The 56,148-nt window shown below is 65.0% G+C and carries 51 protein-coding genes (1 of these 51 running past the window's edge); 29 read left to right on the top strand and 22 right to left on the bottom strand.

The features are described 5' to 3' along the window. From pqqC to pqqA, 3 genes are all read right to left on the bottom strand, one after another. Window positions 1–742, bottom strand: the 5' portion of a protein-coding gene (gene pqqC, locus ABIA45_RS18420; protein WP_404655697.1) for a pyrroloquinoline-quinone synthase PqqC. Its footprint begins 14 nt before the window's first position; the window shows 742 of its 756 coding nt (coding positions 1–742); the start codon lies at window positions 740–742; its stop codon lies off the left edge, out of view. Between the two features lie 20 nt (window positions 743–762). Further along, a complete protein-coding gene (gene pqqB, locus ABIA45_RS18415; protein WP_404653096.1) occupies window positions 763–1,692 on the bottom strand; it encodes a pyrroloquinoline quinone biosynthesis protein PqqB in 930 nt (309 codons plus the stop codon). Window positions 1,693–1,822: 130 nt separating this feature from the next. Further along, window positions 1,823–1,903, bottom strand: a complete 81-nt coding sequence (pqqA, locus tag ABIA45_RS18410; protein WP_007595659.1) for a pyrroloquinoline quinone precursor peptide PqqA — start codon at window positions 1,901–1,903, stop codon at window positions 1,823–1,825. Window positions 1,904–2,165: 262 nt separating this feature from the next. Between pqqA and ABIA45_RS18405 the strand changes: the two genes are divergently transcribed. The 5 genes from ABIA45_RS18405 (at window position 2,166) to tarD (ending at window position 6,142) form a co-directional block, all read left to right on the top strand. Continuing rightward, window positions 2,166–2,423 (top strand): DUF6894 family protein, encoded by a 258-nt coding sequence (locus ABIA45_RS18405; protein WP_036007354.1) that lies wholly within the window; start codon window positions 2,166–2,168, stop codon window positions 2,421–2,423. A gap of 239 nt (window positions 2,424–2,662) precedes the next feature. After that, on the top strand, window positions 2,663–4,063 hold the full coding sequence (locus ABIA45_RS18400) for an amidase family protein (protein ID WP_404653094.1): 1,401 nt from the start codon (window positions 2,663–2,665) through the stop codon (window positions 4,061–4,063). 2 nt (window positions 4,064–4,065) lie between these two features. Beyond that, a complete protein-coding gene (locus ABIA45_RS18395; protein ID WP_036007360.1) occupies window positions 4,066–4,542 on the top strand; it encodes a glutathione peroxidase in 477 nt (158 codons plus the stop codon). Between the two features lie 11 nt (window positions 4,543–4,553). Next, entirely contained in the window at window positions 4,554–4,796 is a 243-nt protein-coding gene (locus tag ABIA45_RS18390; protein WP_036007363.1) for a DUF3297 family protein, read from the top strand. 176 nt (window positions 4,797–4,972) lie between these two features. After that, complete coding sequence (gene tarD, locus ABIA45_RS18385) at window positions 4,973–6,142, top strand: D(-)-tartrate dehydratase (protein WP_404653093.1); 1,170 nt, start codon at window positions 4,973–4,975, stop codon at window positions 6,140–6,142. 228 nt (window positions 6,143–6,370) lie between these two features. On the opposite strand, the gene ABIA45_RS18380 is transcribed toward tarD, so the two are convergent. Then, window positions 6,371–7,723 carry a malonyl-CoA decarboxylase gene (locus ABIA45_RS18380; RefSeq protein ID WP_271541929.1) on the bottom strand — a complete coding sequence of 451 codons (1,353 nt, stop codon included), beginning with the start codon at window positions 7,721–7,723 and terminating at the stop codon, window positions 6,371–6,373. Between the two features lie 226 nt (window positions 7,724–7,949). Beyond that, complete coding sequence (locus ABIA45_RS18375; protein WP_404653092.1) at window positions 7,950–8,825, bottom strand: AraC family transcriptional regulator; 876 nt, start codon at window positions 8,823–8,825, stop codon at window positions 7,950–7,952. A 51-nt stretch (window positions 8,826–8,876) separates the two neighbouring features. Between ABIA45_RS18375 and ABIA45_RS18370 the strand changes: the two genes are divergently transcribed. Further along, window positions 8,877–10,049 (top strand): MFS transporter, encoded by a 1,173-nt coding sequence (locus tag ABIA45_RS18370; RefSeq protein ID WP_404653091.1) that lies wholly within the window; start codon window positions 8,877–8,879, stop codon window positions 10,047–10,049. Between the two features lie 275 nt (window positions 10,050–10,324). Here ABIA45_RS18370 and ABIA45_RS18365 read toward each other — a convergent pair whose 3' ends face one another. The 6 genes from ABIA45_RS18365 to ABIA45_RS18340 all read right to left on the bottom strand — a co-directional run bounded on the left by ABIA45_RS18365 (window position 10,325) and on the right by ABIA45_RS18340 (window position 19,093). Next, a complete protein-coding gene (locus ABIA45_RS18365) occupies window positions 10,325–13,477 on the bottom strand; it encodes an efflux RND transporter permease subunit (protein WP_404653090.1) in 3,153 nt (1,050 codons plus the stop codon). A gap of 12 nt (window positions 13,478–13,489) precedes the next feature. Continuing rightward, entirely contained in the window at window positions 13,490–14,686 is a 1,197-nt protein-coding gene (locus ABIA45_RS18360; RefSeq protein WP_271541921.1) for an efflux RND transporter periplasmic adaptor subunit, read from the bottom strand. 175 nt (window positions 14,687–14,861) lie between these two features. Next, on the bottom strand, window positions 14,862–15,842 hold the full coding sequence (locus tag ABIA45_RS18355) for an NAD-dependent epimerase/dehydratase family protein (RefSeq protein ID WP_404653087.1): 981 nt from the start codon (window positions 15,840–15,842) through the stop codon (window positions 14,862–14,864). Between the two features lie 67 nt (window positions 15,843–15,909). Continuing rightward, window positions 15,910–16,983: a hypothetical protein gene (locus tag ABIA45_RS18350; RefSeq protein ID WP_404653085.1), complete on the bottom strand. Its 1,074-nt coding sequence runs from the start codon at window positions 16,981–16,983 to the stop codon at window positions 15,910–15,912. Between the two features lie 70 nt (window positions 16,984–17,053). Further along, window positions 17,054–18,544 carry a flavin-containing monooxygenase gene (locus ABIA45_RS18345; protein ID WP_404653083.1) on the bottom strand — a complete coding sequence of 497 codons (1,491 nt, stop codon included), beginning with the start codon at window positions 18,542–18,544 and terminating at the stop codon, window positions 17,054–17,056. Between the two features lie 99 nt (window positions 18,545–18,643). Then, window positions 18,644–19,093: a cupin domain-containing protein gene (locus ABIA45_RS18340; protein ID WP_024339447.1), complete on the bottom strand. Its 450-nt coding sequence runs from the start codon at window positions 19,091–19,093 to the stop codon at window positions 18,644–18,646. A 187-nt stretch (window positions 19,094–19,280) separates the two neighbouring features. Here ABIA45_RS18340 and ABIA45_RS18335 point away from each other — a divergent pair, with 187 nt between their 5' ends. After that, window positions 19,281–20,306 carry an AraC family transcriptional regulator gene (locus ABIA45_RS18335; protein ID WP_404653081.1) on the top strand — a complete coding sequence of 342 codons (1,026 nt, stop codon included), beginning with the start codon at window positions 19,281–19,283 and terminating at the stop codon, window positions 20,304–20,306. Between the two features lie 30 nt (window positions 20,307–20,336). Here ABIA45_RS18335 and ABIA45_RS18330 read toward each other — a convergent pair whose 3' ends face one another. Continuing rightward, window positions 20,337–20,969 carry a cupin domain-containing protein gene (locus ABIA45_RS18330; RefSeq protein WP_271541914.1) on the bottom strand — a complete coding sequence of 211 codons (633 nt, stop codon included), beginning with the start codon at window positions 20,967–20,969 and terminating at the stop codon, window positions 20,337–20,339. 218 nt (window positions 20,970–21,187) lie between these two features. Between ABIA45_RS18330 and ABIA45_RS18325 the strand changes: the two genes are divergently transcribed. From ABIA45_RS18325 to ABIA45_RS18290, 8 genes are all read left to right on the top strand, one after another. Continuing rightward, entirely contained in the window at window positions 21,188–22,876 is a 1,689-nt protein-coding gene (locus ABIA45_RS18325) for a peptide ABC transporter substrate-binding protein (protein WP_271541912.1), read from the top strand. A gap of 27 nt (window positions 22,877–22,903) precedes the next feature. After that, window positions 22,904–23,854 carry an ABC transporter permease gene (locus ABIA45_RS18320; RefSeq protein WP_157281707.1) on the top strand — a complete coding sequence of 317 codons (951 nt, stop codon included), beginning with the start codon at window positions 22,904–22,906 and terminating at the stop codon, window positions 23,852–23,854. A gap of 4 nt (window positions 23,855–23,858) precedes the next feature. Beyond that, complete coding sequence (locus ABIA45_RS18315; RefSeq protein ID WP_404653078.1) at window positions 23,859–24,734, top strand: ABC transporter permease; 876 nt, start codon at window positions 23,859–23,861, stop codon at window positions 24,732–24,734. Window positions 24,735–24,786: 52 nt separating this feature from the next. Further along, window positions 24,787–26,115 carry an NAD(P)/FAD-dependent oxidoreductase gene (locus ABIA45_RS18310; protein ID WP_404653076.1) on the top strand — a complete coding sequence of 443 codons (1,329 nt, stop codon included), beginning with the start codon at window positions 24,787–24,789 and terminating at the stop codon, window positions 26,113–26,115. A 7-nt stretch (window positions 26,116–26,122) separates the two neighbouring features. Continuing rightward, window positions 26,123–27,049, top strand: coding sequence for a 2-hydroxyacid dehydrogenase (locus ABIA45_RS18305; protein WP_404543159.1), 927 nt, complete (start codon window positions 26,123–26,125; stop codon window positions 27,047–27,049). A 200-nt stretch (window positions 27,050–27,249) separates the two neighbouring features. Further along, window positions 27,250–29,118 (top strand): ABC transporter ATP-binding protein, encoded by a 1,869-nt coding sequence (locus tag ABIA45_RS18300; protein ID WP_271541903.1) that lies wholly within the window; start codon window positions 27,250–27,252, stop codon window positions 29,116–29,118. Window positions 29,119–29,561: 443 nt separating this feature from the next. Beyond that, window positions 29,562–30,080 (top strand): hypothetical protein, encoded by a 519-nt coding sequence (locus tag ABIA45_RS18295; RefSeq protein ID WP_271541901.1) that lies wholly within the window; start codon window positions 29,562–29,564, stop codon window positions 30,078–30,080. A 302-nt stretch (window positions 30,081–30,382) separates the two neighbouring features. Continuing rightward, window positions 30,383–33,757 carry an adenylate/guanylate cyclase domain-containing protein gene (locus ABIA45_RS18290; protein ID WP_404653073.1) on the top strand — a complete coding sequence of 1,125 codons (3,375 nt, stop codon included), beginning with the start codon at window positions 30,383–30,385 and terminating at the stop codon, window positions 33,755–33,757. A gap of 3 nt (window positions 33,758–33,760) precedes the next feature. Here ABIA45_RS18290 and ABIA45_RS18285 read toward each other — a convergent pair whose 3' ends face one another. Further along, the gene (locus tag ABIA45_RS18285; RefSeq protein ID WP_271541897.1) at window positions 33,761–34,984 is read right to left on the bottom strand and encodes a polyhydroxyalkanoate depolymerase; all 1,224 of its coding nucleotides are present in this window, start codon (window positions 34,982–34,984) and stop codon (window positions 33,761–33,763) included. 165 nt (window positions 34,985–35,149) lie between these two features. Here ABIA45_RS18285 and ABIA45_RS18280 point away from each other — a divergent pair, with 165 nt between their 5' ends. Beyond that, on the top strand, window positions 35,150–35,806 hold the full coding sequence (locus ABIA45_RS18280; RefSeq protein ID WP_157281691.1) for a glutathione S-transferase family protein: 657 nt from the start codon (window positions 35,150–35,152) through the stop codon (window positions 35,804–35,806). Between the two features lie 280 nt (window positions 35,807–36,086). Here the strand turns inward: ABIA45_RS18280 and ABIA45_RS18275 are convergent, their stop codons facing one another. Continuing rightward, window positions 36,087–36,311, bottom strand: coding sequence for a hypothetical protein (locus tag ABIA45_RS18275; protein ID WP_024339451.1), 225 nt, complete (start codon window positions 36,309–36,311; stop codon window positions 36,087–36,089). Between the two features lie 184 nt (window positions 36,312–36,495). Between ABIA45_RS18275 and ABIA45_RS18270 the strand changes: the two genes are divergently transcribed. After that, the gene (locus tag ABIA45_RS18270; protein ID WP_404653071.1) at window positions 36,496–36,852 is read left to right on the top strand and encodes a hypothetical protein; all 357 of its coding nucleotides are present in this window, start codon (window positions 36,496–36,498) and stop codon (window positions 36,850–36,852) included. 9 nt (window positions 36,853–36,861) lie between these two features. On the opposite strand, the gene ABIA45_RS18265 is transcribed toward ABIA45_RS18270, so the two are convergent. Continuing rightward, window positions 36,862–37,965, bottom strand: coding sequence for a mandelate racemase/muconate lactonizing enzyme family protein (locus tag ABIA45_RS18265; protein WP_404653069.1), 1,104 nt, complete (start codon window positions 37,963–37,965; stop codon window positions 36,862–36,864). A gap of 171 nt (window positions 37,966–38,136) precedes the next feature. Between ABIA45_RS18265 and ABIA45_RS18260 the strand changes: the two genes are divergently transcribed. The 5 genes from ABIA45_RS18260 to ABIA45_RS18240 all read left to right on the top strand — a co-directional run bounded on the left by ABIA45_RS18260 (window position 38,137) and on the right by ABIA45_RS18240 (window position 42,729). Then, the gene (locus ABIA45_RS18260) at window positions 38,137–38,970 is read left to right on the top strand and encodes a GyrI-like domain-containing protein (RefSeq protein ID WP_404653067.1); all 834 of its coding nucleotides are present in this window, start codon (window positions 38,137–38,139) and stop codon (window positions 38,968–38,970) included. 134 nt (window positions 38,971–39,104) lie between these two features. Further along, window positions 39,105–40,031: an SMP-30/gluconolactonase/LRE family protein gene (locus tag ABIA45_RS18255; protein WP_404653066.1), complete on the top strand. Its 927-nt coding sequence runs from the start codon at window positions 39,105–39,107 to the stop codon at window positions 40,029–40,031. Between the two features lie 158 nt (window positions 40,032–40,189). Continuing rightward, window positions 40,190–40,783 (top strand): GNAT family N-acetyltransferase, encoded by a 594-nt coding sequence (locus tag ABIA45_RS18250; protein ID WP_404653064.1) that lies wholly within the window; start codon window positions 40,190–40,192, stop codon window positions 40,781–40,783. A 16-nt stretch (window positions 40,784–40,799) separates the two neighbouring features. Then, window positions 40,800–42,446: a GMC family oxidoreductase gene (locus ABIA45_RS18245; RefSeq protein WP_275497024.1), complete on the top strand. Its 1,647-nt coding sequence runs from the start codon at window positions 40,800–40,802 to the stop codon at window positions 42,444–42,446. Between the two features lies 1 nt (window position 42,447). Next, window positions 42,448–42,729, top strand: a complete 282-nt coding sequence (locus tag ABIA45_RS18240; protein ID WP_404653061.1) for a hypothetical protein — start codon at window positions 42,448–42,450, stop codon at window positions 42,727–42,729. A 1,020-nt stretch (window positions 42,730–43,749) separates the two neighbouring features. Here ABIA45_RS18240 and ABIA45_RS18235 read toward each other — a convergent pair. Continuing rightward, a complete protein-coding gene (locus tag ABIA45_RS18235) occupies window positions 43,750–44,592 on the bottom strand; it encodes an AAA family ATPase (protein WP_404653060.1) in 843 nt (280 codons plus the stop codon). A 105-nt stretch (window positions 44,593–44,697) separates the two neighbouring features. Beyond that, entirely contained in the window at window positions 44,698–44,943 is a 246-nt protein-coding gene (locus ABIA45_RS18230; RefSeq protein ID WP_024339459.1) for a GlsB/YeaQ/YmgE family stress response membrane protein, read from the bottom strand. A gap of 159 nt (window positions 44,944–45,102) precedes the next feature. Between ABIA45_RS18230 and ABIA45_RS18225 the strand changes: the two genes are divergently transcribed. The 3 genes from ABIA45_RS18225 (at window position 45,103) to sseA (ending at window position 47,805) form a co-directional block, all read left to right on the top strand. Continuing rightward, entirely contained in the window at window positions 45,103–46,278 is a 1,176-nt protein-coding gene (locus ABIA45_RS18225) for a VWA domain-containing protein (protein WP_036013185.1), read from the top strand. A gap of 129 nt (window positions 46,279–46,407) precedes the next feature. Continuing rightward, window positions 46,408–46,821 carry a rhodanese-like domain-containing protein gene (locus ABIA45_RS18220; protein ID WP_271541882.1) on the top strand — a complete coding sequence of 138 codons (414 nt, stop codon included), beginning with the start codon at window positions 46,408–46,410 and terminating at the stop codon, window positions 46,819–46,821. A gap of 126 nt (window positions 46,822–46,947) precedes the next feature. Then, a complete protein-coding gene (gene sseA, locus ABIA45_RS18215; RefSeq protein WP_404653059.1) occupies window positions 46,948–47,805 on the top strand; it encodes a 3-mercaptopyruvate sulfurtransferase in 858 nt (285 codons plus the stop codon). Window positions 47,806–47,976: 171 nt separating this feature from the next. On the opposite strand, the gene ABIA45_RS18210 is transcribed toward sseA, so the two are convergent. Continuing rightward, a complete protein-coding gene (locus ABIA45_RS18210; RefSeq protein WP_404653057.1) occupies window positions 47,977–48,747 on the bottom strand; it encodes a hypothetical protein in 771 nt (256 codons plus the stop codon). Window positions 48,748–49,114: 367 nt separating this feature from the next. On the opposite strand from ABIA45_RS18210, the gene ABIA45_RS18205 reads away from it, so the two are divergent. Then, window positions 49,115–50,311: a L,D-transpeptidase gene (locus tag ABIA45_RS18205; RefSeq protein ID WP_271541877.1), complete on the top strand. Its 1,197-nt coding sequence runs from the start codon at window positions 49,115–49,117 to the stop codon at window positions 50,309–50,311. A 54-nt stretch (window positions 50,312–50,365) separates the two neighbouring features. Here the strand turns inward: ABIA45_RS18205 and ABIA45_RS18200 are convergent, their stop codons facing one another. Then, complete coding sequence (locus ABIA45_RS18200; protein WP_404653055.1) at window positions 50,366–51,328, bottom strand: D-2-hydroxyacid dehydrogenase family protein; 963 nt, start codon at window positions 51,326–51,328, stop codon at window positions 50,366–50,368. A 131-nt stretch (window positions 51,329–51,459) separates the two neighbouring features. Beyond that, complete coding sequence (locus ABIA45_RS18195; protein ID WP_128263772.1) at window positions 51,460–51,675, bottom strand: hypothetical protein; 216 nt, start codon at window positions 51,673–51,675, stop codon at window positions 51,460–51,462. Between the two features lie 235 nt (window positions 51,676–51,910). Between ABIA45_RS18195 and ettA the strand changes: the two genes are divergently transcribed. Continuing rightward, complete coding sequence (gene ettA / locus ABIA45_RS18190; RefSeq protein ID WP_404543150.1) at window positions 51,911–53,560, top strand: energy-dependent translational throttle protein EttA; 1,650 nt, start codon at window positions 51,911–51,913, stop codon at window positions 53,558–53,560. Window positions 53,561–53,567: 7 nt separating this feature from the next. After that, window positions 53,568–54,794, top strand: a complete 1,227-nt coding sequence (locus ABIA45_RS18185; protein WP_157281663.1) for a lytic murein transglycosylase — start codon at window positions 53,568–53,570, stop codon at window positions 54,792–54,794. 77 nt (window positions 54,795–54,871) lie between these two features. On the opposite strand, the gene ABIA45_RS18180 is transcribed toward ABIA45_RS18185, so the two are convergent. Together ABIA45_RS18180 and ABIA45_RS18175 are read right to left on the bottom strand one after the other, a co-directional pair. Further along, window positions 54,872–55,153, bottom strand: coding sequence for a hypothetical protein (locus ABIA45_RS18180; RefSeq protein ID WP_036013199.1), 282 nt, complete (start codon window positions 55,151–55,153; stop codon window positions 54,872–54,874). Between the two features lie 210 nt (window positions 55,154–55,363). Further along, window positions 55,364–55,684, bottom strand: a complete 321-nt coding sequence (locus tag ABIA45_RS18175) for a hypothetical protein (RefSeq protein ID WP_057026972.1) — start codon at window positions 55,682–55,684, stop codon at window positions 55,364–55,366. 125 nt (window positions 55,685–55,809) lie between these two features. Between ABIA45_RS18175 and ABIA45_RS18170 the strand changes: the two genes are divergently transcribed. Then, window positions 55,810–56,127 (top strand): hypothetical protein, encoded by a 318-nt coding sequence (locus tag ABIA45_RS18170; RefSeq protein WP_404653052.1) that lies wholly within the window; start codon window positions 55,810–55,812, stop codon window positions 56,125–56,127. Window positions 56,128–56,148: the final 21 nt, after the last annotated feature.

The following is a 56,148-nucleotide window of genomic DNA, read 5'->3' as shown; positions in this document are numbered from 1 at the left end:
GCACGAACGCGCCCGGCGGAATGTGGCCCTCGACATAGGCATGCTGGAGCGCGTCCAGCTGCACCCACAGCACGTTGGTCTTGAAGATCAGCGCGTTGCAGACCTGCGCGCGCTGCTCCGGCGTCGTGGCGTGCCTCTTGACATAATCGAGCGCGAAATTGGCGTCGCGCGGCGCCTGGGTCAGGCGGCGCTTGAAGTAGCTCATGATATCGGGGTTGACGAAGTCGTAGTGCTCCAGCATGCCCGAGATGCGTTCTTCATGCAGGTTCGGCGCGAACAGCTCGGTGAGCGAGGAGGCGATCGCCTCCAGCGGGCTTTTTTCGCGGCAGAAGTGCACATAGGCTTCCACCGCGAAGCGCGTCGCCGGCAAGATGCCTTCGGTGGATTCGACGTAAGCGGTGTCGAGCCCGAGCCCTTCGGTCAGCTTGATCCAGCGCTCGATGCCGCCCTCGCTGCCGACATCGCCGTCATGGTCCTCGATGCGATGGCGCCATTCCAGGCGGGTGGCGCGGTCGCGGAAGCGGGAGATCACCACCGCGTCCTTGATCGGAATCGTGCTCTGGTAATAGTAGCGGTTGAGCGCCCAGGCCTGCACCTGGCCCTTGTTCAGCTTGCCGCCATGCAGCAGCTTATGGAACGGATGCAGGCTGTGATAGCGCGTGGCGCCGATGTGGCGCAGCGCCGCCTCGAGCTGCTCAGCCGAGTTGAGCTTCAAGTCCTTGCCGATCGAGAGCGCGGTCATTCCAGTCAGTGATGCGGCGTTCACAGCACGATCTCCGTTCCGTCCGCGGGTATCTGCCAGCCCGCCTGCTCAGCGGCTTTGCGCTCGGGCGAGCCGGGGAGCAGCGCCGGATTCGAGTTATTGATATGCAGAAACAGCTTCCTGTCGATATTGAGGTCGGCCAGCCGCGCGATGGCGCCGTCCTCGCCGGACATGGCGACATGGCCCATGCTCTTGCCGGTCTTGTGGCCGAGGCCGGCCCTGATCATCTCGTCGTCGCGCCAGACCGTGCCGTCGAAGAACACCAGTGAAGCGCCGTCGATCTCGGCCTTGAGCGCGTCGGTCACTTCGGCGCAGGCCGCGATGAAGTAGAAGAACTTGCCGGTGGCCTTGTCGGTGATCTTCAGGCCCAGCGTGTCGCCGTCGCCGCTCTCGCCGCCCGGATGCGCTTTGCCTTCGAGATACCAGGCCGACTTCCCCGGCACGGCGAAGGGCAGCACCTCGAGCCCCGAGCGCGTGCCGTCGGGCAGCCGCGGCTCGAACGGCTCCCGGATCGCAATCGGCTGGCGCCGCACGTTCTTCTCGTTCAGCACGTTGAAGATGCTGTTGGAGCTGAGGATCGCCAGCACCTTCTCGTGCGCATAGACCGTGAAGGGCGAGCCCTCGCGCATCGATAAGAGGCCGGCTACGGCATCGACTTCGCTGTTGGTCAAGATCACGCCCGCAATCGGCGTGTGGCGCAGCGCGCCCGCCTTGGGGTGCAGCTGCGGCGTGGCATTCAATTGCTGGCGAAGATCGGGGGAGGCGTTGATCAGGAACCAGTGCTCGCCGTCGCCGCTGAAGGCCACAGAAGCCTGGGTTCGAAAGAGCTCATGTCCCTTCGCACGAGCCGCGCGGCAGCCTTCGCAGCCGCAATTCCACTGCGGAACTCCGCCGCCGGCCCCGGCGCCCAGGACGACGACGCGAAGCATGATCCGTCTCCTGGAGGCGAATTGGCGAGGTGGATCTCAGGCCGAGACAGTTTCGGACAAGGTTTCTGACTGTCGGAAACGTATCGTGACCGAAAGAACCACCTGCGCAGAACGCGTTTCCACCAGCCGCTTACTTGCGGGTGGCGCTCACATACATATTGATTTCCATGCCGCAGGGCACTTCGACGATCTTCGGGGCTTTCCAGGCCATTTGGCTCTCCATTTTCGCGAATTCGGACGTATCCGCCCATTGGACAAGTTAGTGCGGACGGCAAAGTTCGCCAGTGAAATTTTCCCGACCTAGGTAGTAGGCTGCGGGAATTGTTGCACTGCAAAGATGGCGTATTGCGGCCGCAAAGATGAGCGGATCAGATACGCAAAATTGCCGATAGGTCGTGATCCCTGTCGGGATAAACCAGTTGTGAGTATGGATCGGCTTCTCATCGGCGACAGACGACCCCATTGGATCAGGCATGCCCAGATATTTCTTCAACACCCGCATCGGCGACGAACTGATTGTGGATCCTGACGGCGAGGACCTGCGCAACCCCGATCGCGCCTGGGAGGTCGCGCGCCAGATGATCCTCGAGGTCGTGAAGTCGGAAGGAACCCAGCCGGCGCTGCTGGAGGCCGTCATCGAGGTCACCGACGCCGACGGCGAGATCGTGCTGGAGTTTCCCTTCACCGAGGCGCTGCTCGACATGCCGGACCAGTCCGCCACGAGGCATTAGCCGGACCAGTCCGCGAGGTGGCAAGAGAGGCCCACCACTCCCTCCACGTCATTGCGAGCGTAGCGAAGCAATCCAGAATCCCGCCCCGGAGGCAGCCTGGATTGCTTCGTCGCAAGGGCTCCTCGCAATGACGGAGAATGAGGCAGCACCCGGGCCAAACCCGCCCTCCACCCCCGCGAAATCCGCATGGCTTTGCCGCGTTCCCGGCGCTAAAAGACGCCGGTCATACGGAGCAAGCCATGCAAGATCTCTGGCGCCTGTCGGCCGCCGACCTCGCCGCCCTCGTCAGGTCTAAAAAAGTGTCCGCCAGGGAGGCCGCCAAGGCGGGTCTCGCGCGGCTCGATGCCGTCAATCCCCAGCTCAACGCGGTGATCGACCACCGGCCGGAGGACGTGCTCAAGCAGGCCGATGCCGTCGATGCCGCAATTGGGCGGGGCGAGGACCCCGGCGTCCTTGCCGGCGTGCCCGTCACCATCAAGGCCAATGTCGACCAGGAAGGCTTTGCCACCACCAACGGCCTCAAGCTGCAGCGCGACCTGATCGCGCGCGAGGACAATCCGGTGGTCGCCAATTTCCGGAAATCTGGCGCCATCCTGCTCGGCCGCACCAATTGCCCGGCCTTCTCCTATCGCTGGTTCACCACCAATCTCATCCACGGCGACACCAAGAACCCCCGGGATGCCTCGCTGACGCCCGGCGGCTCCTCCGGCGGCGCCGGCTCGGCGGTCGCGGCCGGCATCGGCCACATCGCGCACGGCACCGATATCGCCGGCTCGATCCGTTATCCCGCCTATGCCTGCGGCGTGCACGGTCTGCGCCCAACGCTTGGCCGCATTCCCGCCTTCAACCCGGCGCTGCCGGAGCGCCCGATCGGACCGCAGATCATGGCGGTGTCGGGCCCGCTGGCGCGCACGGTCAACGATTTGCGCATCTCGCTCGAAGCCATGTCGGCCCGCGACATCCGCGATCCCTGGTTCGTGCCGGTGCCGCGGCAGGGCCCGGCGCGGGACAAGCGCGCCGCGCTCTGCCTCAATCCGGGCGGCCTTGCCACCGCGCCGGAGGTGAAGGCCGCGGTGAGCGATGCCGGCAAGCGGTTGGAGCGCGCGGGCTGGACCGTCGATGTGATCGAGGACACGCCGCCGATGCGCGAGGCGGTCGAGTGGCAGATCAAGCTCTGGCTCGGCGACGGCTATGAGGCGCAGCTGGAGATGGCCGAGCGCGAGGGCGATCCCGGCGCACTGGCCTGCCTGCGCGGCAACCGCGCCAGGGTCACGCCGATGGATCAGGCCAATTACGCCAGGGCGCTGACCCGACGCGCCACGCTGACGCGCGACTGGATGCTGTTCTTCGAAAAATACGCCGTGCTGCTGACGCCGGTCTCCGGCGAATTGCCGTTCCCCGACCATCTCGACCGCAAGGACGAGGACTCCTTCAAGCGGGTCTGGGAAGCGCAGCTGCCGCAGATCGCGATTCCCTTCATGGGACTGCCGGGCCTCGTCGTCTCCACCGGTCTCGTCGGCAAGGCGCCGGTCGGCGTGCACATCGTCTCCGGCCGCTATCGCGAGGATCTGTGCCTGCTCGCGGGCGAGGCGATCGAGGCCGGCGGCGTGCCACCGTCGCCGATCGATCCCGTGGGCTAGCGATGACCGCCATCTACGACTTCAAGGCCAACTCGCTGGCCGGCGAGGAGGTCGCCCTGCGGCGTTTCGAGGGGCAGGTGCTGTTGATCGTCAACACAGCGAGCAAATGCGGCTTCACGCCGCAATATCGCGGCCTCGAGGATCTCCATCGCGACCTCTCGCCGCGCGGCTTCTCGGTGCTCGGCTTTCCCTGCAACCAGTTCGGCGCGCAGGAGCCGGGGCAGGCGAGCGAGATCCAGGAATTCTGCTCGACCCATTACGACGTCACCTTTCCCCTGTTCGAGAAGATCGACGTCAACGGGCCGAAGGCACATCCTCTGTACGAGTACCTGAAACGCCAGCAATCCGGGCTTCTCGGCGCCGCCATCAAATGGAATTTCACCAAATTCCTGGTGAACCGTGAGGGCCGCGTGGTCGCGCGCTATGCGCCGACCGCGCGGCCCGAAGGATTGCGCAATCAAATCGAAACACTGTTGTGAGCGAGACAATCATGAGCGACGAATTTCCGGACCGCCTGTCGGTCGACCCGAACAGCCCCTATTACAACGCGGAGATCCTGTCGCGCGACGTCGGCATCCGCTTCAAGGGCATCGAGAAGACCAATGTCGAGGAGTACTGCATCAGCGAAGGCTGGGTCCGCGTCACCGCAGGGAACGCCAAGGACCGCCACGGCAACCCGCTGACCATCAAGGTGCACGGTCCGGTGGAGCCGTATTTCCGGGATAAGAAGTGACGGCGAAGCCGTCATTCCGGGATAAGACATAGTCTCGTATTTCGCCCACACTCTGTCGTCATGCCCGGGCTTGACCCGGGCATCCACGTCTTCAGACTTGCTCCGTGGCAAAGACGTGGATGGCCGGGTCAAGCCCGGCCATGACGAGCGGAGAGATCCAGCCAGGAAAATCGCCCATGTCCGTCCGCATCGTCGACGTCCGCGAAATTACAAAACCGATCTCTTCGCCGATCCGCAACGCCTATATCGACTTCACGAAGATGACGACCAGCCTCGTCGCCGTCGTCACCGATGTGGTGCGTGACGGCAAGCGGGTCGTCGGCTACGGCTTCAACTCCAACGGCCGCTACGGGCAGGGCGGTCTGATCCGCGAGCGCTTTGCCGCGCGCATCACGGAAGCTGATCCGAAGTCGCTGCTCAACGCAGCCGGCGACAATCTCGACCCCGACAAGGTCTGGGCCGCGATGATGACCAACGAGAAGCCGGGCGGCCACGGCGAGCGCTCGGTCGCGGTCGGTACCATCGACATGGCGGTGTGGGACGCGGTGGCGAAGATCGCCGGCAAGCCGCTGTTCCGCTTGCTCGCCGAGCGTCACGGCGTCAAAGCCAATCCGCGCGTGTTCGTCTATGCCGCCGGCGGCTACTATTATCCCGGCAAGGATCTCTCGATGCTGCGGGCTGAGATGCGCGGCTATCTCGACCGCGGCTACAACGTCGTCAAGATGAAGATCGGCGGCGCTGATATCGACGAGGACCGCAGGCGCATCGAGGCGGTGCTGAAGGAGATCGGCAAGGACGCCCAGCTCGCCGTCGACGCCAACGGCCGCTTCAACCTGGAGACCGCCATCGCCTACGCCAAGATGCTGCGGGACTATCCGTTGTTCTGGTACGAGGAAGCCGGCGATCCGCTCGACTACGCGCTGCAGGCTGCGCTCGCGGAGTTCTATCCCGGCCCGATGGCGACCGGCGAGAACCTGTTCAGCCATCATGACGCCCGCAATCTGATCCGCTACGGCGGCATGCGCCCCGATCGCGACTGGCTGCAGTTCGATTGCGCGCTGTCCTATGGCCTGTGCGAATACCAGCGCACGCTGGAGGTGCTGAAGACCCACGGCTGGTCGCCGAGCCGCTGCATCCCGCATGGCGGCCACCAGATGTCGCTCAACATCGCCGCCGGCCTCGGCTTGGGCGGAAACGAAAGCTATCCCGACCTGTTCCAGCCCTATGGCGGCTTCCCCGACGGCGTGCGCGTCGAGAACGGCCACATCACCATGCCCGAGCTTGCAGGCATCGGCTTCGAAGGCAAGTCGGATCTCTACAAGGAAATGAAGGCGCTGGCCGAGTAGGCGCGCGCTTCGGAGTTCGAGGCGAGACGGCCGCGCTAACAACGGTGTCGTCCCCGCGAAGGCGGGGACCCATAACCCCAGGGAGGAGTCGTTTCGCGAAGCTAATAACTCCGAGTCCCCGTAACCACGAGCTCCTGTGGTTATGGGTCCCGGATCTGCGCTTCGCTCGAGACAACGCTACGCGTTGTCGGGAGCTGCGCTTGTCCGGGACGACGACCGAGTGTGTCGTTACGACAACCGCATATCCAGCAGCCTTCGCCCCTCGCCCTTCAGCAGCTTCTTCACCGCGCTCGACGCCACGACCTCGCCGTCATTGGCGTAGGCCTCGTGGTTCTTCTCGATGTCGTCGAGGCGGTAGAGGTAGTTGACCATGACGCCGGCGGACTCGCGCATTCCCTTGGGCGAGAGGTCGCCGAGCCAGTTGATGCGCTCCAGCCGGGCGCCGTTGCCGAGATGGAAGCGGGCGACGGAATCGATCAGCTTGCCCTTTGGCGTGCGCGCCTTGAGAAAATAGTGCGCCGCGAGCGGCTCCAGCACGGCGCGGAGCAGCGCCGCCGTCTCCGGGCTCTCGAACCATCTGGGATCGTCGAGGCGCCTCAGCACCTCGCGGTCCTCGTCCGACAGCGGCAGATCCTTGTCCTGCTTCACCCAGGCCATGAAGCCCGGCACCGGCGACAGCGTGACGAAGGTGTCGAGCTTCGGCAGCTCGCGGCGCAGCTCTTCCACCACCTGCTTGATCAGGAAGCTGCCGAAGGAGATGCCGCCCAGGCCGCGCTGGGTGTTGGAGATCGAATAGAACACGGCGGTGCGCGCGCGCTCGATCGGCAGGTGCTGGCGGTCGACCGCGAGCAGGGGCTGGATCGCGCCGGGGATCGTCTCGGTCAGCGCCACCTCGACGAAGATCAAGGGCTCGTCCACCATCGCAGGATGGAAGAAGGCGTAGCAGCGCCGGTCGACCGGATCGATGCGGCGGCGCAGATCGTCCCAGTCCGAGATCTCGTGCACGGCCTCATAACGGATGATCTTTTCGAGGATGTTGGCCGGGGTCGACCAGTCGATCCTGCGCAGCACGAGAAACCCCCTGTTGAACCACGAAGAGAGAAGATGCGAGACGTCGCGGTCGAGCGCGGCGAGATCGGTGCGCCCGTTCATCATACCGAGCAGATCGGCGCGCATGTTGACGAGATCGCCGGTACCGCCGGGTGCGCGGTTGAGCCGCCGGATCAGCTCCTGCCGGCGCGGCTCTGAGGCGAAGTGCAGCGAGCTTGCGTCCTCGTCGCTGGGCGCGGCCCGCCATGTCTCGATCGCCTTGGACAGGCGCTCCCGGTCGGGACCGAAATCGCGCACCAAGCCCTCGAAGAAGGCGCGGCGTCCGGCCGCGTCCAGCTCCCCGTAGATGTCGAGCACCTCGCGCGCCATCGCGGTGCCCGAGGCTTCGCCCCGGCCCGACAGCAGCGCATCGCAGAGCTCGAGCAGTCCGTCGGCATCATGCTTGGTATCGGCGGCGTCTCCCCGGCGAAGCAACGTGCGGCCGCGCTCGGAGATGGTGGCAAGCAGGTCGGAGAAGAAGGCGTTGGCCATCGGGGCTTTCGTATCAGGTCTGTGCGATGCGGCAAGCTTACACGGGATTTGGGTGCAAGCCGATCACAATCAAGCAGGCGAATGCGGCATCTTTCGTCGGGCCGTGCGTTTGGAGAATGAGGGCATGCCGGAACGGGTCGATGATATGCCGGGCAGTGCTCATTCCAAAACGCGCTGTCATGCCCCGGCTTGACCGGGGCATCCAGTACCCCGCAGCTTCTCGATTCTAGCCGAGCCGTCTCGGCGTACTGGGTCGCCCGGTCAAGCCGGGCGACGACACCGCGTGTGTTGCAAACTCCGTCGGCGTCCGACCCGTCACCTGGCGGAACGCGGCCGAGAACGCCGGCACGCTGGCATAGCCGAGCTGGGTCGCGAGCTGCTTCACCGAGACATTCGCATCCGTCGATAACCGCTCGATCGCCGCCGCAATCCTCGCGCGCTGGCACCAGCTCTTGAAGCTCAGCTGCGTCTCGCTCGAAAACAGCCGCGACAGCGTACGCCCGGAGGTTCCCACCTCGCGCGCTAGCGTGTCGATGTCGTGCAGGCCGGTGGGATCGTCGAGCACGATCATCGCGGCGCGGCGGCAGCGCGCCTCGCGCGGCAGCGGCACGAAAGTCGCGGAATCCTCGGCCCGGTGCAATTCAAGCATCACCAGGCGCACCAGGAGCTCGGTGCGTTCCTCGGTGTTGCGCCCGTCGAACAGCGCGAGGATCGCCTGATTGAGCAACGGCGACACCCGCACCACGAATTCCCTCGTCAGACCGTCATAGCGCTGCTCGCGCTTCAGCCAGGACAGGTCGAAATACAGCGTGCGCATCTCGATGTCGGCGAGCAGGTCAATGGCATGCTCGAGCCCGGCCGGCACCCAGACCGCGCGGTCCGGCGGCACCAGCCAGCGTCCGGCGGGCGTCGTCACCTGCATCGTGCCCTTTGCCGCATAGATCAGCTGCGACTCGCGGTGCATGTGCAGATCGATCCGCATCCCCTTGGGATAGTCGCGGGCGACCAGGTGCACGCCCGCGGGCGAGCGGTGGTTGCTCCGGACCTCCCGCAGCATTGGCGTTTCCAAGATTGGCCTTTCCACGACAGTCATTGGCAGCATCTCGTCATCGGGAGGACATATAACTCATTTCGGAGCAGGAGAGGATTCGGAATGAACAGCCCCAGCCGGGTCATCGGTTTCGTCAACGCAGGTCATTTCATCGACCATTATTCGATGCTGATCTTCGCAGCCGCCGTCATCATCATGGGTCCGGCGCTCGGCATGGCCTATTCGGAACTCTTGCCCTACGCGACGCCGGGCTTCGTCGCCTTCGGCGCCGGCTCGCTGCTCACCGGCTGGCTGGGCGATCGGTGGAGCCGCCGCCACATGATGCTGATCTTCTTCGTCGGCATCGGCCTTTCGATGATCGCGGTCGGCTTCGTGCAGACCCCCGTGCAGCTCGGCGCCGCGCTGCTCGCGATCGGCATCTTCGCCTCGATCTATCACCCCGTCGGCACCGCCATGATCGTGTCTTACGCCGACCGGCTCGGCCGCGAGATGGGCATCAACGGCGTCTGGGGCAATCTCGGCGTGGCCTCGTCGGCGCTGGTCACAGGCGTGATCGGCCAATATCTCGGCTGGCGCTTTGCGTTCATCGTTCCCGGCGCGGTCACCGTCCTGATCGGCATCACCTTCGCGCTGACCATCGTGCACGAGGACCGCAAGGGCAGCAAGCAGGCCGCGGCGCAGGCGCGGGTGGCCAGGCAGGACATGTGGCGCGTGATCCTGGCGCTCCTGATCGTGGTGATCGCGATCTCCACGACCTTCAACGCCGTCACCGTGGCGCTGCCAAAGCTGTTCGCCGAACGGCTCGCGGACCTGACCAAAAGCCCGGCGCTGTTAGGTGTCATCGCCGCCGGCGTCTACGTGTTCGGCGCGATGACGCAGTACACGATCGGACGGCTGCTCGACCGCTATTCGCTGAAGACGGTGGCGCTGCCGCTGTCCTTCATGCTGGCGCCGTTCCTGTATCTCGCTGCGAGCCTGAACAATCTTCCGCTGATCCTGGTGTCGATCGGTATCGTCATGGGCGCGTTCGGGCAGGTCACGGTGAACGACGCCATGGTCGGCAAATACACGACGGAAGAGTGGCGTTCGCGCGCCTATGCCGTGCGCTATTTTGTCGGTTTCACCGCGGCCGGCGCCTCGGTCGGCCTCGTTGCCTGGCTCTACGAGCAGGGCGGCTTCGTCACCATGCTGCACGCCTTCGCCGCCCTTTGCCTGCTCGCCATCGCCGCCGCGCTGATCCTGCCGCGCGAGATCAGGACACCGCAGGCGGTGTGAGCCGAACTCTCTCCACCGTCATTGCGAGGAGCCCTTGCGACGAAGCAATCCAGACTGCCTCCGCGGAGGCGGTCTGGATTGCTTCGCTTCGCTCGCAATGACGGAGGATGAGGAGGCACCCTCGCCATGCCGCCTATGATGCCATTATGCCCCTGTTTTGCCCGACGGAGCAAGCCGGTTCGGTAAGACCGAAATTACGCCAACCTTTTCAACTCCATCCCTACTGTGCATGGGGTTGTTTTTCGCACTCTTTGTTTTGAGCGGACGAAAGGAAGCTAAGACTTCACCTCCGCCACCGCCTGCGGCTTCTTCTTCGACGCCCGCCAGTTCTCGAAGCGCTGCACCACCACAAAGAAGGCCGGCACGAACAGCACCGCAAGGCAGGTCGAGGCCAGCATGCCCGAGAACACCGTGATGCCGATCGACTTGCGCGCGCTGGCGCCGGCGCCGGTGGCGAGCACCAGCGGGACGACGCCGAGGATGAAGGCGAACGAGGTCATCAGGATCGGGCGGAAGCGGGCGCGCGCCGCCTCGATCGCGGATTCGATGATCGGCTTGCCGTCGCGGCCGTGCAGCTCGAGGCCGACCTCGACGATCAGGATGGCGTTCTTGGCCGAGAGCGCGATGAGCAGGATCAAGCCGATCTGGCAATAGAGGTTGTTGTCGATCTTGAGCGCGGAGAGGATCAGCATCGGTCCGAGCAGCGACAGCGGCACGGCGAGGATCACCGAGATCGGCGCGTACCAGCTCTCGTACTGGCCGGCGAGCACGAGATAGACCAGCAGCATGGCGAGCCCGAACACCCAGTAGATCTGGTTCGAGACCGCCTTCTCCTGATACGACATCGCGGTCCATTCATAGCCGGTGCCCGGCGGCAGCGTCTTGTCCGCGATCTCCTCCATCAGCTTCAGCGACTGGCCGGAGGAGTAGCCCTGCGCCGGTAGGCCGATCACGGTCGACGACGGATAGAGATTGTAGAGGCTGATCAGCGACGGCCCCGTGGCCGGCGTGATCTTGGCGACGGTGCCGAGCGGGATCATGTCGCCGTTCGAGTTGCGCACCTGCATGTTGGCGATGTCGCGCTCGGTGACGCGGAAGGCGGGATCGGCCTGGGTGTAGACCTGGAACACGCGGCCGAACTTGTTGAACTGGTTGACATAGGACGAGCCGAGATAGGTCGACAGCGCAGAGAACACTTGATCGGTGGTGACGTGCAGGGTCTGGGTCTTGATGCGGTCGATCTCGACGTTGAACTGCGGCACCGAGGAGCGGAACGAGGACTGCACGCGCTGCAGCGCGCTCTGGCTCTGTGCGTTGGACACCATCGCGCCGGTGATCGCCTGCAGCTTGGCGAAATCGCTGTTGCCGTCGCGCAGCTCGACCTGCATCGAGAAGCCGGCGGCGTTGCCGATGCCCTGGATCGGGGGCGGCGGCAACACGATGGTGCGCGCCTCCATGATATCAGCGAGCTTGTCGTTCAGGCCAAAGACCAGCGAGCGCAGATCCTCACCGGGCCCTTTGCGGGCGTCCCAATCCTTCAGGATGATGTAGGCGACACCGGCATTGGCGAGGCTGGCGCTGTTGTCGAGCGCGGAGATGCCCGCGATGGTGATGACCTGCGCCACGCCGGGCGTCTCCTTGATCAGCCCGCTTGCTTTGTCGAGCACGGCCTGCGTCCGCTCCAGCGCGGCGCCGTCGGGCAGCTGCACCGCGGCGATCAGATAGCCCTGGTCCTCGATCGGCAGGAAGCCGGTCGGCACCCGCGACAGGCCGTAGCCGCTGGCTGCGATGATCAGCAGCGCGAATGCGACCGAGATGGTGGCGTGCTTGACGAGAAACGTGATCAGCCGCGTGTAGCCGCGCTCGACGCGGTTGTAGACCGCATTGAAGCCCCGATAGAAGAAATTGCGTTGCTCCGGCGGCACCGCCGGCCGCAGCCACAGCGCGCATTGGGTCGGCTTCAAGGTCGCGGCGTTGATGGCGGAGAGCAGGGCGGTCGCGGCGATCACCAGCGCGAATTGCGAATAGATGCGCCCGGTCAGTCCTGCCAGGAACGAAGCCGGCAGGAATACCGAGATCAGCACCAGCGTGATGCCGACGATCGGCGCGAACAGCTGGTCCATCGCGCGGATCGCGGCGTCATGACCGTTCATGCCCTGCTCGATGTTGTGGGCGGCGCCCTCGACCACGACGATGGCGTCGTCGACCACGATGCCGATCGCAAGCACGATCGCGAACAGCGTCGACATGTTGATGGTGAAGCCGAGCGCCGCCATTGCCGCGAAGGCGCCGATGATGGTGACGGGCACGGTCGTCGCCGGCACCAGCATCGCGCGCCAGTCCTGCAGGAAGATGAGGATCACGACCAGCACCAGCAGGCCAGCCTCGATCAGGGTCATGTAGACCTCGTGCACCGAGGCCTCGACGAACTTGGTGGTGTCGAACGGCGTGTCGTACTTGATGCCTTCGGGGAAGCGCTTGGCGAGCTCCGCCATCTTCTTCTCGACGGCCTGTTCGACCTGGAGCGCGTTGGCGCCCGGCGATTGGAATACGCCGATGCCGACCGCGGGTTGCTTGTTGAGCGAGAAGATCTGGCTGTAGGTCTGCGCGCCGAGCTCGACCCAGCCGACGTCGCGCACCCGCGTGACGTCGCCGCTCGTGCCGGTCTTGACGATGATGTTCTCGAACTGGCCGGCATCGTCGAGCCGTCCGTTGACGTTGAGCGTGTACTGGAACGCCTGTCCCGGCGGCGTCGGCGGTGCGCCGACCTGGCCGGCGGCGACCTGCTGGCTCTGCTGCTGGATTGCCTGGATCACGTCCTGCGGCACCAGGCCGCGAACCTGCAGCTTGTTGGGATCGAGCCAGATCCGCATCGAGTATTGGCCGGCGCCGAATACGGTGACGTTGCCGACGCCGGGCAGGCGCGAGAGCTCGTCGCGGATGTTGATGGTGGCGTAGTTGCTCAAGTAGAGGCTGTCGTATCGCGAATCGGGCGAGGTCAGCGTCACGAACAACAGGATCGAGGTCGACCGCTTCTGTACGGTGACGCCCTGGTTCTGCACGGCTTGCGGCAATTGCGACAATGCGCTGGAGACGCGGTTCTGCACCAGCACCTGCGCGAAGTTGAGGTCGGTGCCGATCTTGAAGGTCACGGTCAGTGTGTAGGTGCCGTCGGAGCCGCTGTAGGACTGCATGTACAGCATGTCCTCAACGCCGTTGACCTGCTGCTCGATCGGCAGCGCCACGGTGTCGATCACGGTCTTGGCGCTGGCGCCGGGATAGCGCGTGGTGACCTGCACGGTCGGCGGCACCACGTCGGGGTATTGCGCAATGGCGAGATTGAACAGCGCAACGCCGCCGATCAGGATCATCAGGAGCGCGATGACGTTCGAGAGGACCGGCCGCTCGATGAAGAACTTTGAGATCATGGCTGGCAGCCCCTACTTGCTCGAGGCCTGCGTCTGCTCGATCTTCGTCACCTGCGGGTCGATCTTCTGGCCCGGGATGACGCGCAAGAGCCCCGCGGTCACGACCCGATCCTCTGGCTTCAGGCCGCTCTCGATCACGCGCAGGCCGTTATCGACCGGACCGATCTGTACCTTGCGCTGCTCGACGACGTTGTCGTTGTTGACGACGAGGAGATAGCGGCCGCCCTGGTCGCTGCCGAGCGCGGTGTCGGGAACGAGCAGGGCGCTCTTCTCCTGGTCGAAGGGCACGCGGACCCGGACGAAATAGCCAGGCAGCAGCACCCGCTTGTCGTTGGGAACGAGGCCGCGCACGGCCAGCGTGCCGGTCGACTGGTTGAGGGTCGGCGAGACGTAGTCGAGCTTGCCCTCATGCGGGTAGCCGGTATCGGTCTGCAGCCCCACTTGAATCGGGAAGTGCTTCATGTCCGCGGGCGTCAGTCCGCGACGGGTCGCCTCGGCGCGGATGCGCAGCACGTCCTGCTCGTTGACGGTGAAGTTCACATAGATCGGGTCCATCGCGACGATGGTGGCGAGCTGGGTCGGCGAGGAGACGCCGACGAGCTCGCCGATCGAGACCATGTGCGCGCTGACGATGCCGTCAAACGGTGCCGTGACCTTGGTGTAGCCGTAATTGACCTCGGCCAGCTTGGTGTTGGCCTGGGCCTGCTGCAGATTGGCCTGGGCGTTGTCGCGGTTCGAGGTCGAGGTGTCGAGCGTGGCTTGCGAGACGGCCTGGCGCTGCACCAGCTCGGCCTGTCGCTTGTAGTCGGCCTCCGCCTGCCGCAGCGAAGCCTGCGCGCCGACTTCGGCCGCCTGGGCCTGCTCGAGCTTGAGCTTGTAGGTCTCAGGCTCGATCGTGAACAGCTGGGTGCCCTGCTTCACGAATGTGCCGTCCTGATAGTCGATCGTTTGCAGAAAGCCCTGCACGCGCGCGACGAGATCGACGCTCTTGATCGGTGCCGTGTTGCCGGTCGCCTCGATGTAGCGCGTCACCGGACGCTGCACCGGCGTCGCGACGTCGACCTTGGGCGGCGGCGGCGCCACGAACGTGTTCTTGTCCTCGCAGCCGGCGAGCACAGCCAATGCCGCGGTTGCGGCGAGTGCCCGACCGATATGTTTCCTCGCTGCTCCATTGCGTCGTGCGGGAGATGCGGGATTGGCGCGCGTCATTCGGTGGTCCCCGATTGCTGTCTGTCGGTGCGGCAGGCTACCAACAAATGGGCAGTCGTGGAACACCATAGCCATGGCGGTCACGGACCTTGCACAGCAAACGGCTGTGTGGCTTTTGACAGATTTGTCACGACAAGGCGCTTTTTCACCCGGCGAACGATCGGCCCGTCCGCACCTAGGGCTGGCGCGCATGCCACGCCGCAAGCACATACTTCTCGTCTTCGGCAGTGAGACCGACGACTGGCCCGTTGACGGCGCGGAGCCAATGAAGCGTATCGCGCGCGGTGTCTCCCGGCGGTCGCGAGGTCAAGCCGGCCGCGCGCGCGGGCGAGGTATCGCGCGTCAGGAAGCCGGCGTAGTCCGGCAATGGCAGCCACATCGGCAAGGACCGCGGGCCCGCCCAACGCCTGACGTCATGCGCTTCCAGAAAGTCGCGATCGATCCAGGTGAAGGTGCAGGAAGCGTTCAGCGCGGCTGCGCATTCGCTCAGGAATCCGCCGCGCGTGCGGATCGGCCCAATCCCGTCATAGATGCCCGTGAGATCGGTCTCTGCCGCATGCACGATCCATTGCGCGAGATCGCGCACGTCGATGAACTGGACCGCATCCTCCGGCGATCCCGGCGCCAGCACCTCGCCGCCGCGCGCAAGCCGCGCCGGCCAGTAGGCGAACCGTCCGGTCGGGTCCTCAGGCCCTGCGATCAGTCCGGCGCGGCAGATGAAGGCGTCATCGCCGACCGCCTGTTCGCAGGCCACCTTGGCGGCGCCGTAGATCGCCTCGGTGCTGTGCTCGATCTCTCCCGCAACAGGCTCGCGCAGCGGCGCGGAGTCGGCGCGTTGCCCCGGGATGCGGTTGTCCGCATAAACGCTGATCGTCGAGACGAAGGTCCAATGCACGCCCGGCCGCTTTAGCGCGGCGACTGCGCGACGGACCTGGCCAGGATGACGCGAGACATCGACCACGGCGTCGAATGTCTCACCCGCGAGTGGCGCAAGTCCGTCGGCCACGTCGCGGTCGATCCGCACGAAGCGGGCGCCCGCGGCAATCGGCCCTGCGAGGCCGCGAGCGGCGCAGGTCACGTCATGCCCGCCAGCGCAGGCATGGCTTGCGATCGCCCGGCCGAGAAACTGGCTGCCGCCGAGAACGAGAATGCGCATGGAAAGGTCCGCGTGATCGATGCCACCGCGAGACTACAACCTGCGCTGGCAGTTGCAACCCGCTTCCTCAGCGTGCCCTGATCTCCGCGTATTTCGCCATTGCCTTCTCGAACTTCCGGTTGAACAGCCACATCGCGGCGAAGATCTCGCGATAGCTTGCCGAGGTTCGCGCCCGGTCGGCCTGTCCGAACGCGAAAATGCTGTTGTTGCGCAGGTACCTCATGATCCTGGGGCTGGACACCCGGTAGTTCAGGAGATCGCCCGATCTCAGCGCGGACCGCGTCGGGGTGGGAACGATCTGGATCAGCTCGAACAGCTTCATCTGGTCGATCGGGTCGGGCAGCGTCTTCACGACTTTCGGGATCTCACGAAACAGATCGGCGTGCGCGTTCATCAGGCCGTTGCGCACGTTGGTCCAGTGGTTGAAGCGCTGATCGGTGCCGCGGGCGCGCGCCTCCTCCCGGTCGTCTCGCGCACTTAACTCCGGATCGATCGCAGCGACGTCGCCCTTGATCTTCTCCCATGTCTTGCGGCCGTTGCGGTCTTCGGAGGGGCCGGTCTGGAAGCTGCCCATATAGGTGTTCGAGCGTGCGTTGCGGACATTCTGCTTGCCGTTGGTCTCCGCAAAGAACAGCCCGAGGCTGATCCGCCCGGCAGCTTCGGCGTGTTCGGGAGCGAGGCCCTTGGCGCGCGCAATTGCGACCGCGAGATCGACGACGTCCTCTAACGGCGTCGGCGAGCTCTGCGCGCCGGCCGGCGGCGCCTCCATGATGTCGAACAGCTTGCCGTATTCCTCGACCAGCGGCTCGATGTCGGCATCGAAATAGGCCGGAGGAATCTCGAACTTGTTGGGCCGGCCGATCCGCGACGGCATGACGTCGGTGAGGTCCTTGTAGCTGCTGATCACAGCGACGCGCGCGAGATAGAGCGCCTGTCCCGGCAGGTTCGGCAGCGGCTCCTTCGCCTCGATCTGGCGCCGCCGCTCGGCGAGAATGGATTTGAAGCCGCCGAGCGCGCGCTCGTAGGCCGCGAGCGCCTCCGATTGCTGTGGCGTCGGCGCCGCCTTCTGCGCAACGGCGGGTGCCGCGCCGAAGAAGGCAGCAGCCGCAAATGCTACGGCAGCAAGTCGTCTCGATCCCATGGCTGGTTCCCGTCGATTCGATGGCCAGCGAGATCGTAGACGTCGGAGGCGAGCCGCCGCAATTCTCCTTTCACGCCGCTCGGTAGTCCGGCGCCGTCGCAAGGAACTTGGCGTAAGCATCCGCATCCGGCGGCTGGAAGCGTCCCGCAAGTCCGCCGCGCTTCTGCTGCTTGGCACCGATGTCGGCCATCAGCTCGTCGAAATGGCGGTAGTGATAGGGGGCGACGCAGAGGCCGCCATAGACGCCCGCGGCCGGCCGCTCGACGCGCTTGAAGTGCAGCATCATCTCGATGTTGTCGCGCATCGTCTGGGCCGTCGGCTGGTTGGCGAGCTGGCCGTCGGCATAACGCACCAGCCAGTTCGCCGCGAGGTCGGCGCAGAGCACGGTGCAGAACGAGGAGTTGAAGCCGACGAAGCCGAGCTCGGGCAGATCCGGATTGGCGATCAGGCGATAGAGCCGGTACTGCCCGTCGGCATCGACCAGTTTCTGCCGGTAGGCCTCGGGCAGGAACGGCACGCCGAGCTTGTAGCCGATCGCGAGCACGGCGACGTCGGCGCCCACGCGCTCGCCGCCACTCATCACGATGCTGTCGCCCTCATAATGGTCGAACGTGCCGAACACGGCCTTGATGCGGCCGTCGGCGACCATCGGGTAGAAGCCCGGCGTTGCGATGGGCACCGAGCAGTTGACGCCGTCCTCGATCCGCTGCTTCGGCACCATCTTGCAGCGGCCGAGCTTGAGCTGCGCCTTCAGCAGGCTCTCCAGCCCGCGCCAGTTCGCCCAGACCAGCGGCGCGGCGATGCGGTGCGCGAGCCGCCCCATCGCGCTGATGCCCCAGCCCGGAAACATGTCCTCCTGCGCGCGGATGTAGAGGATGCGCTTGAAGTTCACGAGACCGCCGATGAAATAGGGAATGCGCCAGACCGGCTCACGCATCACGATGGTGACCTCGCGCGCGCCTGACTTCACCGCATTCACGGCGATGTCGGTTGCGGACTTCGAACCGCCGAGCACGACGACGCGGCGTCCCTTCGCCAGTGTCGGATCGCCGTATGTCGACGAGTGCAGGATCTGGCCGCCCTGCGCCAGAAAGCCGTCCTCGCCGGGGCAATGCAGCTCGCGCGGCTCGTTGAACTGTCCGGTGCAGACCGCAACGAAATCGAAATCCTCGTTCGTGGTCGTGCCGTTCTTGTCCTTCAAGGCAAGCGTCCATCCCAGTCTGCCGTCGGCGCGGCGCGCCATGCCGGCGACTTCGGTGTTGAGCCGCAGCATGCGCTCGAGGCCAAAACTCTTGGCATAATCGGCGAGGTAGGCGTGGACCTGCGGCCCGGTCGGCCATTCCGGATAGGCCTCCGGCATGGCGCGGTCGGTGTAGCGGTAGAGCTCCTTCGGGCTCTGGGTCTGCACCTCGGGGTAGGAGCGCGCCGGCTCCCAGACGCCGCCGAGATCCGAGCTGCGCTCGACGATGGTGACGCGGTGGCCTCGGATGGAGAATGCTTTCGCGGCGGCAAGGCCGGAGACGCCGGCGCCGATCACGCAGACATGTTTTGGGCTGACCATGGGATTGCTCGATGTGTTTGGCGCGCAAGCGGCCGCGTTCGGCCGCAAGGCACGGCCGGCCGGACTGCAAGCAAATGGAAGCGGAGGAAGCGGCGACGGCTAGTCGTTGGCCTCGGGCGGCAGGAAGTCGACCTCGTGCAGCGCCGAGATGCGCACGACCTCGGCCGGGTCGGTCAGATTGTGCAGCTGGTTGAACAGCGCCTCCAGCTTCTGCATCGGTGAGACCCAGAACAGCGCGCGGCACGGCTTGTCAGACTTGTTGAAATAGCCGTGCGGGATGCCGCGTGGCATGCGCACGAGGTCGCCGGCATGGGCCTTGACCCATTGACCGTCGAGCTTGAGATCGAGCGTGCCTTCCTGCACCAGGATGAACTCGTCCTGGGTCGGATGGATATGCACCGGCACGAACTGGCCGGGATCGCTGTTGGTCTCGAACGCGAAGGTGGAATCGGTGACGGCCTTGGGGAAATAGACCTGGCCAAGGATGTTCCAGCTCTTGCCGCCGTAGCCTGTGCCGTTCGCGGTGATACCTTTTTCGAGTGCAGTCATGGCTTGCTCCTCATGGATTCCGGCGGGGCGGAGCATCGGCCGGGGACGGACCGCCTGTCTATCCGCTAAACGAATCCGGATGAACCTATTGCCATGCAGCACGACGAATTTGCGAGCTACGGCCCTTTTCGCCCCCGCGGAACTATTCTAGGCTTAAAGGAATTCCGGGCGCGAAGCATGGTCGACGATGTCCGCAGCCGAGCTGGAAATGAGCGCAACAGCCTCTGCAGCCGAACGGCTTGCGGCCTTCGCCCGCGTCACCACTGATGACGTCGACGAGGCGGCCGAGCAGATCGGGCGCATCTTCTGCCCGCATGATCTCAAGCCGACACAGGCGCGCGCGGCCGGCTTCTCGGCCCGGCACAATTGCGCGGCCTTCGACGGCTTTTCCATCAACTACGTCGCCTATGGCGGATCGGTCAGCATCGATCCGGGCTGCCTCGAGCGCTTCTTCCTGGTGCAGGTCCCGCTCGCGGGCAGCGCCCGCATTCGTGCCGGTCGTCGCGAGCTCGATGCGGCGCCGGGCCGGATCGCGTCGCTGCTGTCGCCGACGATTCCGACCCGGATGACGTGGAGCGATTGCGCGCAGGCGATCCTGCTGCTCGACCGCCGCATGGTCGAGCAGCGCGCCGCGGCCTTGTCGGGCCGGGCGGCCGGTGTGGTCGAGTTTGATCCGGTAATCGAGCTGGATGCGCCGTCCGGGTGGGCTCTGCAGGCCAGGCTCGCCGACCTGATGACACTCGCCGAGCGCCTCGGGCCATCAGGCCGGCTGTCGCCGGCCGCGATGGCCGATTGGCGCGAAGCGCTGCTCGATCATCTGCTCAACCGGCAGCGGCATGGCCTGTCGAATGCGATTGAAACGTTCTCGGGGCAGGCCGAGCGTTTGCCGCGCGCCTTGCGCGCCGCGCGCGATTACCTTGCCGACCATGCCGGCGAGCCGCTCGATCTTGCGCAGCTCGCCTGCGCTTCAGGCATCGGCATCCGCGCACTGCAGCTCGGCTTCCGCCGTCACTTCGGCGCGTCGATCTCGCAGATGCTGCTCGACATGCGCCTTGCAGGCCTTAACGCGCGCCTCGCGCAAGCCGCTCCCGATGTCTCCATCACCGAGATCGCCTTCGATCTCGGCTTCACCCATCTCGGCCGCATGGCCGGCGCCTACCGCGAGAAATTCGGCGAGACGCCGTCAGCCACGCTGCGGCGAAGGATGAGCTAGATCCGTCTCGCCAGACCTTGATGCCGGGCCTCAACCCGCCGGCGAGTCGGTCTGGCGCAGCGTCGTCACCCAGATCACGCGCGCCACCTGCTGGGTCGGGTTGTCGAACATGTGCGGCACGATGCTCGGAAAACGAAAGCTGTCGCCGGCTTCCAGCACATGGGCCTGGTTGTCGAGCCACAGCCGCAGGCTGCCCGAGAGGATGTAGCCCGCCTTCTCGCCGGTGTGCTGCAGGAAGTCGGTGCCGGAGGAGGCGCCGGGGTTGAGCGTGAGCTCGTAGAGCTCGAGCTGGCCCTTGCCTTCCGGCGTCAGCGCTTCCTTGACGACGCCGCTGGCGGTGAGCCGCAGCAGTCGCCGGTTGGTCTTGCGCACGATGTAGCGTTGCCCGTCGGCGGGGTCGCTGCTCTCGAAGAAATAGGAGATGGGGACGTCGAGCGCGATGCCGAGCAGGCGCAGCGTGCGGATCGACGGCATCGCGCGTGCGCGTTCGAGCTGGCTGATCATGCCGGTGGACAGGCCGGTCTTGTTGGCGACGTCCTGGATCGAGAGGCCGGCGCGCTGCCGCAGCAGCCGCACGGTTTCGCCCAGGCGCTGGTCGACCGCATCGTCAGCTTCGATCGTGGAAGCGTCCTTGGTGCCGTTGGTATCGCCGCGACCATCCATGTCGCTCTCCCATGCATCATCTCAGCCTCGGGTATCGAGCCCCGTGGCTTTAGTCAGAGTGAAAACCTGGTGCATTCTAGCAATGCGATTGACAGCTGTATTTAGTCGTGATGAACTTTTGCTACAAAAATTTAGAAGCACTAAAGCCCACTCCTGTCCCTTTGCCGGGGTCTCGGGGGCGCGGGAGACGGTGCCGCGTGCGGAACGGAGAGTGAGTCATGGCGGACGACACCGGCAAGTTCGGCGTTGGGGCAGGGCATCTCGGCATTCCGAATCGCCGTCAATTCTTCCAGCTCGGCGCGGGCGCAGCCGCAGGCTGGACGCTTTCAGGGAACGCCTTCGCACAGACCGAACGTCCCTCTAATCCGCCGGACAAGCCGCGCGGGCAGGTGATCGCGGCGCTGTCGCAGGAGCCGACCGTCTTTCATCCCTTGATGCCGGGCATCGAGGTTGACCAGGGCGTCTGGTGGCAGGTGTTCTCGCCGCTCTGGTACATCGAGCCCGACGGGAAATTCGTTCCCGACCTCGCCCGCGAAGTCCCGACCATCGAGAATGGCGGCCTCTCGGCCGACGGCCTGACCTGGAAGATCAAGCTGCGCAGCGACGTGAAATGGCACGACGGCACGCCGTTCACGGCCGAGGACGTCAAGTTCTCGCTCGAGCTGATCAACAATCCCGATTTCCGCGTCCGCAACCGCGTCGGCCACAGCCTCGTCAAGGACATCAAGGTCGTCGCGCCCGACGAGATCCACTGGCGAATGGAGGCTCCCTATTCGCCATACATGTCGATTCTCTCGCTCACCTTCATCGTGCCCAAGCATATCCTCGAGAAAGTGTCCGATCCGAATTCCTCGCCGTTCCACAACGCACCCATCGGTACCGGGCCGTTCCGCTGGGCCGAGCGCGTGCCGGGCGCCCACATCCAGCTGAATGCCCATACCGGTTATCATGGCAAAGGACCTTACGTCGAACGCGTCGTTTTCAAATACATTCCGGACCTGACCGTTCTCTACACCCAGTTCCGCACCGGCCAGGTCGACTACACCGGCCTGCAGGGCATCCTGCCGAACTTCGTGCAGGAGGCGAAGACGCTGAAGGGTCGCAAGATCTTCGTCTCCTCGACCTCTTCGGTGGAACACATCGCGCCCAATCTGGAATTCGGGCCCTTTGCCGATCGCACCGTGCGCGAGGCGCTCTATCTCGCCATCAACAAGCAGGCGATCATCGACGCGCTTAATTACGGCCTGCCGACGCCGACCGAGAGCTTCGTGCCGCAGCAGGCCTGGTCGTTCCAGCAGGGCCTGCCGCAGCACAAATACGATCCTGCCAAGGCCAACGCGCTGCTCGACGCCGCGGGCTGGGTTCGCGGCTCCGGCGGCATTCGCGAGAAGGGCGGCGTCAAGCTCGAATTCACCAACTCGACGACATCGGGCAATGCCGTCCGCGAGCAGACCCAGCAGCTCCTGATCCAGGACTGGCGCGCGATCGGCGCTGCGATGCGCGTCAACAACATGCCGGCGGCGGTGATCTGGGGCGAGTTCTGGCAGCAGTCGAAGTTCAACTCGGTGCTGGTGTCGGTGAACTTCATGCTCGGCAGCGACCCCGACGTGACGCCGCGCTTCGGCTCCGGCGCCATTCCCGCCAAAGGCGGCCGCGGCTTCAACACCTATCAGTACAGAAGCCCGGAGGCGGATCGTCTGCTCGCTGAAGGCGCCAAGCAGTTCGAACTCGCCCAGCGCAAGACCACATATGGCGACCTGCAGAAGCTGATCCGCAACGATTTTGCGATCCTGCCGCTGTTCCAGGGCTTCATTGCGGAGGGGGTGAAGGAGGGGCTGCAAGGCTTCCGTCCCAACATCAACACCTCGATCAATTGCTGGAACATCCGCGAATGGTATTGGGCCTGATGTCTCGGGCTGGTCGGATCGCCTGAGATGGCCCGCTACGTCGTCAATCGCCTGGCACAGGCGATCATGCTGCTGGTGATCGTCTCGGGAATCGGCTTCGCCATCCTGCATCTGGCGCCCGGCGGGCCGCTGTCGCAGTTTGCCGTCTCAAGCCATATGACCCAGGAGGATCTCGACCGCGTCACCAGGCAGCTCGGCCTCGATCGGCCGTTGCCGGTCCAATATCTCGACTGGTTCGGCCGCATGGTGCGGGGTGATTGGGGCAAGTCGTATCGCGACGGCGAGGCGGTGCTGTCGGTGATCTCCTCGCATCTCGGCGCCACGCTGGAGCTGATGGCGACGGCGACGATCATCGCGGTGCTGCTCGGCTGCTGGATCGGCATCCTCGGCGCGCTACGCCGCTACTCGCTGTTCGATACGCTCGCCACCGTTGGCGCCATGATCGCGCTGTCGATCCCGACCTTCTGGTTCGGCCTCGTCACCATCTACGTCTTCTCCGTCAAGCTCGGCTGGCTGCCGGCGGGCAATCGGCACACCATTGGCGACGGCTCCTTCCTCGACCTGCTGCATCATCTGATCGCGCCGGCCATGGTGCTGGCGCTGGTCGAGACCGCGATGTGGGGCCGCTTCATGCGCTCCTCGATGCTCGAGGTCATCAATCAGGACTACATCCGCACCGCACGCGCCAAGGGCATGCCGGAATGGCGCATCCTCACCGTGCATGCGCTGCGCAACGCGCTGCTGCCGATGATCACGGTCGCCGGCCTGCAGTTTCCGACGCTGCTCGGCGGCGCGCTGGTGGCGGAGACCGTATTCACCTGGCCGGGCATGGGCCGCCTGTTCCTGGATTCGATCGGTTACCGCGACTATCCCGTGGTGATGGGCATCCTGATGTTCTCGGCAACGATGGTGCTGATCGGCTCGCTGCTGGCAGACATCCTTTATGCCGTCGTCGATCCGCGCATTCGGGTGGGCTGAAGCGATGGCGACCGCAACCCTCTCCACCGTTCAGCTCGCGCCCGGCCAGGCCGCGTGGCGGCGCTTTCGCCGGCATCGGTTGGCGCTCGCGGGCGCATTGATCATCCTCGTGCTCGTGCTCGGCTCGGCATTCGGTCCGTATCTGCTGCCGTTCGACGACACCTACATCGACATCATGAAGCGGTTCGCGCCGCCGCTCTCCGGCGCGCACATCCTCGGCACCGACGAGCTCGGCCGCGACGTGCTGGCACGGTTGATGATGGGCGGGCGGGTCTCGCTTTCGATCGGCATCGTCGCGATGGTGATCGCGATGGCGGTCGGGATCGTCGTTGGCGCCTTTGCCGGGTTCTATGGCGGCGCGGTCGGTGCGGTTCTGATGCGGCTGGTCGATGCCGTGCTGTGCTTTCCGACCATCTTCCTGCTGCTGGCGCTCGCAGCGCTCACCGAACCCGGCCTCGTCACCACCACCGTGCTGATTGCGGCGACGGCCTGGATGGCGGTGGCGCGCGTGGTCGAGGCCCAGGTGCGCTCGTTGCGTGAGCGGGAATTCGCAGTCGCCGCGCTCGCGTTCGGCTCGTCGAACCTGCGCATCATGTTCCGCGAGCTCGTGCCCAATGCGATCGCGCCGATCGTCGTTGCCGCGACGCTCAACGTCGCCAAGGCGATCCTGCTCGAATCCTATGTCAGCTATCTTGGCTACGGCATCCAGCCGCCGGCGGCGAGCTGGGGCAACATGCTCAACAATGCGCAGATCTATCTGACCAGCGCGCCCTGGCTCGCGATCGCGCCGGGCGTCGCCATCACGCTCGCGGTGACCAGCTTCAACTTTCTCGGTGACGGCCTGCGCGATGCGCTCGATCCGCGAATGAACATCCCGTGACGCGCAAGACCTCTGACGCGCAAGAGCTCGAACTGAACTCCAGGAGTGCCCCATGTCCCCGCCGCTCAACCGCATCAACAGCGACGAACGCCTGCCGGCGCAGGTAGATGTCGTCGTCATCGGCGGCGGCGTCATCGGCGTCTCGGCCGCCTATCATCTGGCGAAGAAGGGCCTCTCCGTCGCGCTGGTCGAGAAGGGCCATGTTGGCGGCGAGCAGTCGAGCCGCAATTGGGGCTGGTGCCGCCAGCAAGGCCGCGCGCGCGAGGAGATTCCGCTCGCCCGCGAGGCGCTGCGGTTGTGGGAGGACATGCAGAACGATGCCGGCGTCGATGCCGGCTTCCGGCGAACAGGGGTGTTGTTCCTGACCAAGAGCAAGGACGAACTGGCAAGCTGGGAGCGCTGGGCAGCGGTCGCGCGCGAGATGCAGGTTCACTCCACCGTGCTGACGCCGGCCGAAGTCGCCGAGCGCATGCCCGGCAATGCTGACACGTGGGTCGGCGGCCTGCACACGCCGAGCGATGGCCGCGCCGAGCCGTCGATGGCCGTCCCTGCGCTCGCCACCGCCGCTCGCAAGCACGGCGTCACCATCCACCAGGGCTGCGCCGCGCGCGGACTGGAGACGACGGGCGGACGCGTCAGCGCGGTCGTCACCGAGAAGGGCACCATCCGCACGCAATCCGTGCTGCTGGCGGGCGGCGCGTGGTCGTCGCTGTTCTGCCGCCGCCACGGCATCGAGCTGCCGATCGGCCTCGTCAACGCCACCGCGTGCCGGACTACGCCGGGACCGGAGATCACCTCCGGCGCGCTCGGCACCGATTTCTACTGCATCCGCCGCCGCCTCGACGGCGGCTTTACGCTGGCGCTGCGCAACCGCGGCACGGTCGAGCTGTCGCCGGACCTGTTCCGTTACGCGCGCACGTTCTGGCCGACCTATCAGCATCGCAAGAACGGATTGAAGCTCTCGTTCGGCAAGTCGTTCTTTGATCAGCTCGTGCGCGGCACCAGCTGGAGTTTCGACAAGCCATCGCCCTTCGAGGCCGAGCGCGTGCGCGATCCCGCGCCCGACATGTCGCTGGTCAATGCGGCGCTGGCGGCGCTGATCAAGTCGAATCCGGAATTGAAGGACATCGCAATCGCGGAAGCCTGGGGCGGCACCATCGACTGCACGCCCGATACGATTCCGGTGATCTCACCGGTCGATGCGCTGCCGGGCTTCTTCCTCGCGACCGGCTTCTCCGGCCACGGTTTCGGCATCGGTCCAGCCGCTGGCAAGCTTGCGGCCGACCTCGTGACGGGCGCGACGCCGCTTGTCGATCCCGCCGCCTACAGCCACAAGCGCATGATCGACGGCCGTCGTCTCGCGCCGGTCAGCCCGTTCTGAGGCCGGCATGACGGTTCTCTACAAGGCCAACATGGTGCGCGGCGCCGAGTGGGCGCGCTTCTTCGCGGAGCGCGCGCCCGACGTGCCGTTCCGGCTCTGGCCTGATATCGGCGACCCCGCCGCGGTGCGTTATCTCGTGGCCTGGGTGCCGCCGGATGACATCGCGACGACCTTTCCCAATCTCGAGCTGGTCTTCTCGGTGGGTGCCGGCGTCGATCAGTTCGACACCACGAAAGTCCCAGCGCACATCCCGCTGGTCCGCATGCTGGAGCCCGGCATCGCCGAGACCATGGTCGAATACGTCACCATGGCCGTGCTCGGCCTGCATCGCGATCTCCTCGATTTCATCGGGCAGCAGAAGCAGCAGGTCTGGCGCGAGATCCGGATCACGCCGGCCAGGCGCCGGCGGGTCGGCGTGATGGGGCTCGGCCAACTCGGCCAGGCCGTGCTGAAACGGCTCAAGACGTTCGGCTTTCCGCTACTTGGGTGGAATCGTTCGCCGCGCGAGATCGAAGGCGTCACCTGCTATGCGGGGGCCGATGCCTTGCCAGAATTTCTGGCGCAGGCCGACATTCTCGTCTGCCTGCTGCCGCTGACGGATCAAACGCGCGGCATTCTCAATGCCGAGTTGTTCGCGCGCCTGCCGCGCGGGGCAGGGCTCGTCAATGTCGGGCGCGGCCCGCATCTCGTCGAGGCCGATCTCCTCGCAGCCCTCGACAGCGGCGCGCTATCAGGTGCGGTGCTCGACGTCACCGATCCCGAGCCGCTGCCTGCAGGCCACCCGTTCTGGAGCCATCCGCGCATCCTGCTGACGCCGCACAATGCCAGCATGACGACGCCCGATACGGCGGTCGATTTCGTGCTCGACGTCATCGCGCGGCATCGTCGCGGCGAGGAGCTGCCCGGGCTGGTCGATCGCAAGCGGGGGTACTAGGGCGGAATGGTGATGGTGACATCAGTGCTGCCACGGGCTCCTCTTACCTCTCCCGCCTGCGGGAGAGGTCGGCGCGTAGCGCCGGGTGAGGGCTCTCTCCTCTGGGGGGATCTCGCTTGCGGAGACACCCTCTCCCCAACCCGCCCCCGCAAGCGGGGGAGGGGGCGCATCTTCTCCGCGGCGGTTGGCGGAGGCCTCGCATGAGCATCGTGGCAAACATTTCGAACGAAGCCATCGCCAACGCACAGGGCCCCGTGCTGTCGGTCGCCGGCCTCACCACCTCCTTCATGCTCGAGCGGCAATGGGTACCCGTCGTCCGCAACGTCTCGTTCGACATCGCGGCCCGCGAGACCGTCGCGATCGTCGGCGAGTCCGGTTCGGGCAAGAGCGTCACCGCGCTGTCGATCATGCGGCTCATCCCGAGCGAGATCGGCCGGGTCGAGGGCCGCGTCATGCTGGCGGGGCGCGATCTGCTCGCGCTGCCCGAGGCTGATATGAAGGATATCCGCGGCAATGACGTCGCCATGATCTTCCAGGAGCCGATGACGAGCCTCAATCCGGTGCTCACCATCGGCTTCCAGATCGCGGAGGCGCTGATCCAGCATCGCGGCCTGTCGCGCGCGGCAGCGGAGGCGGAGACCATCCGCCTGCTCGATCGCGTCCGCATCCCTGCGGCGGCGTCGCGCTTCCACGAGCATCCGCACCGCTTCTCCGGCGGCATGCGCCAGCGCGTGATGATCGCGATGGCGCTGGCCTGCAAGCCGAAGCTTCTGATCGCGGACGAGCCGACCACCGCGCTCGACGTCACCATCCAGGCGCAGATCCTCGAGCTCTTGAAGGAGCTTCAACAGGAGGAGGGCATGTCGATCCTCTTCATCACCCACGACATGGGCGTGGTCGCCGAGATCGCGGACCGCACCGTGGTGATGTATGGCGGGCAGGCGGTGGAGACGGACGCCACCGCCCGCATTTTCGCCGCGCCTGCGCATCCCTATACGCGCGCGCTGCTCGCGGCCGTGCCGCGGCTCGGCTCGATGGACGGGCGGATGCGGCCGATGCGGTTTCCGATCGTCGACAAGGTGACGGGCACGTCGGACGAGCCGGCCGAGACGCCCGATACGGTCTCGCCCGCCGAGCGGCCTCTGCTGGAAGTCTCAAACCTCACGACGCGCTTTCCGATCCGCTCCGGCCTGTTCGGCAAGGTCTCGGGCCGCGTCCATGCGGTCGAGAACGTCTCCTTCACCTTGCGCGCCGGCGAGACACTGGCGGTGGTCGGCGAATCCGGCTGCGGCAAGTCGACCACCGGCCGATCCATCCTCAAGTTGACCGAGCCGGACAGCGGCACCGTCCTGATCGACGGCCAGGATGTGCTGGCCATGAACGGCCGGGCTCTACGCGATGTCCGCAAGCACATGCAAATCGTGTTTCAGGATCCGTTCGCGAGCCTCAATCCGCGCATGTCGGTGGGGACGGCGATCGCCGCGCCCCTGCTTGCCAACGGACTCGCAACGGCGTCGCAGGCGCGCGACAAGGTCGCCGACCTGCTCGTCCGCGTCGGCCTCTCCGCCGACATGGCCGCGCGTTTCCCGCACGAATTCTCCGGCGGCCAGCGCCAGCGCATCTGCATCGCGCGCGCGCTCGCCCTCGGGCCGAAGCTGATCGTCGCCGACGAAGCTGTCTCCGCGCTCGACGTCTCGGTCAAGGCGCAGGTCGTCAACCTGATGCTCGACCTCCAGGCCAGCATGGGCCTTGCCTATCTCTTCATTTCCCACGACATCGCCGTGGTCGAGCGCATGAGCCACCGCGTCGCCGTGATGTATCTCGGCGAGATCGTCGAGATCGGCCCGCGCGCGTCGGTGTTCGGCAACCCGCAGCATCCCTATACGAAAAAACTGATGGCCGCCGTGCCGGTGCCCGACCCGTCACGCCGCGGCACGCGGCGCCAAGCCTCGAACGATGAGATCAGAAGCCCGGTCCGCGCGCCGGACTACCAGCCGCCGGTGCGGCAATATCGCGAAGTGTCGCCCGGCCACGTGGTGCAGGTGTGGGGCGAGGAATGGTCGACATGAGGCTGCGAGCTTCACGAAAGCAAGCGCGGATCTTTGATTTCGGCCAGACGTGATCAGCGTGCTGACCAACCGCGCGTTGCAGAGCCAGCATGTTCGCCCTCCCTTATCGCAACAATGCAGGCGCGTCCTCCGGAAATTGTGACCGAATAGAGCGACAGGGAAGAGCCGTGTGTGAACCGTTTCATACGCAATCGCTCTCTTTCTGAATTACCACTCTCGCAACGAAATTGCCGCACCCGGATCATTTCAAACACGGGTGAGAGGCAATGCCTGCGCAGCCGCATGCTCGCAGCTTTGGATTGGCTCCATCTTGCTCACGAGCAAGCCAGTCCCATCACTCAGCAAAGATCCTTCAGAAATTGGAATGAAAGGGCATCGCGCAACTCACGCAGCTTCTGTTCGGGGTCGGCCGGTAGGCTGCTACTTACTCAGAAGGAGCTCCTATGAAGATAAGCAGCGCAATTTCCAACGCCTTCTCCGCAACAAGGCGGGTCGGCAATCTTCGGATCCCCCGTTCCAGTTTGATCAAATCGGCCCATCTTCTTGAAAGAATCGGACTGGCCGCGGTTGGGGCCTCTGGCGGGCTCTATGTTGGTGCGACCCTGTTACGTCAGAAGGCCGGACTGTTTGAAAGCGGCTGGATCGTCCTGATAACGATACTCTACGGAGCTCTTGGCTATTACATGGGGATTGATTTGTCGGGCAATGCCCCCGCGCAGAGGTCGACATCGAGCATCTCGGAAGAGTGGAACGGTTCCGAGCCGATAGAGATCATGAGTGCGGCCGGCACGTTCGGCGCGGCAATCGCTGCAACTCTGTCCGTCAGCATCCTTGTCCTTGATCAGAATTTGCCAAACGGCCTGATCGGCTTTGTTGCCGGCTGCTGGGTAATTGGTTCTTCGCTGCAGGTTGCGGCGGGCACGATGGCTCGCAGCTACGAAGCGCCGATCAGCGAGCAATGAAGGAGCTGCTGTCGCGGAAAACGTCCGTTCGGCACAAGCCGCAGTGTTGGTTCGGTTTCGGTTCGAAATGACCGCCACGACTCATCGCAACCTCCGCCGTCCAATGCTGCGTGCCGACGATGTTTGGTAGCAAAGCCGTTCGCATCGAGCAGCATCACCGCTTGAATGCGATATCGGCATTGAGAAACCCAGGTTGTCGCGCAACAAACAAGACGTGCCATCATGGTGGTGTTGGTATATTGTCCCCGCGCGCCGTGGTCCAAAATTTCTGCTAACCGCTAACCACACGATCGGTGGAGCCAATGCAGATTGCGGAGTGGCTCGAGAAGCTGGGGCTTGCGCAATACGCGGAGCGCTTTGCCCAAAATGGGATCGACATAGGCGTCCTTCCCGAACTGATGGACGAGGACTTCGATAAGCTCGGAGTCCTGCTCGGCCATCGCCGCAAGATGCTGCGTGCTATCGCTGACCTCGATCCGGCCGCGTTGATCGCATCTCCCGCTCCTCCTCAGGACGCCGAGCGGCGTCATCTCACGGTCATGTTTTGCGATCTGGTCGGCTCGACTGCGCTCTCGGCGCGTCTCGATCCCGAGGATATGTGGGAGGTGATCCGGGCCTATCGCGCTGCCTGCGCGAGCGTGATTGCTGCTTATGATGGCAGGATAGCCAGATTCGTCGGTGACGGAATACTTGTCTATTTCGGCTATCCGCGCGCCCACGAAGATGATGCCGAGCGCGCGGTGCGCGCCGGCCTCGACATGATCTCCGCGATACGCCAGCTCAAGACAGGGACCGACGAACGAGCTGAACTGCGGATCGCAATTGCGACCGGACTCGTGGTGGTCGGCGACCTCATCAGCGGAGATGCGTCGGAGGAGCACGCAACCATCGGCGACACACCAAACCTCGCCGCCCGGCTCCAGAGCCTGGCGGAGCCGGGGGTCGTCGTCGTTGCTTCATCGACGCGCCGGCTGCTTGGCGATCTCTTCTCCCTGCGCAATCTCGGCCGTCGGGAGGTCAAGGGAATGGCAGACCCCATCGCGGTCTGGGCGGTGGAAGGCGCGACCGCATCCGAGAGTCGCTTCGAGGCAGTCCGTGCCGCGCGCTCGATCGGTTTTGTCGGCCGAGCGAACGAGATCGAGTTCATCCTCTCGCGCCAGCGGGAGGCATGGCAGGGGCGGGGCCAGTTCGTATTGATTTCCGGCGAAGCGGGCATCGGCAAGTCCCGTATTGTGGCGACGCTGTCGGAAAGCCCCTCGTTGGGGTCGCACCGTCGCGTGCGATATCAGTGTTCGCCTTACCACACCAATAGTGCGCTTCATCCCTTCGTCGCGCAGCTCGAGCGCGCCGCCGGAATTCGCTCGCACGACACGGCGGATCAAAAACTCGACAAGCTCGAGGCAATGCTCGCAATAGGAACCCAGCAGGTCGCTCGGGCAACACCGCTCATTGCGGCATTGCTTTCGATTCCCACCGGCGACCATTGCCCGCCCCTCGGCTTGAGCCCGGCGCAGCAGCGGCGGCAGACATTTGCCGTCCTTCTCGATCAGCTTGAGGGACTGGCGCGAGGCCAGCCGCTGCTGATCATCTGCGAGGATATGCATTGGGCCGATGCCACGACACTTGAACTGTTCGATCTCGCGGTCGATCGGATCAGAGGACTGCCGATACTCGTGCTCTTGACGTCCCGGCCGGAGTTCGAGCCCTCCTGGTCGGGCCTTGCCAACGTCAGTCTGTTGCGGCTCGACCGGCTCGATCGGCAGGACACGCGCGCGCTCGTCGAGCAGATTGCCGTCGGTCGCCGGCTGCCACGCGAGATGATGGAGCAGATCATCGACAAGACCGATGGCATTCCGCTATTCGTCGAGGAATTGACCAAGATGGTGCTGGAGTCCGGGCTGCTCGTTGAGGATGCCGGGCGCTACCGCCTGAATAATCCGCTGCCGCCGCTTGCTATCCCTGCGACGCTGCAGGATTCGCTGATGGCGCGGCTCGATCGGCTCGCTCCGGTCAAGGAGGTGGCCCAGATAGGAGCCGCCATTGGCCGCGACTTCTCGTACGCGCTGCTGAAAACCGTGGCGGGACGCGACGATCTGACGCTGGGCGCGGCGCTGGGACAACTTGAAGAGGCCGAACTGCTGCTGCGTCGTGGGACACCGCCCGAAGCAAATTACAGTTTCAAGCATGCCCTTGTTCAAGAAGCGGCCTACGAGAGTCTGCTCAAGAGCAAACGGCAGGTGCTTCACACACGGATTGGCGATGTCCTGCGCGACAAGTTTCCAATCGTCGCCGAGACCGAGCCGGAAGTTCTCGCGCACCACTTCACCGAGGCGGGGCTGAGCGAGATCGCCCTCGACTGGTGGCGCAAGGCGGGCCAGCAGGCGTTGAAACGCTCGGCTTATTCCGAGGCGATCGCCCATCTCGGCAAGGCCATCGCGATCGCCGACCAATTGCCTGGCGAGCCCCACCGGATGATGAGCAGGCTGCATCTTCAAATCGCATATGGCCGTGCCTTGCGGGGCAGCCTCGGCCACAGCGCTCCGGAAACGGTCGCCGCATGGACGCGCGCGCGACAATTCGCAGCCGGTATCGATGATCCCGTTGAACTTGCGCCGGTCCATTCCGGCCTCTTCAATGCCTGCCTGACCCATGGCGAACTTGCTCCGATGCGGGAGCTGGCGGATGCCATCAGGAGCGCCGCTGAGCGACGGCCGGACTCGCCGGTGGCCGCCGTCGTGGCCCATTGGACTGGGGGCGTGACCTGCTGGTTCGCCGGCGAGTATTTGAACGCGCGTACGCATCTTGAGCGGGCGCTGGCGATCTATCGGGCCGAACCGGATCCCGCGACCTTCAGGGCTTCGGCGCTGGATCTCCCGTTCGTGATCATGAGATTTCTCGCTTTGGTGCTCTGGCCGCTCGGTGACATCGCTCGTGCGCGCAAGCTCGCCGCGGAAGCGGTGGGTACTCCAGGAGAAAAACGGGCGCTGTCCCAGGCCAATGCGTTGGTTCATCGCGCGGTGTTCGACGGAGTATGCGGGGGCATGTTGCAGCAGACAGAGACAATCCTGGCGCTCGGTCTCGCACGCGACCACACGATGCCGCTGTACGTGGCCGCCGGCACCTACCTGAACGGCCTCGCCAAGTGGCGTGCAGGAGACCGAATGGCCGGACTGGCGGACATGCGTCACGGCTGGACCTTCCTGCACGAGAACGATTGCTACCTTTGCGAACCGTTTTGGGGGATGCATGTCGCCCTGGCGATTGCAGATGTAGGCGAAGTCGAGACCGGGCTGGAAATCGTGGACGAACTGATCGCCGGGACGGGACAATCAGGCCAGCATTGGCTCGATGCCGAGCTGCATCGTGTCCGCGGTAAACTCTTATCGCGCCATAATCCTTCGGACGAATCCAGCGCCGAAGACGCCCTCAAGCGAGCGCTGGACATCGCACAACATCAGCGGACCAAGACTTTCGAGCTGCGCAGTGCCCTTGAACTTGCACGCCTGTACAAGACAAATGGCCGAGCGCGTGCGCTATCCGAAGTTCTCGCTCCCGTGCTCGCCGAATTCGAGGCGGAACGAAATCTTCCGGAATCCGTGGAAGCGAAAGAGCTGCTCAAGCAAGAGCATGAGGCACATGCCGTTGCCCCAGGCCGTACGTCGTATCGGCAGAGATGATCCTCACGAATTCACGTGCACGAAGTCCCGCAGCAGCGGATAGATCTCGTTGTTCCAGCGCTTGCCGGAGAACACGCCGTAATGGCCGACGCCGGCCTGCATGTGGTGGACGCGGCGATAGGCGCGCACGCCGGTGCAGAGGTCCTGGGCGGCGAGCGTCTGGCCGATCGAGCAGATGTCGTCCTTCTCGCCCTCGACCGTCATCAGCCCCATGCGACTGACGGCTTTGGTGTTCACTTGACGGCCGCGATGCATCAGCTTGCCTTGCGGCAGGAGGTGCTCCTGGAACACGTCGCGCACGGTCTCGATGTAGAACTCGGCCGGCAGATCCATCACGGCGAAATATTCGTCGTAGAAGGTCTTGATGGTCGCGGCCTTCTCCTTCTCGCCCTTGGCGATGTGGTTGGCGAGGTCCATGTGCTGCTTGATGTGGCGCTCGAGATTCATCGAGACGAAGGCGCTGAGCTGCACGAAGCCGGGATAGACTTTGCGCAGGGCGCCGCGGCACTGCACCGGCACGTAGTTGATCAGATTGCGCTCGAACCATTCGATCGGCTTGCTCTTGGCGAACTCGTTGACCCTGGTCGGCTGGATCCGCGTGTCGATCGGGCCGGCCATCAGCGTCAGCGTCGCCGGGCGCGAGGGATGGTTGTCCTCGCACATGATCGCGGCAGCCGCGAGCGCGGAGACGGACGGCTGGCAGATCGCCACCATGTGCGGGCGCGGCCCGAGCTGCCCAAGGAAGTCGATCAGGTGCTCGGTGTAGTCGTCGAGCCCGAAGCGGCCCTCGCTGCGCGGGATGTCGCGCGGATTGTGCCAGTCGGTGATGTAGACGTCGTGGTCCTGCAGCAGCGTCTTCACGGTGCCGCGCAGGAGCGTGGCGAAATGTCCGGACATCGGCGCCACCAGCAGCATGCGCGGCTGCTCGCCGACGCCTTCTTTCTTGAAGTGCAGCAGCGAGCCGAACGGCGTCGCGTAGGCGATCTCCTCGCTGACTGCGACCTCGCGGTTGCCCACCATGACGCTGTCGATGCCGTAGGCGGGACGGTCATAGGTGAGGGTGGAGCGCGAGATCAGCTCCAGCGCGGCCGACAGCCGGCCGACCACCTGGTCCGATGAGCCCTGAGGCACCAGATTGAGGAATTTGAGTGCGGACGAAGCCCCCGCGCGCCATGGCGCAGTCAGGTCCATGTGGTTCTGAAAAGCCTGATAATACATCGACATCATACTGAAGCGCCCACTTGCCTCCTGTCGTGATGCAATATCGAAGCCAGACGGGAGCCGGACCGCCCGGAAAATTGGCACGTCGCTTGCTGCGCCCCGGTCGGGTAGGCACAGATCACGGGCACGCACGCGCGGCGGTGCGTTGCCCAGGCGTGAGGGAAGGGCTCTATGGCGAAGGCGACACTGACCATCAGCAGCAAGAACTACTCGTCCTGGTCGCTGCGTGGCTGGCTGCTGACGAAATTCTCCGGGCTCGATTTCGAGGAGATCGTCACCGCGCCGGACGATCCGTCGGCGCGCGCGGAGATCCTGCTGCTGTCGTCCTCGATCCTGGTGCCGTGCCTGCGGCACGAGGGTGCCGTGGTCTGGGACACGCTGGCGATTGCCGAATATCTCAACGAGGTGATGCCGGACGCAGGCCTGTTGCCGGCCGACCGCATCCAGCGCGCCCATTGCCGCTCGATCTCAGGCGAAATCCATTCCGGCTTCACCACTTTGCGCGCCTCGCTGCCGGTCAACCTGAAGGGGCACTTTCCCGGCTTCAAGATCTGGTCGCGGGCGCAGGCCGATATCGACCGCGTCTGGTTCATCTGGCGCGACTGCCTGGAGAAATCGGGCGGTCCCTTCCTGTTTGGCGAGAAGCGCACCATGGCGGATGCGATGTACGCTCCCGTCGTGACGCGCTTCGTGACCTACGACGTTAAGCTCGCACCGCCGCTGAAGGCCTATGCCGACACCATCATGGCCATGCCCGAGATGCAGGAATGGGTCGCGGCGGCAAAGGAGGAGCCGGCCGAGATCGAGGAGCTCGAGGTCGAATATTAGGCAGGCGTTGCACGGCTGTGCCTGTTTCGGGGGCGGCGGCCCTCCGCTGCGGACCGCAGCGCTATGCCTTTGCACCAATTAACCTTTGGACCCGGTGACAGGCGCCTGCGATCCGGCCGGCTGCGCAGATATTGTGCGTGCCTGCCGAACCGCAGCGAGATCTAGCCGTGAACAGGTGCGTACAAGGCGCTTCGGCTGATTCGGACGTGATTCGTTCGGGCCGCGTTCCGAAGGTTAAAGCGCAGCGCCGCCCCGTCGCATTTTGAAACAGACACCGCCTTCAGGCGGCCCCGCGCTGCTTCACGCGCGGCAGGCGCCAGCCGATCACGGTTGCTTCCACCGCAATCCCGGCCTCGTGGTTCTGCCAGCGTCCCTCGACATAGCGGCAGGCGAACGGCAGTTGATAGGTCCCGCTGTGATCCTCGCACAGCACTTCGAGTGGCAGGCCCGGCGGTGGTTCTCCGGCGCCGTCGAATTCCGCCAAACGTCTATCGCGCGTTGCCATTCCGAAAATCTCCCCTAAACAAAGCCGCGGAGAGCGCCCACTTCTTCCGCATGCGGTTCACTGCTCCCCCGTCCCAAGGGGAACGAGCCCAAGCTCAACGCGAGAATGCGGTGCGAGTGTGGTAGCCTCACGCTGCAGTGCGCAAACAGTGCACATTGATGTGATCGACTGGCGAGGAACTTTCATGCTGCTTCGAAACGCCGGCATTTGTTTCGCAATGTTGCTGCTCGCAGCGCTGGCGCCTCCGCCCGTGCTCGCGCAGGACGTGCCCGGCATCGAGATCTGCACAGTCGAGAAAACCATGGAGCGCCGCACCAGCTGCCTCCAGAGCAATGTCGACTTCCTGCAGAAGACGATCACCAAGCTCACCCTCGATCATCAGCAGAAACTGGATGCTGCCAATCGCCAGATCGATGCGCTGAAGACAGCCATCGCCGGCCTGCAGAAGACGCTTCTCGATCTCCAGGCCGCGCAGGCGAAGACCACTGAGGATATGAAGAAGAAGCAGGACGCGCAGCCGGCAAAGGACGCTGCGAAATAGGCGCGCCGATCACGCCACGCGATAGCGCTCCATCACGCCACGATCGGGCTCGTAGCCGAGTCCGGGTCCCGCGGGCACCGCGACATGGCCGCTTGCATCGACATCGGCGCGGCCGCCCCAGAGGCAGGCTTCGCGTTTCAGATAGAACATCTCGACCAGCCCGTCGTCGCGCGTCGCAAGCAGATGCAGCGTCGCCAGCAGGCCCGGGCCAAAGTAAGGCGAGTGCGGGACGATCTTGACGCCGGACCGATCGGCCAAGCCTGCGACCTTCAGGAATTCCGTGATGCCGCCAACCTTGATCACCGAGGGCTGGGCGTGGCTGACCGCGCCCGCCTCCATCATCTGGCGGAATTGATATTCGGTGCAGGCATTCTCGCCGGCGGCAATTCCGAGCCCGCTCTTGCTGCGCACCTCGGCAAGCGTGGCGAAGTCTTCCGGCGGCCAGACCGGCTCTTCCAGAAACATCGGCTGCGCGTCGCGGCATGTCGCCGCGAAGGCGATCGCCTGCTCCCCGGTCAGCGGGCAGTTCATGTCGACCATCAGTGGAATGTTGGGACCGATCGCTTCGCGCGCGGCAAGCACCGCAGGCGTCGTGGTCTCGTGCAGCTTGATCGCGCCATAGCCGAGCGCGAGCGCCTTCCTGCATTCGGCGGCGATGTTGTCGGGCGAGCCGATCCGGAGCAGGCTCGCGTAAGCCGGGATCGCCGTGCGCCTGATCTCGCCCAGCAGGCGATGCAGTGGCACGCCCGCGGCCTTCGCGGCCAGGTCCCACAATGCGATATCGAGGCCGGAGATCGCGAACATGGTGATGCCGTAGCGGCCGAACAGATGCAAATTGCGCTGGATCTGCTCCATCGCTTCGGGAATGCCGGCCGCATCGGGCACCTTCAGACCGCGGGCCTGCGGTGCGATCATCTCCTCGACCGCGCTGCGCGTCGTGCGCGGGCAGACATAGGCGAAAGCATCGCCCCAGCCGGTCAGCCCGGCATCGGTCGTGACCTCGACGAGGACCATGTCGAGCGCCGTGATGGCGGAAGCGCCCTGGCGGAAGCTCGCGACACCGGCATCATAGGGGATGCGGATATGGTGCGCCCGCACATCGGTAATTTCCATGACCCGGTTCCTCTTTCTCCTGAGCGGTTTCGACGAGTGTAGCCACGAACGTTAGGGCGTTGCCAGGGGCCATTGCCGGACTATGCTCATGCGAAGCACAGCAATGCCGATCAAGCAGAGCGATGGAGACCGGCGCATCATCGCCGCGCTTCGAACGAGGTTTGAGCCGCCATGAATCCAGCCCAGCGCGCGCTCTGGTATATCGAGAGCCATCTGGCCGAGCCAATGACGCTCGACGAGATCGCTGCGATCTCGGGCGTGTCGCGGTTCCACATCGTGCGTGCGTTTGCCGCAGCGGTCGGTCTGCCGGTGATGCGCTACGTGCGCGCGCGGCGGCTGACGGAGGCGGCGCGCAGTCTGGCAAAGGGCGCACCCGACATCCTGTCACTGGCGCTGGAGGCAGATTACGGCTCGCACGAAGCTTTCACCCGCGCGTTCCGCGACCAATTCGGCACCACGCCCGAAGCGGTGAGGGCGGCAGCGTGCGTCAACCAGCTCAGGCTACAGGAGCCGATCCTCATGGATTCCACCATGCTCGACCATCTTGCCCCACCGCGTTTCGAGACCGCAAAAGCCTTCCTCGTCGCCGGTCTCGCCGAGCGCATCTCCTGCGACAACGGTGCCATGATCCCTGGTCTATGGCAGCGCTTCAATCGGGAGGTCCTCGACATTCCCGCGCGCGTCGGCAACGTCGCCTACGGCGTCTGCTGCAACGGCGATGATGCCGGCAATTTCGATTACATTGCCGGCGTCGAGGTCGCCGATTTCTCCGACCTGCCGCGCCGCTTCGGTCGCATCCGCATTCCGGAGCAGCGCTATGCGGTGTTCACGCACAAGGATCACGTCGCCTCGATCCGGCGCACCGTCAACACGATCTGGAATCAATGGCTGCCGGCGTCTGGCCTGAAAGCCGCGGACGCGCCCAACTTCGAGCGCTATGACGAAAAGTTCGATCCCGCCACCGGCAACGGCGGCTTCGAAATCTGGATACCTGTCAGCGAATAACACGCAACGCTGGCATACCGTCCCGCTTGCTTGGCAAGCCCCGGCGACTTTGCCATAACCGCAGGCAAATCTTGCCTGCGGGGGGCCGAGCCGGACATCCCGTGCAAGCCATAACAAGCAGCCGGGAGGGTCCAATGTCCAACGTCCGCGTTCTCGCCACCGACCTCGAATTTCCCGAAGGGCCGGTCGTGATGCCGGACGGCTCGGTGGTGCTGGTGGAGATCCGCGGCCAGCGCCTGACGCGCGTCTATCCCGACGGCCGCAAGGACATCGTGGCCAGGATTCCCGGCGGCCCGAATGGCGCCGCGCTCGGACCCGACGGCAAGATCTACATCTGCAACAATGGCGGCTTCTCCTGGATTCCGGCCGGCAAGATGATCATGCCGGGCCCGCAGCCGGACGAGTATCTCGGCGGCGCGATCCAGCGCGTCGACCTGCAATCCGGCAAGGTCGAGACCGTCGTGACCAAATGCGGCGCGCACGATCTGCGCGGGCCGAACGACCTCGTCTTCGACAAGCACGGCGGCCTCTGGTTCTCCGACCTCGGCAAGCGCCGCGCGCGCGAGATGGACGTCGGCGGCATGTATTACCTCAAGCCCGGCATGAGCGAGATCGTCGAAATCGTGCATGGCGTATTGCCGGCCAACGGCATCGGCCTGTCGCCGGACGAGAATACGGTCTACATCGCGGAGACGCCGACCGGGCGGCTTTGGGCCTATGAGCTCTCGGCGCCGGGCACGCTCAAGCCGCGGGATCCGATCTATCGCGGCGAGCGCGGCCAGCCGATCTGCGGCCTCGGCGGCTACCAGATGTTCGATTCCCTCGCGGTGGAAGCTGGCGGCAATGTTTGTATCGCCACGCTCGTCTCCGGCTGCATCTCGGTGATCGCGCCCGACGGCACCCTGGTGGAACAGGTCCCGACCGGCGACCGCGTCACCACCAACATCGCCTTCGGCGGCCCCGAGCTGAGGACCGCCTACATCACGCTGTCGGGCAAGGGCGAGCTGATCGCCATGGACTGGCCGCGCGGCGGATTGCCGTTGAATTTTCTGAACAAGTGAATGTATCTGGGCGAGTTGTGCCAATACATCCGTCGTCATTCCGGGATGCGTGCGCCAGCACGCAGGCCCGGAATCCATAACCCCAGGCGGTGGTTATGGATTCCGGGCTCGCGACTTCGTCGCGCCCCGGAATGACGGCAGTCATTATGGAGTGAGAAATGCCCTGGCCCGATCCCATCACCCTGCGCGGACAGCACGCCCGTCTCGAGCCGCTGTCGCATGACCATCGCGAAGGGCTGGTCGAGGCGGTCAAGGACGGCGAGCTGTCGAAGCTGTGGTACACCGCAATCCCGCTGCCGGAGAACATGGGCAAGGAGATCGACCGCCGCTTAGGCCTGCAGGCCGCGGGCTCGATGCTGCCCTTCACCGTGTTCGATGCCGGCGGCAAGATCGTCGGCATGACCACCTACATGAACATCGATGCCGCCAACCGCCGCGTCGAGATCGGCTCGACCTGGTACGGCAAGAGCGCGCAGCGCGGCCCGCTCAACACGCAGTGCAAGCTGCTGCTGCTGCGCCATGCCTTCGAGACGCTGAACTGCATCGCGGTCGAGTTCCGCACGCATTTCTTCAACCACCAGAGCCGCCGCGCCATCGAGCGCCTGGGCGCCAAGCAGGACGGCATTTTGCGCAGCCATCAGATCGCGCCGAACGGCACGTTGCGCGATACCGTCGTCTACAGCATCACCGCCGCCGAATGGCCGACGGTGCAGGCGCATCTCGAATTTCAACTCAACGACAAGCCGCGCTAGGGGCGGCCGAGGGACCATGGATAGATTTGATTATGTGATCGTCGGCGCGGGCTCCGCCGGTTGCGTGCTCACCAGCCGGCTCAGCGAGGACCCCAACACCTCCGTTTGCGTACTCGAGGCGGGCCCGTCCGACTGGCACCCCTACATCCATCTGCCGGCGGGTTTCATCAAGACCTTCCACATGAAGAGCATCAACTGGGCCTATCAGCAGGAGCCCGGTCCCTGGACCGGCGGTCGCAGCATCTACGCGCCGCGCGGCAAGACGCTGGGCGGCTCGTCCTCGATCAACGGCCACATCTACAATCGCGGCCAGCGCATGGATTTCGACACCTGGGCGCAGATGGGCAATCGCGGCTGGGGCTATGCCGACGTGCTGCCCTATTTCCGCCGACTGGAGAAGCGGATCGGCGAGGGCGAGGACACCTATCGCGGCCGCGACGGCAACCTCATCGTCACCACCATGAACTGGCGCGATCCGCTCTGCGAGGCCTTCATGGAAGGCGCGGTCTCGCTCGGCATTCCCCGCAATCCCGATTACAACGGCAAGACCCAGGAAGGCGTCTCCTACTGCCAGCGCACCATCAACAACGGCCTGCGCGTCTCCGGCGCCACCGCGTTCCTCAAGCCGGCGATGAAGCGGCCCAACGTGCATGTGCATACGCATGCGCACGCGACCGAGATCATCTTCGAGGGCAAGCGCGCCGTCGGCGTGCGCTACATGAAGGGCGGCCGCGGCGGCCATCCCGTCGAAGTGCGCGCCAACAAGGAGGTGATCCTCTCAGGCGGCAGCTATAATTCGCCGCAGCTGCTGCAGCTCTCCGGCATCGGCTCGCCGGATCTGTTGCAGCAGCACGGCATCGCCGTGCGTCACGCGCTGCCGGTCGGCGAGGGCCTGCAGGATCACTACGCCCCGCGCACGGTGGCGCGGGTCAAGGACATCAAGACCATCAACGAGCTCCGCCGCGGCTGGCGTCTCTGGGTCGAGGCGGCGAAATGGGCCACCGCGCGCCGCGGCCTGCTGTCGCTGTCGCCGACCATGGTCTATTGCTTCTGGCATTCCGGCGAGAGCGCGGAGAGCTCCGATCTGCAGCTTACCTTCACGCCGGCAAGCTACAAGGAGGGCGTGCAGGGCCAGCTCGAGGATGAGCCCGGCATGACGGTGGCGTCATGGCAGCAGCGCCCCGAGAGCCGCGGCTATGTCCGCATCCGCTCATCCGATCCGTTCGCGCCGCCGATCATCCAGACCAATTATCTCGATGCCGAGCTCGACCGCCGCGTCATCGTCGGCGGCATGAAGCTCGCGCGCAAATTGCTGAAGTCCGCGCCGCTGTCGCCCTATTACGCCTACGAGGATTTCCCCGGCCCCAACGTCAACACCGACGACGAATTCTTGCACGCCGCCACCGAGCGCGGCACCACCACGTTCCACCCCGGCTGCACCTGCCGCATGGGCCCGGCGGATTCCACCTGGGCGGTGGTCGACGACCATCTCCGCGTCCACGGCCTCGAAAGCCTCCGCGTCATCGACGCCTCGGTCATGCCGCGCATGATCTCGGCGAACCTCAATGCATCCACCATGATGATCGCCGACCGCGCCTCCGACCTGATCCGCGGCAAGCAGCCGATGGAAGCGGCGCGCATTCCGGACACGGCGGTGGCGTGAGGTGCTTGGGCCTTGGCGCCAGGTCATCGATGAACGAGAACGCCTTCTTCTCGAAGAGGAGTTAAGGAAAGAGATTGGTGATCGGCACCCGCTCATCGGTTTGAAGATCAAGGTGCTCGCCAGGCGAGACGACCATGATGACGTCCTTGCCTCCCTTGAAGATGGAAGAGTGACCGAAGTTCACTTGACGTGGTCCGGCAAGAAAGAAGTCGATCCGAGCTGGCCTAGAACTGTCATTTTCGAATCGATGGACCAGTGGCGGGCGCAGGCTGATCTGACGTAGCTCAATCGTAGGGTGGGCAAAGCGACTTGTCCGACGTAGCTCGAAGAGCGAAGGCGGAAGCGTGCCCACGCTTCTGCTGCAATATTGTAGAGGTGGTGGGCACGGCGCAAGGGCGTCTACCCTACAAGCTTGCTGTTTCGCGGGCCCGTCAACCCCTTTTCGCGAAAATATTCCACTTTACCGAAATTCGGAATTGCGGCATAGATCGAGACAGCCCGGCCCGACGAAGAGGGGCGGTTCGCGAGTCGTTCGAAACGCGGGCCGGGTTGCGGTGGACGCGGCAGCGTCGGCACGATGGGTGCGGGCAGGGCGGGTAGTCCCTGTGAGCCCGAGGCCCCCGTGCAGACGAACGGCGCTGAAGTCCGGCGAAGCTTCTTGGCGAAGCCGGATGAGCTGCGTACGGCAAAACCGTGTGGTCCTGGCCGTCGTTGCTATGGTCAAGCTGGCTGCGGAGATGCGCGCGAACCCAACCGGGCGGACGGCATCGTCAATTCGCGGGGCGAGGGAGGCCAGAAGGAATTCGGCTCCCGGGAGAGCACGGCATAAGCCGTCCGACCATCGCGCAGGGAAGGCCGAGTGATCGGCGACACCTGTATGCTGCTGTGCGGTTTTCTGCGTGTGCTTTTCGCGCAGCGGACCGCGGGTGCCCGTCGGCACCCGGTCTTCCCTGCGCCCTCTTTCTGTTGGGCGACGGAATGAAGCAAAGCTCGGGCGAGATGAGCCGCGAGGCTGCGAAGGTGCGTCTGCAAATTGAATTGCCGGCGGAGAACGACGCCGTTGCTCCTTGCTCCGTCATTGCGAGCGCAGTGAAGCAATCCAGAAGCTCTCCGCGTAGGGACTCTGGATTGCTTCGCTGCGCTCGCAATGACGGGATCGGGAGGCTGCTCGCGACACGCTCGATATCGTAGGGTGGGCAAAGCGAAGCGTGCCCACGATCTGCATCCATCACGGAGGAACGGTGGGCACGGCGCTATGCGCCTTTGCCCACCCTACGGCACCGTGCGACGCGTTACGGCGTGCCTACACTTCCCTTCTGCTCAAGAACGCCAGCCGCTCGAACAGATGCACGTCCTGCTCGTTCTTCAGCAGCGCGCCGTGCAGCGGCGGAATCAGTTTGCGCGGGTCCCGTTCGCGCAGCTGCTCGGCGCTCATGTCCTCGTTGAGCAGCAGCTTGAGCCAGTCCAAGAGCTCTGAGGTCGACGGCTTCTTCTTCAGGCCGGGCACCTCGCGGACCTCGAAGAAGATGCGCAGGGCTTCTTCCACGAGGCGCTTCTTGATGTCGGGGAAGTGGACGTCGACGATGCGGCCCATCGTGTCGGCGTCGGGGAACTTGATGTAGTGGAAGAAGCAGCGGCGCAGGAACGCGTCCGGCAGCTCCTTCTCGTTGTTGGAGGTGATCATCATGATCGGGCGCTGCTTGGCCTTGATCGTCTCGCCGGTCTCGTAGACGTGGAATTCCATGCGGTCGAGCTCGAGCAAGAGGTCGTTGGGGAATTCGATGTCGGCCTTGTCGATCTCGTCGATCAGGAGCACCGGGCGCTGCTCGCTGGTGAAGGCGTCCCACAGCTTGCCGCGCTTGATGTAGTTCCTGATGTCGGACACCCGGGCATCGCCAAGCTGGCTGTCGCGCAGGCGCGATACCGCGTCGTATTCGTAGAGGCCCTGCTGCGCCTTGGTGGTGGACTTGATGTGCCAGGTCAGAAGCGGCGCGTTCAGCGCCTTCGCCACTTCCTCCGCCAGCACCGTCTTGCCAGTGCCGGGCTCGCCCTTCACCAGGAGCGGGCGCTCCAGCACGATCGAAGCGTTGACGGCGACCTTGAGGTCATCGGTCGCAACATAGTCCTTGGTGCCGGTAAATTTCATTGCGCGTCCTTGTTGGTCGTCGTCGCCAGGCATTGCCAATTTCATGCCCTGGTCACGACAAGCGAACGGCCGCTCGCGGCGGCCGTTCCTGGTTCGGTCAGGCTTTCAGACCCGTTTTATCAGCGAAAGGATGACGAGCACAATCACCGCGCCGATCGTGGCATCGACGATGGCGCCGATCGTGCCCGTTGCCAGCTGGATGTGCAGCTGTGGCAGAACCCAGCTCGCCACCAGCGCGCCGATGATGCCGACGACGATGTTGCCGACCAGCCCAAATCCCGCCCCGTGGACAATCTTGCCGGCCAGCCAGCCGGCGATCGCGCCGATGATGAGCGCGGCGACAATTCCCATTGCAAACGTTCCCCAAACCACCCCGTGAAGGCCGCTAATTCTAGAGCAAAAAGCCTGCCGGTCCAGCCTCAGTCGAAGCGCTCGCGCTTCACCTCTCCCGATGGGAGAGGTGAAGCGGCGCCCCTTGACGTCCGCCACCCGACGGGCAATCTGTCACCCATGTTCCTGCAATTCTTCACCTCTCTGCGCGATGCGCAGGTCCCCGTGACGCTGCGCGAATACCTCACGCTGATGGAGGCGCTCGACGCTGACCTTGCGGACTATACGGTCGAGAATTTCTATTACCTGTCCCGCGCCTCACTGGTGAAGGACGAGCGCAACCTCGATAAGTTCGACCGCGTCTTCGGCACCGTATTCAAGGGGCTGGAAAGCCTGCTCGACGCCATGGAGAAGGCGGAGATCCCCGAGGAGTGGCTGAAGAAGCTCGCCGAGAAGTATCTGACGGAAGAAGAAAAGAAGCAGATCGAGGCCATGGGCTGGGACAAGCTCATGGAGACCCTGAAGAAGCGCCTCGAGGAGCAGAAGGGCCGTCACCAGGGCGGCTCGAAATGGATCGGCACCGCCGGCACCTCGCCGTTCGGCGCCCACGGCTACAACCCCGAAGGCGTGCGGATCGGCCAGGAGAAGAACCGCAACAACCGCGCCGTGAAGGTGTGGGACAAGCGCGAGTTCAAGGATCTCGACGGCAATGTCGAGCTCGGCATCCGCAACATCAAGGTGGCGCTGCGGCGCCTGCGCAAATTCGCCCGCACCGGCGCGCCGGACGAGCTCGATCTCGACACCACCATTCGCGAGACCGCCAATCACGGCTATCTCGACGTGCACATGCGACCCGAGCGGCGCAACGCGGTGAAGCTCTTGGTGTTCTTCGACATTGGCGGCTCGATGGATGCGCATATCGAGCAGGTCGAGGAGCTGTTCTCGGCGGCAAAGAGCGAGTTCAAGCATATGGAGTATTTCTACTTCCACAATTGCCTCTATGAGGGCGTGTGGAAGCAGAACAAGCGCCGCTTCACCGATCGCACGCCGACCTGGGACGTGCTGCACAAATACCCGCACGACTACAAGGTCGTGTTCGTCGGCGACGCCTCGATGTCGCCTTACGAGATCATGGTGCCCGGCGGCTCGGTCGAGCACGTCAACGAGGAGCCGGGCTCGGTCTGGCTCGACCGCATCATCCGCACCTATCCGCATACGGTGTGGCTGAATCCGGTGCAGCAGAAGCACTGGGACTATTCGGAATCCACCACCATCATCAAGCGCATCTTCGCCAATCGGATGTATCCGATCACGATCGAGGGGCTGGAAGCCGCGATGAAGGAATTGACGCACTGATGCCTCCCGTCGTCATTCCGGGGCGCCCGAAGGGCGAACCCGGAATCCATCGGGCGCAGTGCATGTAGAGGAATGGATTCCGGGCTCGCGCTACGCGCGCCCCGGAATGACAACAAGAGGGAGAAGCACGTGCCCCAGACCATCACCCGCGGCATCAAGGCGCTGATCGACGAGGCCAATGCCGAGATCGAGACGCTCACCGCCAAGGACGCGATCGAGATCTCCAAGAACGGCGACGTCGTCATCGTCGACATCCGCGATTCCCGCGAGATCGAGCGCGACGGCCGCATCCCCGGCGCCTTCGCCTGCACCCGCGGCATGCTCGAATTCTGGATCGACCCGCAGAGCCCGTACGCCAAGCCGATCTTCCAGGAGGACAAGAAGTTCGTGTTCCACTGCGCCGGGGGCTTACGCTCTGCGCTCGCGGCCAAGACCGCGCAAGACATGGGCCTCAAGCCCGTCGCCCACATCGCCGGCGGCTACGCCGCCTGGCGCGATGCCGGGGGGCCCACGGAGAAATGGGAGCCGAAGAAGAAGGGGTGACCCCTCTCGTCATTCCGGGGCGCGACGAAGTCGCGAGCCCGGAATCCATTCATCCGCCGACTCTGCCGCGCGATGGATTCCGGGCTCGCGCTGCGCGCGCCCCGGAATGACAGCAAGGAAAAGCCCATGACCATCGCCACCGACCCCCTCGTCTCCACCGAATGGCTCGCTGCTCACATCGGCGATGCCAACGTCAAGATCCTCGACGCCAGCTTCAAGCTGCCGGGCGTGCTGCCGCTGCCGAAGGACGATTATCTCGCCGCGCATCTGCCGGGCGCCGTGTTCTTCGACGTCGATGCGGTGTCGGATCATTCCAACCCGCTGCCGCACATGTTTCCGAGCGCGGAGCAGTTCGGCCGCGACGTGGGCAATCTCGGCATCTCCAACGCGGACACCGTCGTGCTCTATGATGCCGGCGGCTGGGTCGCAGCGCCTCGTGCGTGGTGGATGTTCCTGTCCTACGGCCACAGCAACGTGCGCATTCTCAATGGCGGCCTGAAGAAGTGGCGCACCGAGGGACGCGCGACCGAGAGCGGTGAGGTCAAGCCGAAGCCTGCGACCTTCACGGCGAGCTATGACGCAAACCGCGTGCGCAGCATGCAGCAACTGATCGCCAATGTCGAAAGCCGCAACGAGCAGGTGATCGACGCGCGCGCCGCCGATCGCTTCGAAGGCCGCGCGCCCGAGCCGCGCCCGGGCATCCGCTCCGGCCACATCCCCGGCGCCCGCAACGTGCCCTACAATCTGCTGTTCGATGCCGCGACCGGCGAGATGAAGCCGCTCGACGAGCTCCGCGCCGCCTTCACGAAGGCCGGTGTCAAGCTGGATGCGCCGATCGTGACGAGCTGCGGCTCCGGCGTCTCGGCCGGCGTGCTGACGCTCGCGCTCTACCGCCTCGGCATCACCGAAACCGCGCTCTACGACGGCTCGTGGTCGGAATGGGGCCAGGCCGGCGGCCCGGCCATCGCGACCGGCCCGGCGTGATATGAGTATTGGATGCGTTCGCGCTTCCACAGCGTCATGGCCGGGCTTGTCCCGGCCATCCACGCCTTGACGCGCAGTACGAAGAACGTGGATGCCCGGGACAGGCCCGGGCATGACGACCTCTGTGAGCGTTCCAGATCGGCTCCCGCAAGCGGGGCGAGGTGAAGAAGATCAGCGCGTGCGTGCGGTCGTTGTTGTCGCGAAAGCCGGCTGCTGCTGACCGAACGGATCGAGCTGCTGCTGCAGCTGCTGAGGCGGCGGGCGCCGCACCACGCGCTGGCGCTTCTTGGCCTTGGCCTTGCGCTTGGTCGCCTTGCTGTCCGGCTTGGTGCTCTCGGCCTTGCTGCTTTCGGCCTTGACCTTCGCCGGCGCGTCCGTCGCCGCCGTGGCAGCGTTCAGCGCAGCGAGCCTTGCGGAGGCGACATCGAGCGCCGCGGCGGCGAGGGCCGGGTCAGCCGGTTCCGGCTCGCTGGCGATTGCGGCAGGCTGGGCCTCGGGAATCCCGGCCGTGGTGTCGGCGGGGGTCAGCGTATCGATCGAAGCCGGCGCTGCGGCCGCCACCGTCGGTTCGGGCTTGGCTGGTTCGATGGCCGGCACTTCAGCCAGGGGCGCGGCGGCCTCGGGCTGGACGTCGGTCTCGGTCCTGAGTGCGGCCACCTGTTCGGGCTCGCTCAAGGGCAGAGCAATGGTCGGCACCTGATCGCGCAGCGATGGCGTGGTCTCGGCGGGCGGCTCCGGCTCGGCCCGCAGCACCGCGAGCACCGGCTGGGCCGGCTCGGGCGCTTGCGCAAACACCTGCTCCTGCGGCCCGTTCCGCCAGCCGGGGTTGTTGACATATTGCTGATGGGTCGCCCGGAGCAGCGCGGCGGCCCCTAGGCCGAACACCAGGATGGAGGTTGACAGCAGGATCGCGGCAAACAGGAAGCGAAAGCCGGGAAGCATTGAGCGATTGCGAATTTCCGCCCCGGCGGCGGAGTGGCCGGGGCTCAAGAGCCATCTGAACGCGGTGACGGTACTGCTTGCCGCGTTCGCCACGCGGGATCGGAGCTCAAAAAGGTGGCGAATCAGGCTGATTCGACCATATCGCAACGTCTCCGCATCGTTCCGTTAAAATCGCGGTCGACCGTCGCGCCAATCGAAGGCGCGACACGATTTCAGCCTCGTGATGCAACGGGGCAACGGTAGTCTTGCGGATCACAAATCGGCAAATCCGGCGCAAATACGCCTGATATGTCTTGAATGTGCCGCTATCTTCCGTCATCTGGCCGTTAACGGTCCGATCGGGCTTGGGGACTATACAAGAGCGATGATGATCAAACACTTTCTGACGATATGCGCTGCCGCAACAGTCGCTGCGGCGGGAACCTCGCTCGCTCAGGCTCAGAGCTATCCGATCCAGCAGGTGCCCGGCTATGGCGCACCGGCCGAATATCGGCCCGGTGACCGCATGCCGAATTTCGACGCGCTCGACGAAGACGACGAGGCGATGCCGCATGCCTCGCTGCCGCCGCCCGGTCCGGCCGACGATCCGCGCTACGGTCGTCCGATGAGCGCGCCTCCGGTCTATTCGGCTGCCCCGCCCCAAGGTCCGGTGATGTCGCCGGATGATCCGCGCTATGGGCGCCCGGCTGGCGCCCCGCCGGTCTATTCGGCCGCGCCGCAGGGCCCCGTGATGTCGCCCGACGATCCCCGCTACGGCCGGCCCGCCGGTCCGCCGGCGGTGATCTACGCCGACCGTCCGCCTCAGCAATCGCCCGCCAATGATGGCCTGCGTCCGCCCGAGGCTGTGGGCGGTCCTGCCGCGACCGGGGCGGTCCAGGCCGGACAGCCGCCCGTGGGCACGGATGGCCGCCCGGTGGCCTTGGCCGCGCTGCCGCCCGAGGAGCAGCCCGATGCTGCACCGGTGCAGCTGCCGCCGAACCTGCGCCGTCAGGAGGTCGCGTTCCAGACCAAGGAGCCGGCCGGCACGCTCGTGGTCGATACGCCCAACACCTACCTCTATTACGTGCTCGGAGGCGGCCGTGCGATCCGCTACGGTGTCCGCGTCGGCCGCGACGGCTTCACTTGGACCGGCGTGCAGAAGATCACCCGCAAGGCCGAGTGGCCGGATTGGCATCCGCCGACCGAGATGATCGAGCGCCAGCCCTATCTGCCGCGCTTCATGGCCGGCGGCCCGGGCAATCCGCTTGGCGCCCGCGCGATGTATCTCGGCTCGACCGTCTACCGCATCCACGGCACCAACCAGCCCTCGACGATCGGCAAGTTCGTCTCCTCCGGCTGCATCGGCATGCTGAACGAGGACGTCTCCGACCTGTTCGAGCGCGTCAAGGTCGGCACCCGCGTTGTCGTGATGCCGGGTGGTCCGCCGCCGGGAACGGCGACGGCCTCCGCCGCGCCGACGCAGAGCGCTGCCGGGCCGGCTCCGATGTCCGCCCAGGCGGGCCCGGTCCCGGGGACGCAGCCCACCGTTGTGCCGCCGCTGCCCGCGCCGGTCACCGTGCGCTGAGGGCCTCAACTCGATGAGATTGCGAAGGGCGTGCCGTCGGCACGCCCTTTTCGTTCAGGCCAGCTTCCGCGGCAGATCGCCGCCTTTGGTGAAGGCGGCGATCGCCTCGACCATCTGGCCGTAATGGATGCGCAGGCCATCCGTGGTGGCGTAGCCCAGATGCGGCGTCAGCACGAGATTGTCGAGCTTGCGGAAGGGATGGTCGACCGGCAGCGGCTCGACCGAGAACACGTCCAATCCGGCACCTGCGATCTTGCGCTGCTGCAAAGCGTCCAGCAGCGCCTGCTCATCCACGATCGGCCCGCGCGCGGTGTTGACCAGGAAGGCCGTCGGCTTCATCCGCGCAAGATCCGCGCGGCTGACGAGGCCACGCGAGCGCTCGCTCAGCACCACGTGGATGGTGACGATGTCGGCCTTGGCGAACAGCTCCTCCTTGGAGGCGTAGCCGACGCCGGCCGCCGTACATTTCTCCGCGGTGAGGTTCGGGCTCCAGGCGATCACGTTCATGCCGAACGCCTTCGCAATGCCCGCCATCTTGCTGCCGAGCTTGCCGAGCCCGACGACGCCGAGCGTCAGCCCTTCGATCTCGACACCGGCAAAGGTCTGCCAGGACTCGCCCGCATGCATCCGCGCGTTCTCGCGGCCGATGCCGCGGGTCAACTCCAGGATCAGACCCATGGCGAGCGGCGCCGTCGGATCACGGGAATATTGCGTGCCGCCGATGGCGATGCCGCGCGCTTTCGCGGCCTCGATGTCGATCGCAGCGTTGCGCATGCCCGACGTCAGCAGCAGCTTCAGCTTCGGCAGGCGATCGAACAGGCTCTTGGGAAATGCCGTGCGCTCGCGCATCGCGCAGATGATTTCGAACTCGGTGAGCGCACTGGCTGCGGCCTGCTCGGAGGCGAAGGGATGGCTGAACACGGTGATGTCGACGCGATCCGACAATTTCGGCCAGTCGGCGACGTCGAGGGCGAGATTGAAATAGTCGTCGAGGATCGCGCAGCGCAGCCGGCTCATCAGCGTTCATCCATGGCGAGAGGTGAAGGCGCCGGGCGGGCGCCGTCATCGGAACCTGGCCATGGTTTGCGCGCAATCGCGCCGGCGCGCAAGCAGCCTGCGCCTTCAAAAATCCGATAGGAGATCGTCGCTCAGAGGTCGCGGGGCTTCAAGCGGAACGGTGCATCCATGCCGTGCTTGGCGCGCCAGGCGGGGCCGGGGCCGCGCATGTAATGCAGCTCGGGCCGGTAGGGATTGAAGGCGGTGACGAAGAAGCGCTTCCAGAAGGCCTTGATCTCCGAGGCGAACCCGGAGTCGCGCCCGGCTCCTGCCGGAACAGGAAGAGAATGGGTCTCGATCAGAGCCATGATGCGGCCTCGCTGTGCTCCCCGTTCGTTCTGAGCGGGTGGCGCTGTTTCCGCGCGAAACCGAGCTTTGGCCTGATTTATTAAAAGATGGTTTCAATTGTCCGGATCGGTGGCCGGATGGTTTCCTGACCGTATTCATCCGTGGTGAACGGACGGAAAACGTTGCCCTTTGGGGGCGGGATCGCTACATCGGCGGCAAGCAAAATTTCCTCAAATCGAAGGTTTCACGGGACCGATGGCGCGCCAGTTCATCTATTTCATGCAGGGCCTGACCAAGAGCTACCCGACCCGGAAGGTGCTCGATAACATCCATCTGAGCTTCTACCCGGACGCCAAGATCGGCGTGCTCGGCGTCAACGGCTCGGGTAAGTCGACGCTGCTCAAGATCATGGCCGGTCTCGACAAGGAATACACCGGCGAAGCCTGGGTCGCCGAGGGCGCCCGCGTCGGCTATCTCGAGCAGGAGCCGCAGCTCGATTCCAAGCTGACCGTGCGCGAAAACGTCATGCAGGGCGTAGCCAAGCAGAAGGCGATCCTGGACCGTTACAACGAGCTCGCGGTCAACTATTCGGACGAGACCGCCGACGAGATGACCAAGCTGCAGGACGAGATCGAGGCCCAGGGCCTGTGGGATCTCGACAGCAAGGTCGACCAGGCCATGGACGCGCTGCGCTGTCCGCCCGACGATGCCGACGTGACGAAACTCTCGGGCGGTGAGCGCCGCCGCGTCGCGCTGTGCCGCCTGCTGCTCGACCAGCCCGAGCTCTTGCTGCTGGACGAGCCGACCAACCATCTCGACGCGGAATCCGTGTCGTGGCTGGAAGGGCACCTGCGCAATTATCCCGGTGCGATCCTGATCGTCACCCACGACCGTTACTTCCTCGACAACGTCACCGGCTGGATCCTCGAGCTCGATCGTGGCCGCGGCATCCCGTACGAGGGCAATTACTCGTCCTGGCTGGTGCAGAAGCAGAAGCGTCTGGAGCAGGAGGGTCGCGAGGATGCGGCGCACCAGAAGACGCTGGCCCGCGAACAGGAATGGGTCGCCTCGTCGCCGAAGGCCCGCCAGGCCAAGTCGAAGGCGCGCTACCAGCGCTATGAGGAGCTGCTGAAGAAGGCGAGCGAGAAGCAGACCCAGACCGCGCAGATCATCATCCCGGTCGCCGAGCGGCTCGGCGCCAACGTGGTCGATTTCGAAGGCCTGAGCAAAGGCTTCGGCGATCGTCTCCTGATCGACGATCTCACCTTCAAGCTGCCGCCGGGCGGCATCGTCGGCGTGATCGGTCCGAACGGCGCCGGCAAGACCACGCTGTTCAAGATGATCACCAAGCAGGAGACGCCTGACAAGGGCACGATCACGGTCGGCGAGACCGTGCATCTCGGCTACGTCGACCAGTCGCGCGACGCGCTCGACGGCAAGAAGACGGTGTGGGAGGAGATCTCCGGCGGCAACGAACTAATCCTGCTCGGCAAGAAGGAAGTCAATTCGCGCGGCTATTGCTCGGCGTTCAACTTCAAGGGCGCGGACCAGCAGAAGAAGGTCGGCGCGCTCTCGGGCGGTGAACGCAACCGCGTCCACCTCGCCAAGATGCTGAAGTCCGGCGCCAACGTCCTGCTGCTCGACGAACCGACCAACGACCTCGACGTCGACACGCTGCGCGCGCTCGAAGAGGCGCTAGAGGATTTTGCCGGCTGCGCAGTCATCATCAGCCACGATCGCTGGTTCCTCGACCGCATCGCGACGCACATCCTCGCCTTCGAGGGCGAGAGCCACGTCGAATGGTTCGAAGGCAATTTCCAGGATTACGAGAAGGACAAGATGCGCCGGCTCGGCCAGGACAGCATCATCCCGCACCGCGTGAAGTACAAGAAGCTGACGCGGTGATCGCGGCATGATGCGGCGGGCGCTTATTGCTGCGGTGATCGTTATCGCCTGCGGCTGCTCGCCCGCCCATGCTGCCGACGCCGCCTTCACACAGTTCATCGCCTCGTTATGGCCGGAAGCGCAGGAGGCCGGCGTCTCGCGCAAGACGTTCGAGGAGCAGACGCGCGGACTCGAGCCCGATTACAAGCTGCCCGATCTGCTCTTGCCCGGGCGGCCGGCGACTGGCGCGCCGTCGCAGGCCGAGTTCGTGCAGGTGCCGGCCGACTACGTCAAGGAAGCCTCGATCGCGCGGCTTGCAGGCGAGGGGCAGCGGCTGCTCCAAAAGCATCGTACCTCGCTGGACGAGATCGAGAAGAAGTCCGGGGTGCCGGCGACCGTCATGCTCGCCATCTGGGGCCGCGAGACAGACTATGGCCGGCACACGTTGCCCTACGATCTGGTGCGCGTACTGGCGACGCAGGCCTATGTCGGACGCCGAAAGGATCAGTATCGCAACGAGTTCATTGCCGCGCTCAAGATCCTCGATGAGGGCGTCGTCACGCGCAAGGACATGCGCTCGTCCTGGGCCGGCGCGACCGGCCTCACCCAGTTCCTGCCGTCCGAATATTACAAGCATGGCGTCGATTTCGACGGCGATGGCCGCATTGACATCTGGCACTCGGTGCCGGATGCGCTGGCCTCGGCTGCGCAGCAGCTCGTCAACAAGGGTTGGCAGAGCGGCGTGCGCTGGGCTTACGAGGTGCAGGCGCCGCCGAAGGTCGATTGCACGACGGGCGTGCCGGAGGTGACGAAGCCGATCGGCCAATGGCTGCGCGAGGGTTTTGTCCCGGTACGCGGCCAAAAGCTCAGCGCCGCCGAGCAGGCGCAGCCGGCCTCGCTGCTCCAGCCCGAAGGCATCTACGGCCCGTCATTCCTGACCACGAAGAATTACTTCGTCATCAAGGAATACAATTTCTCCGATCTCTACGTGCTGTTCGTCGGCCATCTCAGCGACCGCATGACGAGCCCGCTGCCGTTCGCAACGCCCTGGTCCGCCTCGAAGCAATTGCGCACCAAGGACGTCGAGACCATGCAGCGCGGGTTGATGCGGATCGGACTCTACAAGGACAAGATCGACGGCAAGGCCGGCATGCAGACGCGTGCCGCGCTCGGCGCCTATCAGAAGTCGGCGGGCCTCAAGGTCGATTGCTGGCCGAGCGAAGAGGTGCTGCGTTCGATCCAGGCGGCGCGATAGCGTGCGCAAACAAAAAGCCCGGCCAATGCTCTCGGCCGGGCTTTCCGATCGCGGCGCGCATGCGCCAGGCAATCAGATCAGTAGCAAACGCGAACCGGGCGGCTGACCCAGCCGTAGCCATCCCAATAGCGCTCGCGGCGCCAATAGCAGGGCGCGGGCGGCGGGGGCTCGGCGATGTAAACGGGGCCGCCATAGGCGGGACGGCTGGAGGCGATGGCGCCGCCGACGATGGCGCCACCGATCAGGCCGGCTGCGATACCGGCGCCGACGCCGTCATGGGCCTTCGCGGACGGAGCGGCGGTCACCAGCGAACCGGCGACCGTCGCGACCGTGAGCGCGGCAACTAAAGTCTTGTTCATGCTCTTGGCTCTCCTGGGAGATGGGTCCTCCTGTTAGAGGCGCCCGGGTTTCAAAGGTTCACGCACACTCTGATGGAATTGGCCTTGCAGCTAGGAAGCGCGCAAATGGTCAATCCACGGTAAACGCACACGGAGCTGTGACGAGAAAAAGCGGTCTTTTTCAGGCCCTGAGATGAACGGCGCATCCGTAGTCAACCGGCTTGGCGCGCCTCAGCCGCAGACTCGGACGCGACGGACGCGCCAGGCATAGCCATCCCAGAAGCGCTGCTTCTGCCAGACGCAGCCGCCGTAATAGTCGTCGGCAACATAGCCTGGACCCGGGGCGTAGTAGCGCGGCGGATAGTAACCCGGCCCATAGTAGCCATAGCTTGGTCCGTAATAATACGGAGAAGCCAGCGCGCCGCCGACAATGGCGCCGCCGATGATCCCGGCCGCCACGCCTGCCGCGACACCGCGCTGGGCATGGGCCGGCGTTCCGGCCGTCAGGGCCAGAATGGCGACGGCAGCGACCGCCAGGAGCGACTTCTTCATTGCTTGACCTTTCAGACGAACACGCGGGAACCTTTGGGCCGCAAGGTTCCATATTTCGCTTGAATGATCAATGAACGGCACCTTTGCCGGAGACGACCAATTGGTATGGGTCCCACCGGGAGACGATGATGGGCAACGCGATGGTTAATGCTTTGATTGCGGCCGGGATCGTTTCCGCGATCGGCTACGGCTGGATCGCACATCTCCAGAACCGCGCACGGCGCTCCCGCGCCACCGCCGGCAGCCACGGAGGGAGTAGCGGGGACAGCAGCTATTCCGGGACGAATGACGGCTTCTCGCTGGGAAGCTGGTTCTCCGGCGGCAGTTCGGGGAGCTCTGGCGACGGCGCAAGCTGTTCGAGCAGCGATAGCGGCAGCAGCAGCGGCGGCGACTGCGGAGGCGGTGGCGACGGCGGAGGAGGAGGCGGCGGTGGCGGCGACTAGTCCGGCTACAATCTTGATCCA

It is taken from the genome of Bradyrhizobium sp. USDA 336 (genome assembly GCF_044908355.1).
Taxonomy (GTDB): Bacteria; Pseudomonadota; Alphaproteobacteria; order Rhizobiales; family Xanthobacteraceae; genus Bradyrhizobium; species Bradyrhizobium yuanmingense.
The sequence above is the reverse complement of the archived record's forward strand: the minus strand, read 5'-3'. Positions and strand labels throughout refer to the sequence as shown.

Excerpts from the sequence above, each read along its gene's own strand:
- pqqB (WP_404653096.1), bottom strand. The coding sequence starts at position 1,692 with ATGCTTCGCGTCGTCGTCCTGGGCGCCGGGGCCGGCGGCGGAGTTCCG.
- pqqA (WP_007595659.1), bottom strand. The coding sequence starts at position 1,903 with ATGGCCTGGAAAGCCCCGAAGATCGTCGAAGTGCCCTGCGGCATGGAA.
- ABIA45_RS18405 (WP_036007354.1), top strand. The coding sequence starts at position 2,166 with ATGCCCAGATATTTCTTCAACACCCGCATCGGCGACGAACTGATTGTG.
- ABIA45_RS18400 (WP_404653094.1), top strand. The coding sequence starts at position 2,663 with ATGCAAGATCTCTGGCGCCTGTCGGCCGCCGACCTCGCCGCCCTCGTC.
- ABIA45_RS18395 (WP_036007360.1), top strand. The coding sequence starts at position 4,066 with ATGACCGCCATCTACGACTTCAAGGCCAACTCGCTGGCCGGCGAGGAG.
- ABIA45_RS18390 (WP_036007363.1), top strand. The coding sequence starts at position 4,554 with ATGAGCGACGAATTTCCGGACCGCCTGTCGGTCGACCCGAACAGCCCC.
- tarD (WP_404653093.1), top strand. The coding sequence starts at position 4,973 with ATGTCCGTCCGCATCGTCGACGTCCGCGAAATTACAAAACCGATCTCT.
- ABIA45_RS18380 (WP_271541929.1), bottom strand. The coding sequence starts at position 7,723 with ATGGCCAACGCCTTCTTCTCCGACCTGCTTGCCACCATCTCCGAGCGC.
- ABIA45_RS18375 (WP_404653092.1), bottom strand. The coding sequence starts at position 8,825 with ATGCTGCCAATGACTGTCGTGGAAAGGCCAATCTTGGAAACGCCAATG.
- ABIA45_RS18370 (WP_404653091.1), top strand. The coding sequence starts at position 8,877 with ATGAACAGCCCCAGCCGGGTCATCGGTTTCGTCAACGCAGGTCATTTC.
- ABIA45_RS18365 (WP_404653090.1), bottom strand. The coding sequence starts at position 13,477 with ATGATCTCAAAGTTCTTCATCGAGCGGCCGGTCCTCTCGAACGTCATC.
- ABIA45_RS18360 (WP_271541921.1), bottom strand. The coding sequence starts at position 14,686 with ATGACGCGCGCCAATCCCGCATCTCCCGCACGACGCAATGGAGCAGCG.
- ABIA45_RS18355 (WP_404653087.1), bottom strand. The coding sequence starts at position 15,842 with ATGCGCATTCTCGTTCTCGGCGGCAGCCAGTTTCTCGGCCGGGCGATC.
- ABIA45_RS18350 (WP_404653085.1), bottom strand. The coding sequence starts at position 16,983 with ATGGGATCGAGACGACTTGCTGCCGTAGCATTTGCGGCTGCTGCCTTC.
- ABIA45_RS18345 (WP_404653083.1), bottom strand. The coding sequence starts at position 18,544 with ATGGTCAGCCCAAAACATGTCTGCGTGATCGGCGCCGGCGTCTCCGGC.
- ABIA45_RS18340 (WP_024339447.1), bottom strand. The coding sequence starts at position 19,093 with ATGACTGCACTCGAAAAAGGTATCACCGCGAACGGCACAGGCTACGGC.
- ABIA45_RS18335 (WP_404653081.1), top strand. The coding sequence starts at position 19,281 with ATGTCCGCAGCCGAGCTGGAAATGAGCGCAACAGCCTCTGCAGCCGAA.
- ABIA45_RS18330 (WP_271541914.1), bottom strand. The coding sequence starts at position 20,969 with ATGGATGGTCGCGGCGATACCAACGGCACCAAGGACGCTTCCACGATC.
- ABIA45_RS18325 (WP_271541912.1), top strand. The coding sequence starts at position 21,188 with ATGGCGGACGACACCGGCAAGTTCGGCGTTGGGGCAGGGCATCTCGGC.
- ABIA45_RS18320 (WP_157281707.1), top strand. The coding sequence starts at position 22,904 with ATGGCCCGCTACGTCGTCAATCGCCTGGCACAGGCGATCATGCTGCTG.
- ABIA45_RS18315 (WP_404653078.1), top strand. The coding sequence starts at position 23,859 with ATGGCGACCGCAACCCTCTCCACCGTTCAGCTCGCGCCCGGCCAGGCC.
- ABIA45_RS18310 (WP_404653076.1), top strand. The coding sequence starts at position 24,787 with ATGTCCCCGCCGCTCAACCGCATCAACAGCGACGAACGCCTGCCGGCG.
- ABIA45_RS18305 (WP_404543159.1), top strand. The coding sequence starts at position 26,123 with ATGACGGTTCTCTACAAGGCCAACATGGTGCGCGGCGCCGAGTGGGCG.
- ABIA45_RS18300 (WP_271541903.1), top strand. The coding sequence starts at position 27,250 with ATGAGCATCGTGGCAAACATTTCGAACGAAGCCATCGCCAACGCACAG.
- ABIA45_RS18295 (WP_271541901.1), top strand. The coding sequence starts at position 29,562 with ATGAAGATAAGCAGCGCAATTTCCAACGCCTTCTCCGCAACAAGGCGG.
- ABIA45_RS18290 (WP_404653073.1), top strand. The coding sequence starts at position 30,383 with ATGCAGATTGCGGAGTGGCTCGAGAAGCTGGGGCTTGCGCAATACGCG.
- ABIA45_RS18285 (WP_271541897.1), bottom strand. The coding sequence starts at position 34,984 with ATGATGTCGATGTATTATCAGGCTTTTCAGAACCACATGGACCTGACT.
- ABIA45_RS18280 (WP_157281691.1), top strand. The coding sequence starts at position 35,150 with ATGGCGAAGGCGACACTGACCATCAGCAGCAAGAACTACTCGTCCTGG.
- ABIA45_RS18275 (WP_024339451.1), bottom strand. The coding sequence starts at position 36,311 with ATGGCAACGCGCGATAGACGTTTGGCGGAATTCGACGGCGCCGGAGAA.
- ABIA45_RS18270 (WP_404653071.1), top strand. The coding sequence starts at position 36,496 with ATGCTGCTTCGAAACGCCGGCATTTGTTTCGCAATGTTGCTGCTCGCA.
- ABIA45_RS18265 (WP_404653069.1), bottom strand. The coding sequence starts at position 37,965 with ATGGAAATTACCGATGTGCGGGCGCACCATATCCGCATCCCCTATGAT.
- ABIA45_RS18260 (WP_404653067.1), top strand. The coding sequence starts at position 38,137 with ATGAATCCAGCCCAGCGCGCGCTCTGGTATATCGAGAGCCATCTGGCC.
- ABIA45_RS18255 (WP_404653066.1), top strand. The coding sequence starts at position 39,105 with ATGTCCAACGTCCGCGTTCTCGCCACCGACCTCGAATTTCCCGAAGGG.
- ABIA45_RS18250 (WP_404653064.1), top strand. The coding sequence starts at position 40,190 with ATGCCCTGGCCCGATCCCATCACCCTGCGCGGACAGCACGCCCGTCTC.
- ABIA45_RS18245 (WP_275497024.1), top strand. The coding sequence starts at position 40,800 with ATGGATAGATTTGATTATGTGATCGTCGGCGCGGGCTCCGCCGGTTGC.
- ABIA45_RS18235 (WP_404653060.1), bottom strand. The coding sequence starts at position 44,592 with ATGAAATTTACCGGCACCAAGGACTATGTTGCGACCGATGACCTCAAG.
- ABIA45_RS18230 (WP_024339459.1), bottom strand. The coding sequence starts at position 44,943 with ATGGGAATTGTCGCCGCGCTCATCATCGGCGCGATCGCCGGCTGGCTG.
- ABIA45_RS18225 (WP_036013185.1), top strand. The coding sequence starts at position 45,103 with ATGTTCCTGCAATTCTTCACCTCTCTGCGCGATGCGCAGGTCCCCGTG.
- sseA (WP_404653059.1), top strand. The coding sequence starts at position 46,948 with ATGACCATCGCCACCGACCCCCTCGTCTCCACCGAATGGCTCGCTGCT.
- ABIA45_RS18210 (WP_404653057.1), bottom strand. The coding sequence starts at position 48,747 with ATGCTTCCCGGCTTTCGCTTCCTGTTTGCCGCGATCCTGCTGTCAACC.
- ABIA45_RS18205 (WP_271541877.1), top strand. The coding sequence starts at position 49,115 with ATGATCAAACACTTTCTGACGATATGCGCTGCCGCAACAGTCGCTGCG.
- ABIA45_RS18200 (WP_404653055.1), bottom strand. The coding sequence starts at position 51,328 with ATGAGCCGGCTGCGCTGCGCGATCCTCGACGACTATTTCAATCTCGCC.
- ABIA45_RS18195 (WP_128263772.1), bottom strand. The coding sequence starts at position 51,675 with ATGGCTCTGATCGAGACCCATTCTCTTCCTGTTCCGGCAGGAGCCGGG.
- ettA (WP_404543150.1), top strand. The coding sequence starts at position 51,911 with ATGGCGCGCCAGTTCATCTATTTCATGCAGGGCCTGACCAAGAGCTAC.
- ABIA45_RS18185 (WP_157281663.1), top strand. The coding sequence starts at position 53,568 with ATGATGCGGCGGGCGCTTATTGCTGCGGTGATCGTTATCGCCTGCGGC.
- ABIA45_RS18180 (WP_036013199.1), bottom strand. The coding sequence starts at position 55,153 with ATGAACAAGACTTTAGTTGCCGCGCTCACGGTCGCGACGGTCGCCGGT.
- ABIA45_RS18175 (WP_057026972.1), bottom strand. The coding sequence starts at position 55,684 with ATGAAGAAGTCGCTCCTGGCGGTCGCTGCCGTCGCCATTCTGGCCCTG.
- ABIA45_RS18170 (WP_404653052.1), top strand. The coding sequence starts at position 55,810 with ATGATGGGCAACGCGATGGTTAATGCTTTGATTGCGGCCGGGATCGTT.